Origin of the sequence: Streptomyces xanthochromogenes, from assembly GCF_014650455.1 — a bacterium.
Classification (GTDB): domain Bacteria; phylum Actinomycetota; class Actinomycetes; order Streptomycetales; family Streptomycetaceae; genus Streptomyces; species Streptomyces xanthochromogenes.
On record NZ_BMUZ01000001.1, the window covers coordinates 568004 to 624695 of the forward strand.

The 56692-nt window shown below is 72.1% G+C and carries 51 protein-coding genes (2 of these 51 cut by a window edge); 19 read left to right on the forward strand and 32 right to left on the reverse strand.

Features of this window, described 5'->3' with window-relative positions:
* Both IE267_RS02520 and IE267_RS02525 read right to left on the reverse strand, forming a co-directional pair.
* Positions 1-1332, reverse strand: partial view of a serine/threonine kinase C-terminal domain-containing protein gene (locus IE267_RS02520; RefSeq protein WP_189762023.1) — the beginning only. Its footprint begins 1419 nt before the window's first position; only the first 1332 of its 2751 coding nucleotides appear in the window; it begins with the start codon at positions 1330-1332; its stop codon lies off the left edge, out of view.
* Positions 1333-1603: 271 nt separating this feature from the next.
* A complete protein-coding gene (locus IE267_RS02525) occupies positions 1604-4351 on the reverse strand; it encodes a serine/threonine protein kinase (RefSeq protein WP_189762024.1) in 2748 nt (915 codons plus the stop codon).
* Between the two features lie 215 nt (positions 4352-4566).
* Between IE267_RS02525 and IE267_RS40350 the strand changes: the two genes are divergently transcribed.
* Entirely contained in the window at positions 4567-5031 is a 465-nt protein-coding gene (locus IE267_RS40350) for a serine hydrolase (RefSeq protein ID WP_189762025.1), read from the forward strand.
* 229 nt (positions 5032-5260) lie between these two features.
* Here the strand turns inward: IE267_RS40350 and IE267_RS02535 are convergent, their stop codons facing one another.
* On the reverse strand, positions 5261-6967 hold the full coding sequence (locus IE267_RS02535; protein ID WP_161247521.1) for a glycerol-3-phosphate dehydrogenase/oxidase: 1707 nt from the start codon (positions 6965-6967) through the stop codon (positions 5261-5263).
* Between the two features lie 233 nt (positions 6968-7200).
* Here IE267_RS02535 and IE267_RS02540 point away from each other — a divergent pair, with 233 nt between their 5' ends.
* Positions 7201-8445 carry a nucleotide sugar dehydrogenase gene (locus tag IE267_RS02540; protein ID WP_189762026.1) on the forward strand — a complete coding sequence of 415 codons (1245 nt, stop codon included), beginning with the start codon at positions 7201-7203 and terminating at the stop codon, positions 8443-8445.
* A 77-nt stretch (positions 8446-8522) separates the two neighbouring features.
* Positions 8523-9071, forward strand: a complete 549-nt coding sequence (locus IE267_RS02545; RefSeq protein WP_229860584.1) for a hypothetical protein — start codon at positions 8523-8525, stop codon at positions 9069-9071.
* A gap of 103 nt (positions 9072-9174) precedes the next feature.
* Here IE267_RS02545 and IE267_RS02550 read toward each other — a convergent pair whose 3' ends face one another.
* The 4 genes from IE267_RS02550 to IE267_RS02565 form a co-directional block, all read right to left on the reverse strand.
* Entirely contained in the window at positions 9175-10299 is a 1125-nt protein-coding gene (locus IE267_RS02550; protein WP_161247528.1) for a GuaB3 family IMP dehydrogenase-related protein, read from the reverse strand.
* Between the two features lie 107 nt (positions 10300-10406).
* Positions 10407-11912 (reverse strand): IMP dehydrogenase, encoded by a 1506-nt coding sequence (gene guaB, locus IE267_RS02555; RefSeq protein WP_161247530.1) that lies wholly within the window; start codon positions 11910-11912, stop codon positions 10407-10409.
* Positions 11913-12080: 168 nt separating this feature from the next.
* Positions 12081-12665, reverse strand: coding sequence for a sigma-70 family RNA polymerase sigma factor (locus tag IE267_RS02560; protein WP_161247532.1), 585 nt, complete (start codon positions 12663-12665; stop codon positions 12081-12083).
* 254 nt (positions 12666-12919) lie between these two features.
* Positions 12920-13531, reverse strand: coding sequence for a response regulator transcription factor (locus IE267_RS02565; RefSeq protein ID WP_003948568.1), 612 nt, complete (start codon positions 13529-13531; stop codon positions 12920-12922).
* 427 nt (positions 13532-13958) lie between these two features.
* Between IE267_RS02565 and IE267_RS02570 the strand changes: the two genes are divergently transcribed.
* Positions 13959-14285, forward strand: coding sequence for a WhiB family transcriptional regulator (locus IE267_RS02570; RefSeq protein WP_189762027.1), 327 nt, complete (start codon positions 13959-13961; stop codon positions 14283-14285).
* A 133-nt stretch (positions 14286-14418) separates the two neighbouring features.
* On the opposite strand, the gene IE267_RS02575 is transcribed toward IE267_RS02570, so the two are convergent.
* Positions 14419-15312, reverse strand: a complete 894-nt coding sequence (locus IE267_RS02575) for a LysR family transcriptional regulator (RefSeq protein ID WP_189762028.1) — start codon at positions 15310-15312, stop codon at positions 14419-14421.
* Between the two features lie 80 nt (positions 15313-15392).
* On the opposite strand from IE267_RS02575, the gene IE267_RS02580 reads away from it, so the two are divergent.
* Together IE267_RS02580 and IE267_RS02585 are read left to right on the forward strand one after the other, a co-directional pair.
* Entirely contained in the window at positions 15393-16061 is a 669-nt protein-coding gene (locus IE267_RS02580) for an MOSC domain-containing protein (protein WP_167157587.1), read from the forward strand.
* A gap of 230 nt (positions 16062-16291) precedes the next feature.
* The gene (locus tag IE267_RS02585; RefSeq protein ID WP_167157589.1) at positions 16292-17065 is read left to right on the forward strand and encodes an SDR family NAD(P)-dependent oxidoreductase; all 774 of its coding nucleotides are present in this window, start codon (positions 16292-16294) and stop codon (positions 17063-17065) included.
* Positions 17066-17098: 33 nt separating this feature from the next.
* On the opposite strand, the gene IE267_RS02590 is transcribed toward IE267_RS02585, so the two are convergent.
* Positions 17099-18958 (reverse strand): DUF2264 domain-containing protein, encoded by a 1860-nt coding sequence (locus IE267_RS02590; RefSeq protein WP_189762029.1) that lies wholly within the window; start codon positions 18956-18958, stop codon positions 17099-17101.
* 216 nt (positions 18959-19174) lie between these two features.
* Between IE267_RS02590 and IE267_RS02595 the strand changes: the two genes are divergently transcribed.
* From IE267_RS02595 to IE267_RS02615, 5 genes are all read left to right on the forward strand, one after another.
* Positions 19175-20326 carry a substrate-binding domain-containing protein gene (locus tag IE267_RS02595; protein WP_189762030.1) on the forward strand — a complete coding sequence of 384 codons (1152 nt, stop codon included), beginning with the start codon at positions 19175-19177 and terminating at the stop codon, positions 20324-20326.
* Between the two features lie 125 nt (positions 20327-20451).
* On the forward strand, positions 20452-21780 hold the full coding sequence (locus IE267_RS02600) for an ABC transporter substrate-binding protein (protein WP_189762031.1): 1329 nt from the start codon (positions 20452-20454) through the stop codon (positions 21778-21780).
* Between the two features lie 127 nt (positions 21781-21907).
* A complete protein-coding gene (locus IE267_RS02605; RefSeq protein ID WP_229860586.1) occupies positions 21908-22849 on the forward strand; it encodes a carbohydrate ABC transporter permease in 942 nt (313 codons plus the stop codon).
* Positions 22846-23790 carry a carbohydrate ABC transporter permease gene (locus IE267_RS02610; RefSeq protein ID WP_189762033.1) on the forward strand — a complete coding sequence of 315 codons (945 nt, stop codon included), beginning with the start codon at positions 22846-22848 and terminating at the stop codon, positions 23788-23790. Before IE267_RS02605 ends, IE267_RS02610 begins: the two co-directional genes overlap by 4 nt.
* Positions 23791-23861: 71 nt before the next feature.
* Positions 23862-24890 (forward strand): hydroxyacid dehydrogenase, encoded by a 1029-nt coding sequence (locus tag IE267_RS02615; protein ID WP_189762034.1) that lies wholly within the window; start codon positions 23862-23864, stop codon positions 24888-24890.
* 93 nt (positions 24891-24983) lie between these two features.
* Here the strand turns inward: IE267_RS02615 and groL are convergent, their stop codons facing one another.
* Together groL and groES are read right to left on the reverse strand one after the other, a co-directional pair.
* Positions 24984-26612, reverse strand: a complete 1629-nt coding sequence (gene groL / locus IE267_RS02620; RefSeq protein WP_161244264.1) for a chaperonin GroEL — start codon at positions 26610-26612, stop codon at positions 24984-24986.
* Between the two features lie 135 nt (positions 26613-26747).
* A complete protein-coding gene (groES, locus tag IE267_RS02625) occupies positions 26748-27056 on the reverse strand; it encodes a co-chaperone GroES (protein WP_161244265.1) in 309 nt (102 codons plus the stop codon).
* 232 nt (positions 27057-27288) lie between these two features.
* Here groES and IE267_RS02630 point away from each other — a divergent pair, with 232 nt between their 5' ends.
* From IE267_RS02630 to IE267_RS02645, 4 genes are all read left to right on the forward strand, one after another.
* A complete protein-coding gene (locus IE267_RS02630; RefSeq protein ID WP_161244266.1) occupies positions 27289-27978 on the forward strand; it encodes a response regulator transcription factor in 690 nt (229 codons plus the stop codon).
* Positions 27968-29338, forward strand: coding sequence for a sensor histidine kinase (locus IE267_RS02635; RefSeq protein ID WP_229860589.1), 1371 nt, complete (start codon positions 27968-27970; stop codon positions 29336-29338). The genes IE267_RS02630 and IE267_RS02635 overlap by 11 nt, the downstream gene beginning before the upstream one ends.
* 93 nt (positions 29339-29431) lie before the next feature.
* Positions 29432-30637, forward strand: coding sequence for an LCP family protein (locus tag IE267_RS02640; RefSeq protein ID WP_229860590.1), 1206 nt, complete (start codon positions 29432-29434; stop codon positions 30635-30637).
* The gene (locus IE267_RS02645) at positions 30625-32142 is read left to right on the forward strand and encodes an FtsW/RodA/SpoVE family cell cycle protein (RefSeq protein WP_373304448.1); all 1518 of its coding nucleotides are present in this window, start codon (positions 30625-30627) and stop codon (positions 32140-32142) included. The genes IE267_RS02640 and IE267_RS02645 overlap by 13 nt, the downstream gene beginning before the upstream one ends.
* 356 nt (positions 32143-32498) lie before the next feature.
* Here the strand turns inward: IE267_RS02645 and IE267_RS02650 are convergent, their stop codons facing one another.
* A complete protein-coding gene (locus IE267_RS02650) occupies positions 32499-33404 on the reverse strand; it encodes a polysaccharide deacetylase family protein (RefSeq protein ID WP_161250617.1) in 906 nt (301 codons plus the stop codon).
* Between the two features lie 112 nt (positions 33405-33516).
* On the opposite strand from IE267_RS02650, the gene IE267_RS02655 reads away from it, so the two are divergent.
* Positions 33517-34782 (forward strand): THUMP-like domain-containing protein, encoded by a 1266-nt coding sequence (locus IE267_RS02655; protein WP_229860593.1) that lies wholly within the window; start codon positions 33517-33519, stop codon positions 34780-34782.
* A gap of 409 nt (positions 34783-35191) precedes the next feature.
* Here IE267_RS02655 and IE267_RS02660 read toward each other — a convergent pair whose 3' ends face one another.
* From IE267_RS02660 to tsaB, 11 genes are all read right to left on the reverse strand, one after another.
* Complete coding sequence (locus tag IE267_RS02660; protein WP_167157605.1) at positions 35192-35557, reverse strand: hypothetical protein; 366 nt, start codon at positions 35555-35557, stop codon at positions 35192-35194.
* A gap of 50 nt (positions 35558-35607) precedes the next feature.
* Positions 35608-36222: a hypothetical protein gene (locus IE267_RS02665; protein ID WP_167157607.1), complete on the reverse strand. Its 615-nt coding sequence runs from the start codon at positions 36220-36222 to the stop codon at positions 35608-35610.
* A gap of 266 nt (positions 36223-36488) precedes the next feature.
* Positions 36489-36770 (reverse strand): DUF1905 domain-containing protein, encoded by a 282-nt coding sequence (locus tag IE267_RS02670; RefSeq protein ID WP_167157609.1) that lies wholly within the window; start codon positions 36768-36770, stop codon positions 36489-36491.
* A 4-nt stretch (positions 36771-36774) separates the two neighbouring features.
* Positions 36775-37251 carry a VOC family protein gene (locus tag IE267_RS02675; protein ID WP_167157611.1) on the reverse strand — a complete coding sequence of 159 codons (477 nt, stop codon included), beginning with the start codon at positions 37249-37251 and terminating at the stop codon, positions 36775-36777.
* Between the two features lie 163 nt (positions 37252-37414).
* On the reverse strand, positions 37415-37771 hold the full coding sequence (locus IE267_RS02680; RefSeq protein WP_161250605.1) for a YciI family protein: 357 nt from the start codon (positions 37769-37771) through the stop codon (positions 37415-37417).
* A 165-nt stretch (positions 37772-37936) separates the two neighbouring features.
* Positions 37937-40117, reverse strand: a complete 2181-nt coding sequence (helR, locus tag IE267_RS02685) for an RNA polymerase recycling motor ATPase HelR (RefSeq protein ID WP_373304449.1) — start codon at positions 40115-40117, stop codon at positions 37937-37939.
* Between the two features lie 220 nt (positions 40118-40337).
* Entirely contained in the window at positions 40338-41189 is an 852-nt protein-coding gene (locus IE267_RS02690; protein ID WP_167157615.1) for a polysaccharide deacetylase family protein, read from the reverse strand.
* Between the two features lie 109 nt (positions 41190-41298).
* Positions 41299-41562, reverse strand: a complete 264-nt coding sequence (locus tag IE267_RS02695) for a hypothetical protein (RefSeq protein WP_189762036.1) — start codon at positions 41560-41562, stop codon at positions 41299-41301.
* On the reverse strand, positions 41559-42668 hold the full coding sequence (tsaD, locus tag IE267_RS02700) for a tRNA (adenosine(37)-N6)-threonylcarbamoyltransferase complex transferase subunit TsaD (RefSeq protein ID WP_308428620.1): 1110 nt from the start codon (positions 42666-42668) through the stop codon (positions 41559-41561). Before tsaD ends, IE267_RS02695 begins: the two co-directional genes overlap by 4 nt.
* The gene (gene rimI, locus IE267_RS02705; protein ID WP_189762161.1) at positions 42668-43141 is read right to left on the reverse strand and encodes a ribosomal protein S18-alanine N-acetyltransferase; all 474 of its coding nucleotides are present in this window, start codon (positions 43139-43141) and stop codon (positions 42668-42670) included. Before rimI ends, tsaD begins: the two co-directional genes overlap by 1 nt.
* Before the next feature lie 20 nt (positions 43142-43161).
* Entirely contained in the window at positions 43162-43815 is a 654-nt protein-coding gene (gene tsaB, locus IE267_RS02710) for a tRNA (adenosine(37)-N6)-threonylcarbamoyltransferase complex dimerization subunit type 1 TsaB (protein ID WP_161250595.1), read from the reverse strand.
* A gap of 121 nt (positions 43816-43936) precedes the next feature.
* Between tsaB and IE267_RS02715 the strand changes: the two genes are divergently transcribed.
* Complete coding sequence (locus tag IE267_RS02715; protein ID WP_229860594.1) at positions 43937-44509, forward strand: hypothetical protein; 573 nt, start codon at positions 43937-43939, stop codon at positions 44507-44509.
* 232 nt (positions 44510-44741) lie between these two features.
* Here IE267_RS02715 and IE267_RS02720 read toward each other — a convergent pair whose 3' ends face one another.
* The 8 genes from IE267_RS02720 to glmS all read right to left on the reverse strand — a co-directional run bounded on the left by IE267_RS02720 (position 44742) and on the right by glmS (position 53507).
* Complete coding sequence (locus IE267_RS02720) at positions 44742-44918, reverse strand: hypothetical protein (RefSeq protein ID WP_167157619.1); 177 nt, start codon at positions 44916-44918, stop codon at positions 44742-44744.
* 152 nt (positions 44919-45070) lie between these two features.
* Positions 45071-45580, reverse strand: coding sequence for a tRNA (adenosine(37)-N6)-threonylcarbamoyltransferase complex ATPase subunit type 1 TsaE (gene tsaE, locus IE267_RS02725; RefSeq protein WP_161250593.1), 510 nt, complete (start codon positions 45578-45580; stop codon positions 45071-45073).
* A complete protein-coding gene (locus tag IE267_RS02730; RefSeq protein ID WP_189762037.1) occupies positions 45549-46784 on the reverse strand; it encodes an alpha/beta fold hydrolase in 1236 nt (411 codons plus the stop codon). The genes tsaE and IE267_RS02730 overlap by 32 nt, the downstream gene beginning before the upstream one ends.
* Before the next feature lie 15 nt (positions 46785-46799).
* Entirely contained in the window at positions 46800-47978 is a 1179-nt protein-coding gene (alr, locus tag IE267_RS02735) for an alanine racemase (RefSeq protein WP_167159602.1), read from the reverse strand.
* A 67-nt stretch (positions 47979-48045) separates the two neighbouring features.
* On the reverse strand, positions 48046-48999 hold the full coding sequence (locus tag IE267_RS02740; RefSeq protein WP_229860595.1) for a L,D-transpeptidase family protein: 954 nt from the start codon (positions 48997-48999) through the stop codon (positions 48046-48048).
* A gap of 120 nt (positions 49000-49119) precedes the next feature.
* Positions 49120-50553: an NAD(P)H-hydrate dehydratase gene (locus IE267_RS02745; RefSeq protein WP_189762038.1), complete on the reverse strand. Its 1434-nt coding sequence runs from the start codon at positions 50551-50553 to the stop codon at positions 49120-49122.
* 677 nt (positions 50554-51230) lie between these two features.
* The gene (locus IE267_RS02750; protein ID WP_189762039.1) at positions 51231-51599 is read right to left on the reverse strand and encodes a holo-ACP synthase; all 369 of its coding nucleotides are present in this window, start codon (positions 51597-51599) and stop codon (positions 51231-51233) included.
* Positions 51600-51659: 60 nt separating this feature from the next.
* Positions 51660-53507 (reverse strand): glutamine--fructose-6-phosphate transaminase (isomerizing), encoded by a 1848-nt coding sequence (gene glmS, locus IE267_RS02755; RefSeq protein WP_189762040.1) that lies wholly within the window; start codon positions 53505-53507, stop codon positions 51660-51662.
* Between the two features lie 456 nt (positions 53508-53963).
* Here glmS and coaA point away from each other — a divergent pair, with 456 nt between their 5' ends.
* Positions 53964-54953, forward strand: a complete 990-nt coding sequence (gene coaA / locus IE267_RS02760) for a type I pantothenate kinase (RefSeq protein WP_167157625.1) — start codon at positions 53964-53966, stop codon at positions 54951-54953.
* A 45-nt stretch (positions 54954-54998) separates the two neighbouring features.
* The gene (locus tag IE267_RS02765) at positions 54999-55934 is read left to right on the forward strand and encodes a DUF389 domain-containing protein (protein WP_167157627.1); all 936 of its coding nucleotides are present in this window, start codon (positions 54999-55001) and stop codon (positions 55932-55934) included.
* Here the strand turns inward: IE267_RS02765 and glmM are convergent.
* Positions 55931-56692, reverse strand: partial view of a phosphoglucosamine mutase gene (gene glmM / locus IE267_RS02770; protein WP_189762041.1) — the 3' portion only. 597 nt of this gene lie beyond the right edge of the window; the window shows 762 of its 1359 coding nt (coding positions 598-1359); its start codon lies off the right edge, out of view; it ends in the stop codon at positions 55931-55933. The genes IE267_RS02765 and glmM overlap by 4 nt on opposite strands.

Here is a 56692-nt window from a genome sequence, read left to right on the forward strand (position 1 = left end):
CGCGGGCGAGCCGGCCGCGGGTCCCGAACCCCCTTGCTGGTGACGGGAGTTGTCGCGGGCGGAGCCCCCCGCACGGGGCCGGCCCTGCTCGGGGACGGCCTGACGTGAGGCTTCCGCTCGGTCCTCGGGCCGGCCGGAGGTGATCTGACGCGGGGCCCCCGGGCGGGTTTCGGGCTGCCCGGGTGCGGGACGCGGGACCCAGCGGCCGGTCACCGGGTCGTACTGGCGGCGCGTACGGCCTGAGTCGGGCCCCTCCTCGTCGGCGTACGGGCTCGCGACGGCCCCGCGCGGCACCCGCACGCCCCGTACGGGGTCGTACACGCCCGGGTCGGCCTGGTCGACCCGGTCACCTTGGGCAGCCCGGTCGCCCTGGGCGGACTGGGCGGCCTCCGGGTCGGGACGCCGGGCCGGGAGGGCGGCGTCCGCGCCGGTGCGTGCCGCGGCCCTGGCGCCCGCACGGTACGCGGCGACGACCCCGGCCCGCGCGGCGGCGCCCGGCGGTACGGACATGCCGGGCGGCTGCGGGGCGGGGGCCCCGGGTGATTCGGCCGGCTCGGTCGGCTCGGTCGGTTCGGTCGGTTCGGTCGGCTCGGCCGGTTCCGGTGAAGGGGCGTACGGGGAGCGCTCGTTGAGCCCGTCCGGTGCCGCCGGCGCGGGAGGGGGCGGCGGGGCTTCGCCGAAGCCGTTGCCGTCCTGCGGGAACGGCACCGGGGCGTACCCGCACAGCGCCTCCTCCGCGGCGCCCGCCGCGAGGCCGGTCAGCACGACCCGGCCGTCATCGCATATCAACACCGTGCGCGCCGTGATGTTGCGATGCGTCCAGCCGTGCGCGTGCAGCACCGCGAGCGCGGTCAGCACATCGGAGGCGACCTCCGCCGCGCGAAAGGGGTTCATCGGCCGCTCGGCGAGCAGCGCGGACAGCGGCCGGGCCGCTATCAGTTCGCTGACGATCCACAGCGAGCCGTCCTGCGCGAAGACGTCGAAGACCTGGTCGAGGCGGGGGTGGTCGGGGATCTGGGCGGCCGCCTGGGCCGCCTCGACGGCCCTGCGCACATCCGGATCGGTGGGCCGGCGCGTGGTCCGCCCGTAACCGGGGGCGGCCCCGTAACCGCTGCCGGGAGCACCGCGCATGTACGCGTCGGGCGTCCCGTACGCGTCGTCGCCGTCGAGCACCTCGGCATCGACGATCTCGGGCAACGGGACCTGGCGGACCAGTACTTCCTGCCCGCTGTAGGTGTCGAAGGCGCGCGTCTCGATCAGGTCGTAGCCGTCGTCGGCGGGCAGCGGCAGCCGAAAGCGGTCGGCGAGCACCCGGCCCGCATACTCGTCCACGACGCCTCCCCACAGCGCGCTGTACCCCCGGACCATGGCCCCCGGCCCCGCACAACACGCCAATTCCGGTCGATTACCGGCCCATTGTGGCTGCGTACGGTCCGCGAGCTCTCACGATACGTGGCCCTGCCACATCGTGCCCTCGGGATTCCCGTTTACCCCGGACCGGCCGCCCGTAGCCCGTGCGCGGCCCTGTGCTTGACCCGACTGATGGCCCGCGCGAGGCCCGCGCTTGGCCGATGGATGGCCCGCGCGCGGCCCGTGCGAGGGCTCAGGCGGGCTGGAAGGTGGCGAAGAGCGTGGCCAGTGTCTGCTGGGTCTCCGGCTTCGACCAGTCCGCGTCCTTGGCCGAGAACATGATGCCGTAGCCCTGGCTGAGGCTGACGACGAAGCCCCGGTCCACCGAGTGGTACTTGACCCCGCTGTCGTCGTTGTAGGTGAACTCCCAGTCGGCGGCGGGCCAGTTCCGGTAGTTCACCGCGGCTATCTTCACGCGCTTGTAGCCGGACCTCGTCATGCCGGACTCCTGGCTCGTCCAGTCCGCCACCGGGTCCTTCCGCGGGCTGTCGGTCCAGCCGATGAGGAGCCGCTGCCCGTCGGGCCCGTTGAAGCGGTCGCCCGCGTCGTCGGTCTTGCTGAAGGACCAACCCGCGGGCAACCCTATGGAGAAGCCCTGGGAGGACTTGTAGGGCGTGGTGGCGGCGTTGCCCGTGCCACCGCCCTTGCTGCCGTTGCTGCCGTCGCCGGTGCCGGTGTTGTCCCCGGTACCGGTGTCGTCGCCCTTGCCGTCGCCCTGCCCGGCCGTACCGACCTGGCCCGACGGGGTGCTCCCGCCGGACGGCTTCTGGCTGCCGCTGCCCTGCTTGCTGCTCGCCGAAGAACCGGAGGCCGCGGGGCCGCTGGAGGCCGACTTGTCGCCCTTGGCCTTGCCCGGGGAGTCGTCCCCCGAGCTGAGCGTGATGGCCAGCACCGTGCCGAGTATGGCGAGCGCGGCGACCACCGCGATGATCACCAGGGTGCGGCGCGGCACGACGTCGGTGAGCGGCGCGCGCGGCGGCGGCACCGGGCCCGACGGCGCCCCGGACTTCGTCCGCGTGGGCACCGCCTTGGACCGGACGTCCCGCGCTTCCCTGGCGCCCTGAGCCTTCTCCTTGGCGGACGCCTTGGCCTCGGCGGCCGCGTTCCGCACGGACTTGAGGGCGCCGCGCATCCGCTCGGCGGCCACGTCGCTCTTCGGCTCGCGGGGCAGTGGAATCACCCGCGTCGCCTCGGGGGAGACCGGCTCCGGCGCGGGCTCGGGGCGCTCGGGCGCGTTGAGCACCCCGGTGAGCAGCTTGCGCGCGGCGGCGTTGTCGAGCCGCTGCGCCGGGTCCTTGGCGAGCAGCCCGTAGATGACCTGCTCCAGGAGCGGTCCCGCGTTCTTGGGCGGGTCGACCGGCTCGGTCATCACCGCCGTCAGCGTCGCGATCGCCGAACCCTTGTCGTACGGGGGCACGCCTTCCACGCTCGCGTACAGGAGCCCGCCGAGCGACCAGAGGTCGGCGGCCGGGCCCGGCTTGTGGCCGCGGGCCCGCTCGGGCGAGATGTACGAGGGCGCGCCGACGAGCATGCCGGTGGACGTGATGGAGGGGTCGCCCTCCACCTGGGCGATGCCGAAGTCGGTCAGCACGACCCGGCCGTCCTCGGCGATCAGCACGTTGGACGGCTTGACGTCGCGGTGCAGGATGCCTTCGCGGTGGGCGGAACGCAGCACGTCCAGGATGGCGAGACCCACCTCGGCAGCCCGGCGGGGCGTCAGCGTGCCGTCCTCGCGCACGGCTTCGGCGAGCGACTTGCCCTCGACGAGCTCCATGACGATCCACGGCCGGTCGTCCTCGTCCACGACGTCGTAGACGGTCACCGCTGCCGTGTTGCGAATCCGGGCGATCGCCTTGGCCTCGCGCAGGGTGCGCGTGATGAGGCGGCGCTTCTCGTCGTCGTCGATGCTGGAGGGGAAGCGCAGCTCCTTGATCGCGACGGTCCGCCCGAGCGTCTCGTCGACGGCCCGCCAGACGGTGCCCATGCCGCCCCGCCCGAGCACCCCACCGAGCCGGTACCGGCCGGCGAGCAGCCGGCCTTCCCCACCGGCGGCGGGGGTGACGTGCTGGGCGGCCGCCTTGTCGGCACCGGCCTTGGCGGCCGGGACCGCGGGGGCGGCCTTGACGCTCTCGGCCCCGGCGGCCGACGCGCTCGCCTTCGCACCCGCCGCCTTGGCGGCCGGCTTGGCGTCGCTGGGCTCGGCGGCCGGCTTCGACGCCGACTTGGCGTCAGCGGGCCGCGACGCGGCCGCGGCAGCGGGCGACTTGGCGGCCGGGTTGGCGGCCGGGGTCGCGTCCGAGCTGCCGGTGCCCGCCTTGTCGGTGTTGCCCACCTCGCCTGTCTTGCCTGTCTTGCCTGCCTTGCCTGCTGTGTCGGCCTTGCCTGCCGTGTCGTACGGGGTGGCTTCGCCGGAGCGCGGGCTCGGCTCGGCGTCGGCGGGCTCGGCGCCGGGGTCACCCGCACCCGCGGCCCCACCCGGCGCGGCGAACGCCGAGGCGCCACCGGTCGCGGGCTTGGTTCCACCGGGTCGGGCAGGCGACTTGAGCCTGGGGCCCGACGCGCTCGGCTCGGCATCCGATGCCGCGGCACCGGACTTGGCCACCGCCGTCCGGGGATCGGGCCTGCCCTTCGGGGCGGGCGCGGCCGCGCCGGACTTCGCATCTCCTTCCGGAGAGCCCGAGTTGCCCTCGGGGGAAGCCGCATTCCGCCCGGAATCCCCCGACTTGCCCGCGCTCGGCTTCGCCACCGCGTCATCGCCGGACTCGGGCACGGCGGCCCGGTCCGAACGGTCGGCCGGGGTCGCGGCGCGCGCCGCGTCCGCCGGGCGCCGCCCGGACTTGGTGCCCGTCTCGTCCGAGCCGGACTCCGCGGGCGTCGACGACGCCTCCGGTTCCTGCCGCCCGTCCCGCTGGGGTTCCCGCGACTGCTCCGCCTGCGACATGCGTCCCCTCTGCGATTCCTGATCTTCGCCCGCGCCGGCCTCGGCCCGCGGCCTGCCGCGACCTGCCCTCGTGGTGGCGGACCGGCTCACCGCTCCGACCTGTCTGTCCTGCCGGGTCCCCGGCCGCGCCGGAGCCGTTGTCGAACTCGGCGTCCGCACGAGGCCCGTAACCCGCCCTGGCAGAGCCCCCATTGTCCCTCACGCCAGGACCGGTGATGGTCCCGGGTCCGACCTCCGCCAAGTTGGCTGCGAAGGAATGCGAAGGAAGGGGAAGCCGCCGTGCCGATGCTCGCGGCCCTGCTCGTCGCGGCGACGACCGCTTCCGTGCGGGCTGCATCACCAAGTCGTTCGTGGCCACCGTAGTACCGCCGTTGGCGGTCGCGGACAGCGTCGGGCCGAGGGGCGCCGTGGACCGGCATCCCCCAGGCTGCACCCGGGGTCCGCCCGGGCACGTGCGCGGGCGCGCCAACGACGACCGCCACCTCACCCTGCTTTCCCTGCTCTCCCACACCAGCGGTCTCTTCAACTACACGGCGAAGAGCACCGGCCCGGTTCCCCCGTCCCCGCCCGAACCCTCCCCGCCCCTGCTCCCCCTCCCACCCGAACCGGCCACGCAACGCACTCCTCCACTCCCCTCCACTCCCCCGGCGCCCGCGCTCGGCGGGCGCCCCGCGGCCTGACGGTGTGACACCCTCCCTCGAACTCTCGCCCCGCGAAGCCGAGTTCCGCCCGAGGCCTGGGCCGAGGCTTGGGCCGGGGGCGGGGCCGGGGGCGGCACCGAGGCCCGGGACGGCGTCGGGCAGCGGGCAGCGGGCAGCGGGCAGCGGGCAGCGGGCGGCGGGCTGTGCCAAGGCCAGCACCGGCTCGCCCCCGCACGCGCCCCGGGGCACCCGGTATCCGGGGGTGCGGCTAAACCGGTGCGATGTCCGGCGCCCCGAGCCGGGCCGCATCCGCCGTCAGGTCGTCCGGCTGGCGCTGCGACTCCCGCTCCGCCTCCACCCGCTTCTCGTAGTGCTCCACCTCCTTGTCGATCTGCTTGCTGTCCCAGCCGAGCACCGGCGCCATCAGCTCCGCGCACTCCCGCGCCGAGAGCGTGCCCCGGTCGAAGGTCTCGATGGAGATGCGGGTGCGCCGGGTCAGTACGTCGTCGAGGTGACGGGCCCCCTCGTGCGAAGCGGCGTAGACGATCTCGGCGCGCAGGTAGTCGTCGGCCGCGGCGAGCGGTTCGCCGAGCGTGGGATCGGCGGTGATCAGCTCCAGGAGGTCCTCGGCCATCGAGCCGTACCGGTTCAACAGGTGCTCCACGCGGACCACATGGAGCCCGGTCCTGGCCGCGATCCTGGCCCGGGTGTTCCACAGCGCCTTGTAGCCCTCGGCACCGAGGAGGGGGATGTCCTCGGTCACACAGTCCGCCACCCGCTGGTCGAGCGCGTGCACCGCCTCGTCCACGGCGTCCTTCGCCATCACCCGGTACGTCGTGTACTTGCCGCCCGCCACGACCACGAGCCCCGGCACGGGATGCGCGACGGTGTGCTCGCGCGAGAGCTTGCTGGTGGCGTCGGACTCCCCGGCGAGCAGCGGCCGCAGACCGGCGTAGACGCCCTGGACGTCGTCCCGGGTGAGCGGCACCGCGAGCACCGAATTGACGTGTTCGAGCAGGTAGTCGATGTCGGCGCTGGAGGCGGCCGGGTGCGCCTTGTCGAGGTCCCAGTCGGTGTCGGTGGTGCCGACGATCCAGTGCCGGCCCCAGGGGATGACGAAGAGTACGGACTTCTCGGTCCGCAGGATCAGGCCGGTGTTCGAGTGGATCCGGTCCTTGGGCACCACCAGATGGATGCCCTTCGAGGCCCGTACGTGGAACTGCCCTCGCTCCCCGATCAGGGCCTGGGTGTCGTCGGTCCACACCCCCGTCGCGTTCACGACCTGCTTGGCGCGGACCTCGTACTCGCCGCCCGCCTCGCCGTCCTGCACCCGGGCGCCGACCACCCGCTCGCCCTCGCGCAGGAAGCCCACGACCCGGGCCCGGTTGGCGACGTGGGCCCCGTAGGCGGCCGCGGTGCGCACGAGAGTGGTCACATAACGGGCGTCGTCCATCTGGGCGTCGTAGTACTGCAACGCTCCGACCAGCGCGTCCTTCTTCAACGCGGGTGCCACGCGCAGCGCGTGGCGGCGGCTCAGGTGACGGTGCGTCGGCAGACCCCTGCCGTGGCCCGAGGAGACGGACATCGCGTCGTAGAGCGCGACGCCCGAGCCCGCGTACAGCCGCTCCCAGCCCTTGTGCTGCAACGGGTAGAGGAACGGGACCGGTTTCACCAGGTGCGGGGCGAGCCGTTCGAGCAGCAGCCCGCGTTCCTTGAGGGCCTCACGCACGAGGGCGAAGTCGAGCATCTCCAGATAGCGCAGCCCGCCGTGGATCAGCTTGCTGGAGCGGCTCGACGTGCCCGACGCCCAGTCCCTCGCTTCGACCAGACCGGTGGCCAGGCCCCGGGTCGCCGCGTCGAGGGCCGTGCCCGCTCCTACCACCCCCGCGCCCACGACCAGCACGTCCAGCTCGCGTTCGGCCATGGCGGCGAGCGCCTGTGCGCGCTGCTCGGGTCCCAGTGTCGCTGTCCTCACGGCTTGCCTCCCGTGGATCGGGGTGGTCGCGCGGACCGGGTGGTCCGGCTCACACCCTCGATTCTGGACGGGACCACCGACATCGGCCACCGCCTGTGGACAACACTCGGCTTGCCGGGCCCCCGCAATGCCGTAAATCAGTCATATTTCCTCTTAGTCTGACATTCCGCACGCTCATTCTGTCCACAGGGCTTGCGCTCCATGTCCCCTCCGGCTAAGGGAAGGACGGTCACATGCCCGCAGACCTCGCCGTCATCGGACTCGGCCACCTGGGCCTGCCCCTCGCCCAAGCCGCCGTCGCCGCCGGCATCCAGACCGTCGGCCACGACACGGACCCCCGCGTCCTCGCCGAGCTCGACGCGGGGCGCACCCCCGTCGACGGCTCGCTCACCCCCGCCGATCTGCGCCGGATGCTCGCGGGCGGCTTCCACACCGCCACGGACCCGGCGGAGCTCGGCCGGGTCCGTACCGCCGTCATCTGCGCGCCCACCGCACTCGGTCCCGACCGCACCCTCGACCTCTCGGCGGTGGCCGACGCCGCCCGCGTCCTCGCCGGGCGACTGCGCCCGCACACCACCGTCGTCCTGGAGTCGTCGGGCCACCCCGGCACCACCGAGGACTTCGTGCGCCCGATCCTCGAAGAGGGCTCGGGCCTGCGGGCCGGGCGGGACTTCCACCTCGCCTGCTCGCCGAGCCGTATCGACCCCGGCAACCGTGCCCACGGCTTCGCGGCGACCCCGAAGGTCATCGGCGGGCTCACCCCGGCCTGCACGGAGTCGGCCGCCGCGTTCTACGGCCGGCTCACCGACAAGGTGGTCCGCGCCCGCGGCCTGCGCGAGGCCGAGATGTCCAAGGTCCTGGAGACCAACTTCCGGCACGTCAACATCGCTCTGGTCAACGAGATGGCCGTGCTCTGCCACGACATGGGCGTCGACCTGTGGGACGTCATCCGCTGCTCGGAGACCAAGCCGTTCGGCTTCCAGGCCTTCCGGCCGGGACCGGGCGTCGGCGGCCACGGCCTCCCGCTCGACCCGACCCCGCTGCCGTACGCGGGCCTGCGCATGGTGGGGCTCGCCCGCGAGATCAACGCCCACATGCCGAGCTACGTCGTCCAGCGCTCCACCACGCTCCTGAACGAGCACGGCAAGTCGGCCCGCGGAGCACGTGTCCTGCTGCTCGGCGTGACCTACAAGCCGGACTTCGCCGACCAGGAGGGCTCCCCCGCCCAGGAGATCGCCGGGCGCCTGATGGATCTGGGTGCGCAGATCACGTACCACGACCCCCACGTGCCCGCCTGGCGCGTCCGTGACCAGCCGGTTCCGCGCGCGGACTCGCTCTACGAGGCCGCCGCCCACGCCGATCTGACCGTGCTGCTCCAGCACCACCACACGTACGACCTCCAGGGCCTCGCGGTGAAGGCGCAGCTCCTGCTGGACACACGCGGCGCGACCCCGGCGGGGGCGGCGCACCGGCTGTGACCCCTGCCTTACATAATTCTTATGCGACGCGTGGTGCGGCTGTTACTCTTCGGGGCCGCAATCGCACAGCCGTGCGCTTGCCCGTGTTTGTTTCCAGGGGGAACGCGAAGAGGAGCCAGTCCTTTCCGCCACCGCAGCAGCCGCAGCAGCAGGGCCCCTTCGACCAGGGCCAGCCGCCGCAGGGCGGCTTCGGCTACCCGGCGGCACCGCCGGCCGCCCCGGTGCGGAACAACTTCGCGCTCGGTCTGATCGCCGCGGTCGTGGCCGCCGTCGTCACGGCGGGCGTCTACGGCGCGATCATCGGCGCCACCAAGCACGAGATCGGCTACGCGGCCGTGGGTGTCGGCTTCCTCGTCGGCTTCGCGGCCGGCAAGGTCGGCGGCCGCAACCCCGCGCTGCCCGTCCTCGGCGCGGTGCTCTCCCTGGTCGCGGTCTACTTCGGCCAGCTCCTGGGCGAGGCGATCATCGCCAGCAAGGCGCTTCCGGTGACCGTCTCCGAGCTGTTCTTCGACCACTTCAGCCTCCTGAACGAGGGCTGGAAGGCCGACGCGGACCCGCTCACCTTCCTCTTCTTCGCGGTCGCCGCGGTGGCCGCCTTCTCCGGCGCCAAGAAGGCCGCCGCTTAAGCACCCCGCCGCCCGCCCGAACGGGCGCGCGCACGCCGAAGGGCCCGGATCACCAGGTGATCCGGGCCCTTCGCGGTACTGGGCGTCAGCCCTGTGCCGGGTGTCAGCGCTTGTGCTGCGCGTCCGCCACCGTGACCTCGACCCGCTGGAACTCCTTGAGCTCGCTGTAGCCGGTCGTCGCCATCGAGCGGCGCAGGGCGCCGAACAGGTTCATCGAGCCGTCCGGGGTGTGCGAGGGACCGGTGAGGATCTCCTCGGTGGTGCCCACGATGCCCAGGTCGACGAGCTTGCCGCGCGGCACGTCCTCGTGGACGGCCTCCATGCCCCAGTGGTGGCCGCGGCCCGGGGCGTCGGTGGCGCGAGCCAGCGGGGAGCCCATCATCACCGCGTCGGCGCCGCAGGCGACGGCCTTCGGGATGTCGCCGGACCAGCCCACGCCGCCGTCCGCGATGACGTGGACGTAACGGCCGCCGGACTCGTCCATGTAGTCGCGGCGGGCCGCGGCGACATCGGCGACGGCGGTGGCCATCGGGACCTGGATGCCCAGGACGTTGCGGGTGGTGTGCGCGGCACCGCCGCCGAAGCCCACCAGAACGCCGGCCGCGCCGGTACGCATCAGGTGCAGGGCCGCGGTGTACGTGGCGCAGCCGCCGACGATGACCGGAACGTCCAGCTCGTAGATGAACTGCTTCAGGTTGAGCGGCTCGGCCGCGCCCGAGACGTGCTCGGCGGAGACCGTGGTGCCGCGGATGACGAAGATGTCCACGCCCGCGTCCACGACGGCCTTCGAGAACTGGGCGGTGCGCTGCGGGGAGAGCGCGGCGGCGGTGACCACACCGGAGTCGCGCACCTCCTTGATGCGCTGCCCGATCAGCTCTTCCTTGATGGGCGCCGCGTAGATCTCCTGGAGGCGGCGGCTCGCGGTCGCCTCGTCCAGCTCGGCGATCTCGTCGAGCAGCGGCTGCGGGTCCTCGTACCGGGTCCACAGACCCTCAAGGTTCAGCACGCCGAGGCCGCCGAGCTCACCGATGCGGATCGCCGTCTGCGGCGACACCACGGAGTCCATGGGGGCGGCCAGGAAGGGCAGCTCGAAACGGTAGGCGTCGATCTGCCAGGCGATCGAGACCTCCTTCGGGTCCCGGGTACGCCGGCTCGGGACGATGGCGATGTCGTCGAACGCGTACGCCCTGCGGCCGCGCTTGCCGCGCCCGATCTCGATCTCAGTCACGTTGTGTGGGCCTTTCCCTCTACGTCTGCATGCTCCAGTATCCCCGACACACGGGCGAGGGGCGGCCCCGGGAACTCCGGGACCGCCCCTCGTCGGGTGCTGCGGACTTACTTCCTGCTGTAGTTCGGCGCCTCGACGGTCATCTGGATGTCGTGCGGGTGGCTCTCCTTGAGGCCCGCCGAGGTGATCCGGACGAACTTGCCGTTCTCCTGGAGCTCGGGGACGGTACGGCCGCCGACGTAGAACATCGACTGGCGCAGACCGCCGACGAGCTGGTGCACGACCGCGGACAGCGGGCCGCGGTAGGGCACCTGGCCCTCGATGCCCTCCGGGATCAGCTTGTCGTCGGTGGACACGGTCTCCTGGAAGTACCGGTCCTTGGAGAACGAACGCTGGTCGCCGCGGGACTGCATCGCGCCGAGCGAGCCCATGCCGCGGTACGACTTGAACTGCTTGCCGTTGATGAAGAGCAGCTCGCCCGGCGACTCCTCGCAGCCGGCGAGCAGCGAGCCCAGCATCACCGTGTCGGCACCCGCGACCAGGGCCTTGGCGATGTCGCCCGAGTACTGCAGGCCGCCGTCGCCGATGACCGGGACGCCCGCGGCCTTGGCGGCCAGCGAGGCCTCGTAGATCGCGGTGACCTGCGGGACGCCGATGCCGGCCACGACGCGGGTGGTGCAGATGGAGCCGGGGCCGACGCCGACCTTGATGCCGTCGACGCCCGAGTCGATGAGCGCCTGGGCGCCGTCGCGGGTCGCGATGTTGCCGCCGATGAGGTCGACGCCGGAAGAGTTCGACTTGATCTTGGCGACCATGTCGCCGACCAGGCGGGAGTGGCCGTGCGCGGTGTCCACGACGATGAAGTCGACACCGGCGGCGATCAGCGCCTGGGCGCGCTCGTAGGCGTCGCCCGCGACACCGACGGCCGCGCCGACCAGGAGCCGGCCGTCCTTGTCCTTGGCGGCGTTGGGGTACTTCTCCGCCTTGACGAAGTCCTTGACCGTGATGAGGCCCTTGAGGATGCCGGCGTCGTCGACGAGCGGCAGCTTCTCGATCTTGTGGCGGCGCAGCAGCTCCATGGCGTCCACGCCGGAGATGCCGACCTTGCCGGTGACCAGCGGCATCGGGGTCATGACCTCGCGCACCTGGCGGCTGCGGTCCGACTCGAAGGCCATGTCGCGGTTGGTGACGATGCCGAGCAGCTTGCCCGCGGAGTCGGTCACCGGAACGCCGCTGATGCGGAACTTGGCGCACAGCTCGTCGGCCTCGCGCAGCGTCGCGTCCGGGTGCACCGTGATCGGGTCGGTGACCATGCCGGACTCGGAGCGCTTCACCAGGTCGACCTGGTTGGCCTGGTCCTCGATGGAGAGGTTGCGGTGCAGCACGCCCGCGCCGCCCTGCCGCGCCATCGCGATGGCCATGCGCGCCTCGGTGACCTTGTCCATCGCCGCGGACAGCAGCGGGACGTTCACCTTGACGTTCTTGGAGAGGTACGAGGAGGTGTCGATCTGGTCGGGCGCCATGTCGGACGAGCCCGGCAGGAGCAGGACGTCGTCGTATGTCAGCCCGAGCGTCGCGAACTTCTCGGGCACTCCGTCGACGTTTGCAGTCATGACACCTTCCCCAATGGCCTTGATCGGTGCGGATGTCCATGCTAACGGGCTGTGCGGGTGTCTCATTCCACGAGCAAGATCATCGGGATTCTTTGTACGTTCGCACGTGCCGGGCAGCCGCCCGGCGGACCCGGAACGCGCGGACCCGGCAAGCGTCGACGGGCCCGCCTACTGCTCGGCGAGGGCGCGCAGCCGGCTCAGCGCGCGGTGCTGGGCGACCCGGACGGCGCCGGGCGACATGCCGAGCATCTGGCCGGTCTCCTCGGCGGTGAGGCCGACGGCGACCCGCAGCACGAGGAGCTCGCGCTGGTTCTCGGGGAGGTTGGCGAGGAGCTTCTTGGCCCACTCGGCGTCGCTGCTCAGCAGCGCGCGCTCCTCCGGGCCGAGCGAGTCGTCCGGCCGCTCCGGCATCTCGTCGGACGGCACGGCCGTCGAACCGGGGTGGCGCATCGCGGCCCGCTGGAGGTCGGCGACCTTGTGCGAGGCGATGGCGAAGACGAAGGCTTCGAAGGGGCGCCCGGTGTCGCGGTAGCGCGGCAGCGCCATCAGAACGGCGACGCAGACCTCTTGGGCGAGGTCCTCCACGAAGTGGCGAGCATCACCGGGCAACCGGTTGAGACGGGTGCGGCAGTAGCGCAGCGCGAGGGGGTGAACATGCGCGAGCAGATCGTGCGTCGCCTGCTCGTCTCCGTCGACGGCACGGTGGACGAGTGCACCGATGACCCCTTGGGCCGCAGCCTCGTCGTCGCGCATCGGTCCATGGTGCCCCGGCGTCGTCCCGCCCGTGGCACCCCGTCCGTAGTTGTGCACCGAAGCGTTATGAGCGGGTGCGCCGGAACTCATCCCCTGCACCCCCCTCCCGCTCGACCGACCTGTCCCCGAGGAACTCCACACCTACAAGGATGCGGCATCGCGGCGGAAGCAACACCTACTGCTGCCGTTCGCGGGACGACCGGGCCCGTCCGCCCGACGGCGGACGGGGCTCCGACCAGCTGTCTCACCTGCCGTCAGCGCACCAGGCCCCAGCGGAAACCGAGCGCCACGGCGTGCGCCCGGTCCGAGGCGCCGAGCTTCTTGAACAGTCGTCGGGCATGCGTCTTGACCGTGTCCTCCGAGAGGAACAGCTCCCGGCCGATCTCGGCGTTGGAGCGGCCGTGGCTCATGCCTTCGAGCACCTGGATCTCCCGCGCGGTGAGCGTGGGCGCCGCGCCCATCTCGGCCGACCGCAGTCTGCGCGGCGCGAGCCGCCAGGTCGGGTCGGCGAGCGCCTGGGTGACGGTCGCGCGCAGTTCGGCACGCGAGGCGTCCTTGTGCAGGTAGCCCCGGGCCCCGGCGGCGACCGCGAGCGCGACCCCGTCGAGGTCCTCGGCGACCGTGAGCATGATGATCCGGGCGCCCGGATCGGCGGACAGCAGCCGACGGACGGTCTCCACGCCGCCCAGACCGGGCATGCGTACGTCCATCAGAATCAGGTCCGAGCGGTCGGCACCCCAGCGGCGGAGGACTTCCTCGCCGTTGGCCGCCGTCGTCACACGCTCGACGCCGGGCACGGTCGCAACCGCGCGGCGGAGCGCCTCGCGGGCAAGCGGGGAGTCGTCGCAGACGAGGACTGATGTCATGGCCGCCCTCCGCAGCTGATGCGCGTCACCTTGAGCCTCCAGGCTGGGTACATGTGTCACCTGAGCGATTGACGCTCTCGGACACCTGCCCGAGCGCTTGTCGTTTCAACCGCCTCCGCACTCTCAACGACGGTCACTCGAAAGAGTTACGGGTCGGGCGGGCACGTTCGGCACTCTACGTGAGGAACCGTGCACACAGCAGAGTGTCGCCGGCCGGCCGCCCAACTTTTTGAGCTATGCCCCATTTAGCGGCTTTTCTTCCCTTTTGCTGGTGTCTGTGGCTAGATTCCCAATGAGTCATATTTACATCTACTTACACAGGAGATGTACCTTCGTCGGTACGTACGTTTCGGATGAGCCCCCATGCACACCCGTCCCGTACCGGCCCGCCCATCCGCCTCAGCACGGTTTCAAGGGGACAAGAGCAATGGCAGATTTCTCCCGCCTTCCCGGACCGAACGCCGATCTGTGGGACTGGCAGCTCCTCGCGGCCTGCCGTGGGGTCGACAGCTCGCTCTTCTTCCACCCGGAGGGCGAGCGCGGCGCGGCACGGAGCGCGCGCGAGAGCTCGGCGAAAGAGGTGTGCATGCGCTGCCCGGTGCGTGCGCAGTGCGCGGCCCACGCCCTTGCGGTACGCGAGCCCTACGGGGTGTGGGGCGGGCTCACCGAGGACGAGCGCGAAGAGCTCATGGGCCGGGCGCGCAATCGCCTGGTGTCGGCCGCCGCGCCCGTCGGCGGCATGGGCCCCTCCTGAGGGGTTCCGGTTCGGACCGGACGAGAAGAAACGTTCCTGCGCCGTTTGGCCCAGAGCCGGGCACCGCACGGCGCGGCGCGACCGCACCCGGCGGCCCCGGCCGGCGTGAATCCGGTCGGCCCCGCGGTCGCCGCTAGCCGCGCGCGGCGGCCCTGGTCAGCTGGTCCAGGGTGGCCGCAACGGCCGGGACCTGGGCCAGGTCGGGCAGGGTGAGGGCGACGATCTCCCGCTCGACGGCGGGCTCGACGGTCACCGTGCGCGCACCCTTGGGGCGTACGGACTCGATGGCCAGCTCCGGCAGCACCGCCACACCGAGCCCGGCGCCCACCAGGCCGATCACCGCCGGGTAGTCGTCGGTCGCGAAGTCGATGCGCGGGGTGAACCCGGACTCCTCGCAGACCTCCACCAGTTGGCGCCGGCAGCGCGGACAGCCCGCGATCCAGGGCTCGTCCGCGAGGTCCTTGATGTCGACGGTCCCCGCCTCCGCGAGCGCGTGCCCCTCGGGCACCAGGCCGACCAGGCGGTCGACGAGCAGCGGGCGGACCACCAGGTCGTCCCACTCCGTCGCGTTCGAGCCGTACCGGAAGGCCAGCGCGACGTCGCAGTCGCCCGCGCGGAGCATCTCCACCGAGTGCGGCGGCTCGGCCTCGACGAGCGAGACCCGGGTGCCCGGGTGGGCCGCGCGCAGGGCGGCGAGGGCGGTCGGCACCAGCGTGGACGATCCGCTGGGGAAGGACACGAGACGCACCCGCCCGGCCCGCAGCCCCGCGATCGCTGCGACCTCCTCCTCCGCGGCGGTGAGCCCGGCCAGGATGCCGGAGGCGTGCCGGACCAGCACCTCACCGGCCTGGGTCAGGCGCATCTCGCGGCCGGTGCGGACCAGCAGGGGCGTGCCCGCGGACGATTCGAGCGCCTTCATCTGCTGGCTGACGGCGGGCTGGGTGCAGCCCAGCTCACGCGCCGCGGCCGAGAAGGAGCCGGTGGCGGCGACGGCGCGCAGGATGCGGAGATGACGGGCCTCGATCATTCTTCGAGCATAAGCGAATCTTGGACACCTCGGAAGAAATTCGATCGCGACTTTGAGTTTGGCTCGGTTAGCGTTCCCCCATGGAGCTTCTGTCTGTGAACCTCGGCCGCGCGAAGGCCGTCGACTACTCCGATGCCCAGGGCGGTGTCACCGGCATCGACAAGCGCCCGGTGAACCGCCCGGTCCGCGTCTTCGCCCCCGGCCCCAGGGGCGTGGGCGCCAGCGGGGTCGAGGGGGACGACGTCTGCGATCTGCGCCACCACGGCGGCGACCACCAGGCGGTCTACGCGTACGCCCGCGAGGACCTGGACGCCTGGTCGAAGGAGCTGGGCCGCGAGCTGCCCAACGGCTCGTTCGGCGAAAACCTCACGACGTACGGCGTCGACGTGAACGACGCCCGGATCGGCGAGCGCTGGCGGATAGGGCGGGACGTGGTCCTCGAAGTCGCCTCCGGCCGCATCCCCTGCCGTACGTTCGCGGCCTGGCTGGACCAGAAGGGCTGGGTGCGGCGCTTCACACAGGCGGCCGTGCCGGGCGCGTACTTCCGGGTGATCGAACCGGGCGAGGTCAAGACGGGCGATGCGGTCGAGGTGCTCGAACGCCCGGATCACGAAGTCTCGGTCGCCTTCTGGTTCCGTGCCTTCACGACCGAGCGCGCCCTGCTGCCGCGCACCCTGGCCGCGGGCGACGCCCTGGAGCCGGAGGCGCACGAGACCGTACGGAAGTACCTGGCGCAGCACGGCTCGTAGCGGCTCCGGCAGGAGCGGGGCACACGGCTCGTAGCGGCTCCGGCGGGAGCGGGGCGCACGGCTCGTAGCGGCTCCGGCGGGAGCGGGGCGCACGGTTCGCGGGGCGGCCCGTGCGGTGAAGAACGGCCGTTATTGCGGCAGTTCATGGCGGTCGGCACCGGTTCGCGGACCGCCGGGCGCCCGGGCGGGGGCGGTCATCGGGCGCCCGGCGCGGGCGTTAACGTGCGCCTATGACGACTGCACTGATTACGGGAGCGACGGCGGGCATCGGCGCCGCGTTCGCGCGGCGCCTCGCGGCCGATGGACACGATCTGGTGCTGGTGGCCCGGGACGGCAAGCGGCTGAGCGAGCAGGCCACCGAACTCCACGACCGGCACGGCATCGAGGCCGAGGTCCTGGCCGCGGACCTGTCGACGGACGACGGGATCGCCGCCGTCGAGGCGCGGCTCTCGAAGCCCAGGAGGCCGGTCGATCTCCTGGTCAACAACGCCGGGTTCGGCAACAAGGGCCGCTATCTCGAAGTGTCCATGGCGGACGAGCTGACCATGGTGAAGGTGCACATCGAGGCGGTCCTGCGGCTGACTTCGGCCGCGACGGCCGCGATGCGCGAGCGCGGCCGCGGCGGCGTCGTCAACGTGGCCTCGGTCGCGGCGTTCGTGCCGCGCGGCACCTATGGCGCGTCCAAGGCGTGGGTCGTGCAGTTCACCCAGGGCGCGGCCCGTGACCTCGCCGGGTCGGGGGTGCGCCTGATGGCGCTGTGCCCCGGGTTCGTGCGGACCGAGTTCCACGAGCGGGCCGGCATGGGCACCGACAACATTCCGGGCTGGATGTGGCTGGACGCCGACAAGCTGGTGGCGGCCGCCCTGACCGACCTCGCGCGCGGCAAGTCCCTCTCGATCCCCGACCCGCGCTACAAGGCGCTGATGGGTGCGGTGAAGCTGGCGCCGCGCGGCCTGCTCGGCGGGATCACCTCCAAGACGGGCCGCAAGTACGGCCCCAAGTAGGCGGCCGGGGGCGGGAGACGCGGTCCCGCCGCCTCAGCGGTCTTCCGTGCGGACGGCCGGCACGGTGGAGTCCAGCACGAGCCGATGGACGGTGCCGTCCTGCCAGGCGACGCGGAGGGTGTACCCGGTGACCTCGATGTCGGCGAGGGCGTGGACCGGGTCCGGGTCCGGCTGTGCCGTGAGAGAGGCGAGCGCGACGAAGAGGGACGGTGTGGCGCCGGTCGTGCCGTGGAGTGCCCCCACCTGCGCCCCGGACCCGAACAGGGTTGATCCGGCGGCCAGTTGACGCACCTCCGGCGCATAGCCGTGCACCGGATGCAGCTGGGCGGTGCGGCCCGGGGTGGCGGCCCAGCCGGTCTGGCGCACGGGGGTGCCGGGCGCGGCCCCGACGACCAGGTGGGCCCGGAGCTCGGCGCGGCCGTGCGCGAGGGTGAGCGAGGCGATCCGCACGCCGGGCGGCCCGGGCCTCGGCTCGGACAGGGACGCCGCCCAGCCGTCGCCGCCGCCGAGCGGGACCGCGGGACCCCGGGTGGTGCACGCGCCCTGCGACATGAGCCCGAAGTGGTTGTCCGGCACGCCCTGCGAGGTGGGTCCGGTGACGGTGGAGTAGGCGAACCGGGAGTAGCAGGGGTCCTCGTCGGCCCCGCCGCCCACGTGGTTGTTGCTGCCGTGGTTGTGCAGGCGGACCAGGCCGTCCCCGGCCGTCGACTGGATCAGCAGACCGGGCGCCCGCAGGGTCGTGACGGCGTCCGCGGTCTCGGCGGGCAGCGCCTCCTCGACGTCCGTCCACACGGGATGCTCCGGGGGCAGCAGCAGGCCGAGGTATCCCTTGGCCGCCCAGTAGGGCGACGCGGGGCCCGAGTAGTGCTGGACCACCGGCGGGTACGGGCCGTGCCAGCCCAGGGTGAGCAGCCCGGCGGCGTCGGTGGCGCCCTGGTTCTCGGGCCGGTCCAGGAAGTACTTCAGGCTGCCCGAGGCGAGGCGCCGGGTGGCGCCCGGTGTGAGCGGCGTGTGACCGGTGAGCGCGCCGAGCCAGGGCGCGGCCGCGGCGGCGAACCGGTAGGTGAGCGAGCGGCCGTACGGCATCGGCGCCCCGTCCGCCCCGAACAGGCGCGTGTGGGCGTCGAGTTGGGCATGCAGCCGGGGACCGTAGCGGTCCAGGAGCGCCCGGTCGTCACTCAGATGGGCGTGCAGGACGGGATAGAAGTGGAGCGCCCAGGCGTTGTAGTGGTCGAAGGAGCGGTTGGGGCCGTCGCTGTACCAGCCGTCGCCGAGGTACCACTGGTCGACGCGCTCCAGGGCGCGTTCGATGGTGGCCGCGGCGCGGTCGGTCTCGATGCCGGCGTCCTGGAGGAATCCGGCGACGGTGAGGCCGAACAGCCACCAGTTGTTGTCGACCGGGGACGGGCCGAGCGCGGGCAGCAGCCAGTCGACGGCGCGCTGGCGGGTGCGGTCGTCGAGCTTGTCCCACAGCCAGGTGCGGGTGAGCCGGAGGCCGAGGGCGACGGAGGCGGATTCGACGACCGCCTGGCGGACCTCGGTGGTCAGCGGCCAGGCGTCGGGGAAGGTGCCGTTCAACTCGCCTGTGCCGACCGGCTGTCGGGTGCCGGAGGCGAGGCCCTCCGCGTACCGGTCGAGGTGGCCGTGCGGGTCCTCGCCCTGGGCGCCGGCCACCCGCAGGGCGGCCAGCAGCCAGGTGCGGGCATAGCCTTCGAGGCCGTCGGAGCGGGGCCCCGACCAGCTGGGCCGGTCGCCGGGCAGGCTGATCAGGCCCCGGCCGGGCGAGGCGTACGGCCGGACGGCCAGCAGGAGTTGGTCCGCCGACCGCTCCCAGTGCGCGCGGGTCCAGCCGGTGTGGGGGCTGAGCTCGCGGTTCTCGGGCGCGATGAACATGGTGCGATGCTCCCTCGGTGACGGGTTGGCCGGCGGCACAGGCATCGGCGGGACGTGCGCGCATCGGCGGGGCCCGCACGAAATCCCTGGGAATTTAGAACTCGGATTGATCGAACGTCAATGGATCGGACCGAATGATCGAAACTGCCGTCGTTCGATCACGTTGCATTAGGGTCGGGGCCCACCGGGCCACCACACCGCGAAGGGGATGCCGCCGTGCGCGAGAGTGCTGCTGAACGTCATGACCGACTGCTGGAGCTGGTGCGCGGACGGGGCTCGGCCCGGGTGTCCGAGCTCGCCGGTCAGCTGGGCGTCTCGCCGGTGACCGTGCGGCGCGACGTGGAGTTCCTGGCCGGCGAGGGCCGCCTGGACCGGGCGCACGGCTCGGTGTCCTGGCCGGGCACCGGACACTCGGTGTCGGCCGCCGCTCCCAGCGTCGGCGCGGGCTCCCGCGAGCTCGTCATCGGCATGCTGGCGCCCAATGCCACGTACTACTTCGCCGAGGTCATCCGGGGTGCGCACGAGGCGGCCGCGGCGGCCGGTGCGCGCCTGATCCTGCGGATCTCGGACTACCGGCCGCAGGAGGACGCGGGCCGGGCGGCGGGGCTGCTCGCCGCCGGCGCGGAGGGCCTCCTGATCGCGCCGGGCTGGAAGGAGCCGGACGACCCGGTCGAGCACGGCGCCTGGATCGCCGGGCTCCCGGTGCCGACGGTGCTCCTGGAGCGGCGCGGGGTGCCCGGCCGGGAGCTGGACGACCTGGACCGGGTCTGCTCCGACCACAGCCACGGCGTGCTCATCGCGGTGCGCCATCTGCTCGGCCTCGGCCATGCCACGCCCCTGCTCGTGGCCCGCGCCGACAGCCCCACCGCGATCGCGGTGCGCGCCGGATACCGGCACGCGCTCGACGCGCTCGGCCTCAAGTCGCCCGTCGGGCCGATCGGTTCGGTGTCGGCGGAGGCCGACCCCGCCGGGTTCGAGCGGGCCGTGCAGGCGCTGCGCACCGCGGTCATGTCCGGGCGGGCCACCGCGGCGCTCGTGCACAACGACGTGGATGCCATCCGGATCGTCCAGCGCCTGGCGGAGCTGGGCGTACGGGTGCCGGCCGACCTGGCGCTCGTGGCGTACGACGACGAGGTGGCGGCGCTCGCGGACATCCCGCTCACTGCGGTCGCCCCGCCCAAGCACGAGGTCGGGCGGTATGCGGCCGAGCTCCTGATCGAGCGGCTGCGCGGCGCGGCCGGGAGCCGTCCGGCCGGGGGCGAGGAGCCGCCGCGACGCCATGTCGACCTGCTGCCGCGGCTTCGCGTGCGGTCCTCGTGCGGGGCGCCGTCCGACACCCTGCGGAGCCCGGTGAGCGTTCAATCCTGACGCGCGAGCGTTCAACCCCTCTCTGATCTTTTTTCGATCAATCGAACTTTCGCTCTTGACTTCGGTCAGAACTGGGCCAAGGATCGCGGCCATCGCCTCGTCCCCTTACGTTCAGGAGCCGTTCCGTGAGCCGCAGTTGGACCAGATCGACCTCCGCCCTCGTCGGCGCCGCCACCGCTCTCGCCGTGCTCACGGCCTGCGGTGGCGGGGACAGCAAGACGAGCGACGCGGGCAAGGGCACCGCCGACAAGCCCGTCACCATCACGTTCTGGGCCTGGCAGAAGGGCACCAAGGACGTGGTGGACGCCTTCAACGCCTCCCAGAAGAACATCCGGGTGAAGTTCGAGGAGATCCCCTCGGGCAACGCCGGCGGCTACGCCAAGATCTCCAACGCGGTGAAGGCCGGCAACGCCCCGGACCTCGTCACCGTCGAGTACCCGATGCTGCCCGAGTTCGTCAGCCAGGGCTCGTTCCAGGACATCAGCAAGTACGTCACCGACGACATGAAGAAGCAGTTCCTGCCGCAGTCGATCCAGCAGACCACGCTCGGCGGCAAGAACTGGGCGATCCCCTTCGACGCGGCACCCCAGGCGTACTACTACCGCAAGGACTTCTTCGACAAGAACCACATCCAAGTCCCCAAGACCTGGGCCGAGTTCAAGGCGGCCGCCCAGAAGGCCAAGGCAGCCGACCCCAAGGCACGCATCGGCACCTTCTTCCCGGACGACCCGACCACCTTCGAGGCGATGGCCTGGCAGGCCGGTGCCCAGTGGTTCAAGGCCGACGGCAACACCTGGAAGCTCAACACCGCCGACGCGGCCACCAACAAGGTCGCCGACTACTGGCAGGGCCTGATCGACGACAAGCTGGTGCAGAACTCGGTCTCCTTCAGCCCCGAGTGGACGGCCTCCCTCAAGGACGGCTCCACCGTCGGCTACCTCGGCGCCTCCTGGTCCGCGGGCGTGCTCAAGGGCACCGTGCCCGACCAGAGCGGCAAGTGGGCGGTGGCCCCGGTCCCCACCTGGGACGGCAAGGCGGCCAGCGGCATGCTCGGCGGCTCCACCTGGGCCGTGCCCAAGGGCAGCGACAAGACCGAGGCCGCGCTCGCGTTCGCCCAGTGGATGTCGACCACCGAAGCCGGCATCGACGCCCGCATCAAGTCCGGCACCTCCAGCGCCTTCCCGGCCGACATCGCGCTGCGGCCCGCCGCCAAGAAGGCCTTCGACACGAGCTTCTACAGCGGCCAGGACATCTACCAGCTGTTCGACGCGGCCGGCGGCTCGATCAACGCCAACTGGGGCTGGGGCCCGAGCATGGGCACCACCAACACCACCCTGAAGGACCAGCTCGGCAAGGTCGCCGGCGGCTCCGTGAAGATCACGGACGCGATCGCTGCCGCCCATGACGCCACCGTCACCGAGCTGAAGAAGCGCGGCCTGAAGGTCGAGGGCTGACCGGATGAGGACGAAGGGGCGTCCCACGGGACACACCGGAGCGGGAAGCGGGACCGGGCGCGTGCCACGGCCGGGCGCAGGGGGCGGTCCCGGCCCTGCCGTGCCCGGGAACGACGACCCGGCAGACGTGCGCGCCGGCGCATCCGGGCCCGCCCCGGACCGCCGGGCGCCCCGCGGGGCCCGCAGCCGTACCAACGCGGCCGCGGGGGTGCTGCTCACCCCGTTCTTCGTCCTGTTCACCGCCGTGACGGTGGTGCCGATCGGGTACGCGGTCTGGCTGAGCCTGTTCACCGAGAAGCAGTCGGGGCTCGGCTTCGGCGGCGCCACGACCGTGTTCAGCGGGCTCGACAACTACACGGCGGCGCTCGGCGACCGGGCCTTCCGCGAGGGCTTCTGGGTCCTCGCCGGCTACTGCGTCGTCTACATCCCGCTGATGGTCGGCGGCGCCCTCGCGCTCGCGCTGCTGCTCGACTCGACGCTGGCCCGCGCCCGGCGCTTCTTCCAGCTCGCGCTGTTCCTGCCGCACGCCGTGCCCGGCATCATCGCCGCGCTCGTCTGGGTCTACCTCTACACCCCGGGCCTCAGCCCGGTCGTGAAGGCCATGAACTCCGGCGGCATCGGCTTCGACTTCTTCTCCTCCAGCGGCACGCTCCCCTCCGTCGTCAACATCGCGCTGTGGGAATGGCTCGGCTACAACATGGTCATCTTCTACGCGGCGCTCCAGGCCATCGACCGCTCGGTCCTGGAGGCGGCCACCATGGACGGCGCGGGCGAGTGGCGTACCGCGTTCGGCATCAAACTCCCGCTGATCCGGGCCTCTTTGGTGATGGTGTCGCTGTTCACCGTCATCGGCTCGCTCCAGCTCTTCACCGAACCGCTGATCCTCAACCAGGGCGGCAGTTCCACGGTCACCACCACCTGGACGCCCAACATGTACGCCTACACCGCCGCGTTCAGCCGCAACGACTACGGCCTCGCCGCCGCGTCGGCCGTGCTCCTCGCGCTCGCCGCGGCCCTGCTCTCCTTCGTCGTCACCCGCCTCACCAACCGGAAGGGGGCCACGGCATGACCTCCCCCACGGCAACCGAAGCGAACGCCGCCCCGAGGACCGGCGGGACCGCCGGGCGCGCCGGGACCGCCACCCCGCCACACACCGCCACGCCGCACCGCTCCCCCAGCCGCTGGCTCTCGCGCACCGCGGTCAACGGCGCGCTGCTGCTGTCCGTCCTCTACACGCTCTTTCCCCTGGTGTGGCTGCTCACGGCCGCCACCAAGGACACCGGAAGCCTGCTGTCCGGCGACGCCTTCTCCTTCAAGGGCTTCGACCTGGGCCACAACCTGTCGCAGCTCGCCTCGTACAACGACGGCGTCTACTTCCGCTGGTACCTCAACTCCCTCGTGTACGCGGGCGGCGGCGCGGCCGTCTGCGCGCTCGTCTCCGTCGCCGCCGGGTACGCCTTCGACAAGTACGCCTTCCGCGGCAAGGAGAAGCTGTTCGGCGTGGTGCTGCTCGGCGTGCTCGTGCCGACCACCGCGCTCGCCCTGCCCATGTACCTCCTGGCCAGCAAGGTCGGCCTGGTCAACACGTACTGGTCGGTGCTCATCCCCGTTCTGGTCAATCCGTTCGGGGTGTATCTGGCCCGGGTGTTCAGCGCGAGCTACATCCCCGACGAGGCCCTGGAGGCCGCCCGTATCGACGGGGCCGGCGAGCTGCGCACCTTCTGGTCGATCGGTCTGCGCATGGTGATGCCGGGCTTCGTGACCGTCTTCCTCTTCCAGTTCACCGCCATCTGGAACAACTTCTTCCTCCCCCTGGTCATGCTCAGCGACCAGAAGCTCTTCCCGCTGAGCCTCGGTCTGTACGCCTGGAACAGCAACACCCATGCCGAGCCGAGCTACTACCCTCTCGTCGTCACCGGCTCCCTCCTCGCCGTCATCCCCCTGATCGTCGCCTTCGTCTCCCTCCAGCGGCACTGGAAGGCCGGACTCACCGCGGGCAGCGTCAAATGACCCTCCCGGACGCCCAGTTACCCCTGGCAGGCACCCCCGGCCAGCGCCTCGTGAGGAGCCCGAGTCCCACCATGCACCACACCACTGACAACCGGCCCGCCCTGCTGCTCGCGATGGGCCCCGGCATCGCCGACCGGCTCCTCGCCGAGCGCCACCGCACCCGGCTCGCCGCCCTCACCCGTACCGACCCGTACCTGGTCGCGCACGAGCTCGCCGCGCCCACCGGACCGGTCGCCGCCGCCCTCGCCGAGGCCGAGGTCCTGCTCACCTGCTGGGGTGCTCCCCCGCTGACCGCCGACGTCCTGGACGCGGCCCCGAAGCTGCGCGCGGTGGTCCACGCGGCGGGCTCCGTCAAGCACCACATCACCGACGCCTGCTGGGAACGCGGCATCGCGGTCACCTCGTCCGCCGCGGCCAACGCGCTGCCGGTCGCCGAGTACGCGCTGGCCGCGATCCTGTTCGCCGGCAAGGAGGTGCTGCGCTCGGCCCAGCGCTACGCCGAACTGCGCACCGCGCCCGAGTGGCTGAGCGAGACCGAGCGCACCGGCAACTACCGGCGCACGGTGGGCATCGTCGGCGCGTCCCGCATCGGACGGCGCGTGATCGAACTCCTGCGCCCCTTCGACTTCGAGGTCCTGCTCTACGACCCGTACGTGAGCGGAACCGAAGCGGCGGCCCTGGGCGTTGAACAGGTGACCCTGGACGCGCTGTGCTCCCGCAGCAGCGTCGTCTCCGTCCACGCGCCCCAACTGCCCGAGACCCACGGCATGATCGGCGCACCTCAGCTGGCCCTGATGCCGACGGGCGCCACCCTGGTCAACACCGCGCGCGGCTCCCTGGTGGACGAGCCCGCGCTGCTCGCCGAGCTCCTCCCGGGCCGGCTGCACGCGGTCCTGGACGTGACGGACCCCGAACTGCCGCCCCGCGAATCGCCGTTGTACGACCTCCCCAACGTCCTGCTGACCCCGCACATCGCGGGCTCGCTGGGCAACGAGCTGTACCGGATGGCCGATCAGGCCCTGGCCGAGGTGGAGCGCTTCGCCTCGGGCGCCCCGTTCGCGGACCCGGTGCATCCGCTGTCGCTGGGGCGGTCGGCGTAGGCGGGCGGGCCGCTGCGGAAACGGCTGAGGCCCGGCACCCCCCGAAGGGGATGCCGGGCCTCAACTACGTGCGGCTACCGCTGACTTCGTGCGTCAGTGGGAGTGGCCGTGACCGTGGCCGTGACCGGCCTCGGCCTCTTCCTCGGCCGGCTTCTCGACGACCAGGGTCTCGGTCGTGAGCAGCAGCGACGCGATGGAGGCGGCGTTCTCCAGGGCGGAGCGGGTGACCTTGACCGGGTCGATGACGCCGGCCTTGACCAGGTCGCCGTACTCGCCGGTGGCGGCGTTGAAGCCGAAGCCCTTGTCGAGCTCGCTCACCTTGGAGGTGATGACGTAGCCCTCGAGGCCGGCGTTCTCGGCGATCCAGCGCAGCGGCTCGACGACGGCGCGGCGGACGACCGCGACACCGGTGGCCTCGTCGCCGGTCTTGTCGAGGTTGCCCTCAAGGACCTTGGCGGCGTGCACCAGGGCGGAGCCACCACCGGAGACGATGCCCTCCTCGACCGCGGCGCGGGTCGCGGAGATGGCGTCCTCCAGACGGTGCTTGCGCTCCTTGAGCTCGACCTCGGTGGCGGCACCGACCTTGATCACGCACACGCCGCCGGCCAGCTTCGCGAGGCGCTCCTGGAGCTTCTCGCGGTCCCAGTCGGAGTCCGTGGCCTCGATCTCGGCCTTGATCTGGTTGACGCGGCCCTCGACGTCGGCGCTGTTGCCACCGCCGTCGACGATCGTGGTGTCGTCCTTGGTGATGGTGACGCGGCGCGCGGTGCCGAGCACCTCAAGACCGGCCTGGTCGAGCTTGAGGCCGACCTCTTCGGCGATGACGGTCGCACCGGTGAGGGTGGCGATGTCCTGCAGCATGGCCTTGCGGCGGTCGCCGAAGCCCGGGGCCTTGACGGCCACGGCGTTGAACGTGCCGCGGATCTTGTTGACGACCAGGGTGGAGAGCGCCTCGCCGTCGACGTCCTCGGCGATGATCAGGAGCGGCTTGGAGGCGCCGGCCTGGATGACCTTCTCCAGGAGCGGCAGCAGGTCCTGGATCGAGGAGATCTTGCCCTGGTTGATCAGGATGTACGGGTCGTCGAGGACGGCCTCCATACGCTCCTGGTCGGTGACCATGTAGTGCGAGAGGTAGCCCTTGTCGAAGGCCATGCCCTCGGTGAACTCAAGGTCCACGCCGAAGGTGTTGGACTCCTCGACGGTGATGACACCGTCCTTGCCGACCTTGTCCATGGCCTCGGCGATGAGCTCGCCGATCTGCTTGTCCTGGGCGGACAGCGCGGCGACGGCGGCGATGTCGGTCTTGTCCTCGATCGGACGGGCGGTCGCGAGGAGCTCCTCGGAGACGGCCTTGACCGCGGCGTCGATGCCCTTCTTCAGGGCGGCCGGGGAGGCACCGGCGGCGACGTTGCGCAGACCCTCGCGGACCAGCGCCTGGGCCAGGACGGTCGCGGTGGTGGTGCCGTCACCCGCGATGTCGTTGGTCTTGGTCGCCACCTCCTTGACGAGCTGGGCACCCAGGTTCTCGTACGGGTCGTCGAGCTCGACCTCGCGCGCGATGGTGACACCGTCGTTGGTGATGGTGGGGGCGCCGAACTTCTTGTCGATGACGACGTTGCGGCCCTTGGGACCGATCGTCACCTTGACGGTGTCGGCAAGCTTGTTGACGCCGCGCTCAAGGGCGCGACGGGCGTCCTCGTCGAACTTCAGGATCTTCGCCATGGGAGCGGTTCAGCCCTCTCGAAACTCGGGTTAATGACACTGCGCCCCTCGCCGCCCGGCAATCAGCGGGGTGACCAGGGGCGCAGCTCTCAAAGCATTCGCTTCGAATTCGAAGTACTCACGTACTCCGGTGAATTACTTCTCGATGATCGCGAGCACGTCGCGGGCCGAGAGGACGAGGTACTCCTCGCCGTTGTACTTCACCTCGGTGCCGCCGTACTTGCTGTACAGCACGATGTCGCCGGTGCTGACGTCGAGCGGCAGGCGCTCGCCGTTCTCGAAGCGGCCCGGACCCACGGCCAGGACGACGCCCTCCTGGGGCTTCTCCTTGGCGGTGTCCGGAATGACCAGGCCGGAGGCCGTGGTCTGCTCGGCGTCGAGCGGCTGGACCACAATGCGGTCCTCGAGCGGCTTGATGGCAACCTTGGAGCTGGTGGTCGTCACGATCCGGTCTCCCCCTTCGGAGATCTCACGGGGTTAACTGTCTGGGGTGGCGACCAGGTGGATCCGTCGTCGCGGGTGCCGGACCTGCCCGTCGCTACTTGGCACTCTCCGGTGGGGAGTGCCAGAAGCGAGACTAGGACGGCGATTAGCACTCGGTCAAGCGGAGTGCCAATCTGCCACCGCCGCGGCGGATGCCCCGGGGGCCTCCGGGAGGTGTGTGACCCTGGACGGCATGCGCATTCTGGTCGTCGAGGACGAAACCGGGCTCGCCGACTCGCTGCGTCGGGGCATCTCCGCCGAGGGGCACTGGGTCGACCTCGCGCACGACGGCCACCGGGGCCTCGACCTCGCGCTCACCGGTGGATACGACGTCGTCGTGCTCGACCTGATGCTGCCGGGCCTCAGCGGCTACGAGATCTGCCGCCGGATGCGCCGGCTCGGCGACCTCACCCCGGTCCTGATGCTCACCGCCAAGGACGGCGAGTACGACGAGGCCGACGGGCTCGACTCGGGGGCCGACGACTATCTGACCAAGCCCTTCTCGTTCGTGGTGCTGCTCGCCCGCCTGCGGGCGCTCGGCCGGCGGGCCGGCGCCGAACGCCCCGGCCCGCTCCAGGCGGGCGACCTCACCCTGGACGCCGGCGCCCGGCGGTGCAGGCGCGGCGAGCGGGACATCGAGCTGACCGCCCGCGAACTGGCCGTCCTCGCCTGTCTGATGACCGAGCCGGGCCGGGCCGTGTCCAAGCAGCACATCCTGGACGAGGTCTGGGACAGCGGCGCGGGCACGGCCGACGGGATCGATCCGAACATCGTCGAGGTCTATGTCTCCTCGCTCAGGAAGAAGATCGATTCTCCGTTCGGCCGTCGATCGATCCTGACCGTGCACGGCGTCGGCTACCGGATGGCTCCCGATGGGGGCTGAGCCGCGCCGGACCGCCCGGCTGCTGCCGGGGACCGTCCGCGGGAAGGTCGCCGCGGCCGCCGCCCTCGCCATGGCGCTGCTGCTCGCCGCGGGCGGGGTCTGGCTCTACATCGTGCTGCGCTCCAACCTCCTGGACAACACCACGGGCCGCACCGAACTGGCCGCCCGCAAGGTCGCGGCCCAGGTCGACACCGGAACCGCGCGCGAGCTGCTGCCCCCGCCCGACGGCGGCGTCGACCTGGTCATGGTCCTGGACGAGCGGGGCCGGGTGACCGCGGCGAGCCAGGAGACCGGCGCCGCCCCGGAGCTGGCCGGATTCCGCCCGCCCGAGGGCCAGGACTCGGCGTCCCGGACCCTGAACGAGGGCGGCCGCCACGAGGTCGCCGTCGTCGTACGGGCCCAGTTGCCCGGCGGCCCCGCGAGCTATGTGTACGGGACGACCGTGCTCAGCGACGTCGACGACGCGACCGGCGCCATCGGCTGGGCCCTGCTCGCCAGTGCCCCGCCACTGATCGCGCTGGCCGCCGCCATCGCCTGGGCCGGCACGGGGCTCGCGCTGCGCCCGGTGACCTCGATCCGCACCGAGCTCGCCGAGGTCAGCTCCAGCGAACTGGACCGGCGCGTCCCCGACCCCGGCGGCGCCGACGAGATCGCGCTGCTTGCCCGGACCGTCAACGCCACCCTCGACCGGCTCGAACAGGCCCATGTCCGCCAGCGCGAGTTCGTCGCCGACGCCTCGCACGAGCTGCGCAACCCGATCGCCGCGGTCCGCTCCCGGCTCGAAGTCGCCCTCTCGGCACCGGACTCGGCATCCGTACGGGCCGCGCTCGACGACACCGAGCGACTCCAGCGGATCGCCGCCGACCTGCTGCTCCTGGCCCGCCTCGACGCCCACCCGCAGCCGCCGGCCGAACCCGTCGACCTCGCGCTGCTCGCCGCCGAGGACACCGCCCGCCGACGCGCGGCCCGGGTCCCGGTCGAGCTCGCCGCGGACGCACCCGTGCCGGTGCGCGGCGATCCCGCGCAGCTGGAGCGGATGCTGGCCAACCTCGTCGACAACGCGGTGCGGCACGCGCGTACCGCAGTGCGGGTGACGGCCCGGCGGGACGGGGACGACGCGGTCCTTGAAGTCACCGACGACGGGCCCGGCGTCCCGGCCGCCGACCGGGCCCGGATCTTCGAGCGCTTCGTACGCCTGGACGCGGCCCGGGCCCGGGAGAGCGGCGGCACCGGGCTCGGGCTGGCGATCGCCCGCGAGATCGCCCGGGCCCACGGGGGCGAACTGACGGCGGGGCCGGGGCCCGGGGCCACGTTCACCGTGCGGCTGCCGGGGCGGCCGTCGGCACACCCGCGTCCCTGAAGGCCGCCGTCCGCCCTGAGCGGCGCGCATTCCTGAAGGCGTCTTCAGGACCCTCAGGTTTCCTTCAGCGCGCCGGGCCAAGGATCGGTCGGCGTGAGCCACCGCCGAATGAGCCGTCGAACGAGCCGCAGCCGAAGCAACCGCCGCCGAAAGCGTTCGAGCCCGGTGCGCCTGGTGCGGGCGCTCGCCGCCTGCGCCGCCGTACTGGTGCTCTGCGCGCTGGTCGGCGGCTGGTACCTGTACCGCGACCTGTCCGGCAGCATCGGCACCTCCCGGGCGCTCGGCGACGACGCGCCCAAGTCGGTGGGCGGGGACACCAACATCCTGTTGATGGGCCTGGACAGCCGCAAGGACCAGAACGGCGACGACCTGCCGCCCGAGGTCCTCGACAAGCTGCACGCGGGCAGTTCCGACATCGGCGGCTACAACACCAACACGCTGATCCTGCTGCACGTGCCGGGCGACGGCAGCCGGGCGAAGGCGTTCTCGGTGCCGCGGGACGATCTGGTCGACATCGCGGGGCACGGCCAGGACAAGATCAAGAAGGCGTACGGCCTGGAGAAGGCACGTACCGAGGAGAAGCTGGCGGCCCAGGGCGTCCGCGACAAGCGGGAGTTGGAGACGGCGGGCCGCGAGGCGGGCCGACGGGCCGAGATCGAGACCGTGCGCGACTTCCTCGGCGTGCCCATCGACCACTTCGCCGAGGTCAACCTCGCCGGGTTCTACCACCTGGCCGACGCGCTTGACGGGGTGACGGTCTGCCTCAAGCACCCGGTGAAGGACAAGTACTCGGGTGCCGACTTCCCTGCCGGGAAGCAGACCCTGAACGGCCAGCAGTCGCTGGCGTTCGTGCGTCAGCGACACGGCCTCCCCGGCGGCGACCTGGACCGCACCCGCCGCCAGCAGGCCTTCCTCGCCTCGGCCACGCAGAAGCTCTCCTCGGTCGGCACCTTCACCGACCCGGTCCGGCTGCTGCACCTGCTGAACACCGCCAAGCAGGACCTCGTCACCGACAAGGGCTGGGACCTGCTGTCCTTCCTCAAGCAGGCCAGGAACCTGTCGGGCGGCAACGTGGAGTTCACGACGCTGCCGATCGAGAAGTTCGCCACGCACCGGGGCGAGGACGTCAACATCGTCGACCCGGCGAAGATCAAGCGGATCGTCGCCGACGCCCTGCACCCGGTGCACTCGACCCCGCCCACCGCCCCCCAGGACGCACCGGCGCCGAGCCCGAGCAAGGCGGCCCCCGCCCCGTCCGCCCCGGTCATCGACGGCGGCGGCATCCCGTGCGTGGACTGACCCGGGGCGGGAGCCGGCCGGTCGCGACCCGCCGCCGGCGCGCCGAGGCACTGCTCCTGGTGCTCGTCGTGGCCGTGGCTGCTTTCGGCCATGCGGCGGCCGCGATGGCCATGACGGGCGAACTCCCGCGCGCCACCTACGAGTTCGCCGCCAGCATGGCCCTGATCGCGCTGGCCGGACATCTCACGGTGCGCCGGTACGCGGCCTACGCCGACCCGCTGATCCTGCCGCTGGCCCTGCTCCTGTCGGGCCTGGGTCTGGTGCTGCTCTACCGGCTCGACCCGACGTACGCGCACAAGTTCAAGTCGGAGGCCACCGCTTCGGGGCAGCTCATCTGGACGGTGATCGGGTTCGCGGTCGCGCTCGTCACCCTCGCCGCGCTGCGCGACCACCGGCGGCTCCAGCGGTACATCTACCTCTGCATGGCGACGGCCCTCGTGCTCCTGATGGCCCCGGCGTTCTTCCCCGGCGACACCTACGGCGCCAAGCGCTGGATCTTCATCGGCTCGTTCTCGCTCCAGCCCGGCGAGTTCGTGAAGATCATGATCGCGGTGTTCTTCGCGGGCTATCTGGTCGTGCACAAGGACTCGCTCGCGCTGACCGGCCGCAAGGTGTTCGGGGTCCGGCTGCCGCCGGGCCGCCAGCTCGCGCCGATCCTGGCCATCTGGGTGCTGAGTCTGCTCGTCCTGATCTTCGAGCGCGACCTGGGGACCTCGCTGATCTTCTTCGGCCTGTTCGTGGTGATGCTGTACGTCGCCACCGAGCGGGCGGGGTGGATTCTGACCGGCCTGGTGATGGCGGCGATCGGGGCGTTCGTGGTCGGCTCGACCGAACCGCACGTCAAGGGCCGGATCGTCGCCTGGCAGCACCCCTTCGACAACTATCTGCCGCCCGCCCAGCGTCCGCCCGGCCTGATCTCGGACCAGGCGGCCCAGGCCCTGTTCAGCTTCGGCAGCGGCGGCATGACCGGTACCGGCCTCGGCCGCGGCCACCCCGAGCTCGTGGGGTTCGCGGGCCGCAGCGACTTCATCCTGAGCACGGTCGGCGAGGAGCTGGGCCTGGCCGGGGTGATGGCGGTGCTCGTCCTGTACGCACTGCTCGTGCAGCGGGGGCTGCGGGCGGCGCTCGGCGCGCACGACGGCTTCGGCAAGCTGCTCGCCACGGGGCTGGCGGCGGCGCTCGCGCTCCAGGTGTTCGTGGTGGCGGGCGGGGTGACCGGCCTGATCCCGCTGACCGGCAAGGCCCTGCCGTTCCTCGCGAAGGGAGGGTCCTCGCTGGTCGCGAACTGGGTGATGATCGCGCTGCTGATTCGGATCAGTGACAGCGGGGAGCGTCGGCGGGAGGCGGAACAGGCCGCGCCGGAGGCCGAGTTGACGCAACCGGCCCCCTCACCCCGGGCCGAGGCCCATCCCCAGGAGGGGCGCGGGGCTGTGTTTCCTGGGCGGCTCCATCGCTCGGGCGCGACCAGCCGCCTATGGCCCGAAGCCGAAGACCCTCACCCGTGAGGGCGGTTCCCGCTCCCGCGTGTGGATCGCCGGGTGCGACTCGCTCCCGGCTGGTCGCGCAGTTCCCCGCGCCCCTTGTGGGCCGAGGCGGCTCCCGGGTGGCCCAGCACTGCCCGGTGCCGGGTCACCTACAGGGGCGCGGGGAACTGCGCGACCAGCCAGCTACGGTCCGCAGCCGAAAGCCTTCCCGCCTGCGGGGGTCACGCTCCCGCGTGTGCGCTTTCGGGTGCGGGGCGTGCCCGGCTGATCGCGCAGTTCCGCCCCTGGTAGGTGGCCCGGCGCCCACCGGTCGCGCCCGCACGGCAGCGCCGCGAGTACGTGGCCCCGTACGGGTCGGCTCGGGGATCCGGCACCGGTTACACGTAGTCCTCAAGGCGGGCCACGGCGTACCCCTTGTCGGTGATCACCTTCATCACCTGCCGCACCATGTCGGGCATGGTCCCGTTCCAGTCCTCGCGCCCGCGGAAGTGCGTGAGGATGATGTCCCCGGGGTGCAGGTCGCGGTCCCACTCGCGCCATTCCATGTGGTCGGTGAAGGCCTCCTCCGCCCACAGCGGCGCGGCCTGGACGCCGCAGGACTGGGCCGCCTTGAGGGTGTCCTCGTTGTAGTTCCCGTACGGCGGCCGGAACAGCCGGGGCCGCTTGCCCGCCCACTGGCCGATCTTGTCCTGCTGGTCGCAGATCTCCTTCCGCTGCTCGTCGTAGGAGAGCGCGGGCATGTACCGGTGGTTGAGCGTGTGGTTGTTGAGCGTGACGCCCAGGCCCTGCATCTTCTTGAAGTACTCGTGGTCGTTCTTGACCAGGTAGTCGCTGAGGAACGCGCTGTAGGGGATGCGCAGTTCCTGCATCATCTTCAGGAAGGTGGGGTCCTTCTCGGCACCGTCGTCGATCGTCAGGAAGACGATCTTGTCCTTGGTCGGGACGGTGGTGAAGACGGGCGGCAGCGAGTCGCCGCCGTCCGTCTCGAACCCCGGTCGGTTGGTGATCTTCGGCTTGACGGCGGGCGCCGCGGGCGCGAGCAGCGGCGGCTTGGCGAGCCCCCACTTCTTGACGGCCGCGAGCCGGGCGGTCTCGGCCTGCTGGAGCTGCTCGGAGTAGCCCGCGAGTGCTCCGGCGGGACCCTTCTTGGCTGCCTGGGCGCCGGAGTGCCCGGCACCGCCGTCCTCGGAGGCGCAGCCGGAGGCGAGCAACGCGGCGCCGAGCCCGAGGACGAGGCATGCGACCTTTGTCCTGGACTTACCCTTTTGTCGTACTAGTTGCATGGCGCCGCATCCTGTCAGGCGCGGGGCCCGCCGCCCGTACGACACCGCCGCCACGGGCCCACCATCGCCCACCTGGCCCACAGCGGAGCGGCGACCGGGCGACAATGGCGGGGTGAACGACCTCGACACCTTCTCCCTCCTGCTGGCCGACGAGGGCCGCGCCCTGCTCGCATCGCTGCGGGAGTACGACCCGTCCCAGGAGCTGGCGGTGGCCACCCGGCTGCGCCGCGAGCACGACGCGGGCCTGGTGTCGGCGGCGCTCGGGCAGGCGCGGCTGCGGCAGCGGGCGGTGGCGAAGTTCGGCGCGGCCGACGCACACCGGATGTTCTTCACGCCCAACGGCGTCGAGCAGTCGACCCGCGCCTCGGTCGCCACCCACCGCGCGAAGGCCTTCGCCGCGCGCGGCGTACGCGGCGTGGCGGACCTGTGCTGCGGCATCGGCGGCGACGCGCTGGCGCTCGCGCGGGCCGGCATCCCGGTGCTCGCCGTGGACCGCGACCCGCTGACGGCGGCGGTGGCCCGCGCCAACGCGGAGGCGCTCGGCCTCGCGGACCTGATCGAGGTGCGCTGTGCGGATGTGACCGACATCGACACGGCTCCGTACGACGCGGTCTTCGTGGACCCCGCGCGGCGGGGCGGCAGACAAGGAGGGGCCGCGCACAGCGCGTCGGCAAGGGGCGGTGGTCGGGCGACGGGCGGGCGCATCTTCGACCCGGAGGCGTACTCTCCCCCGCTCTCCTGGGCGGTCACGACGGCCCTGGCCGCCCCCTTCGCGGCGCTGAAGATCGCCCCCGGCATCCCGCACGAGGCGATTCCGCCGCAGGCCGAGGCGGAGTGGATCTCGGACGGGGGCGACGTGAAGGAGGCGGTGCTGTGGTTCGGCACCGGCGTCACCCCGGGCGCGGTCCGCGCCACGCTGCTGCCCGCCGCGGCCGACCTGTGGACGGCCGCGCCGCTCGACGCGCCGCCGGTGGGACCGGTGGGGCGCTACCTGTACGAGCCGGACGGCGCGGTCATCCGGGCGCATCTGGTCGCCGAGATCGTGGACCGGTGCGGGGGGCGGCTGATCGACGAGACGATCGCCTATGTGACGAGCGACGAGGAGTACGTGTCCCCGTACACCTCGGCGTACGAGATCACCGATCAACTCCCTTTCAACCTCAAGAAGTTGAAGGCATTGCTGCGGGAGCGGGAGGTGGGGGTGCTCACGGTGAAGAAGCGGGGCTCGGCGGTGGAGCCGGAGGAGATCCGGCGCCGCGTGAAGCCGGCGGGGCCGAACTCGGCGACGGTGTTCCTGACCAGGGTGGCAGGCGCCCCGACGATGCTCGTCGGCCACCCCCTCCCCCACCCCACCGGGGCTCCGCCCCGGACCCCTTGAGGGACGGAGCCCCTCGAACCCCTGCCAGGGGCTCCGCCCCCTGCACCCCCGATCGCGCCTGAACGGCGCTCGTCCTCAAACTCCCCCAAGGCCTCAAGGGCCAGGGGGGACCCCCATGACAGGCTGAGGTTGCCCGGTGCTGGCCCGCACCGGGCATTTAGGGGCGCGGGGAACTGCGCGACCAGCCACGCACGGCCCGCAGCCGAAAACGGGTTTTTTGGGGGCGCGAGGAACTGCGCGAGAAGCGACCACGCCCCGCAGCCGACAAGGGCCTTCAGGGGCGCGGGGAACTGCGCAACCAGGCACCCACGGTCCGCACCTTCCCGGGCACGAGCAACCCGCACGGCCCGAGGCCGAAACCCGGCACAGGGGCGCGGGCCCCCGCAAAGAAGCCCGCACCTCCACCCGCTCACGCCAAATCGGTCAGCTCGTCCGCGTAGACCTGGGAGAGCGGCTGAGGCCCCACGTACTGCTGGCAGTTGCACTGCCCCGACTCGAACCGCAGCGGCTTCTTGCTCTCGTCCCAGGCCACCGGCACCTCAACCCGCTCATGGCACTTGCCCGCCTTGTCGTGTTTGGCCAGGTGGTGCGTGCACCCGCACACCGGCTCCGGCGCCTTGTGGGCCGCCTCCACCGCGAGGCGTTCCTGCTTCGCCGCCTCCAGCCGCTCCATCTTGCGCTCGTGACGCGTGCGCAGCGCCGTCCGGGCGTTGTCGATCGCCCAGCCGAATCCGCCCATCCAGAACACGATTAGAATCCACCAGTACCAGGCCATGGCGACCGCCCTTCCCCCGAGATGTGTCCCCGCACCGCGCTGCGGAACCCTCAGGATAGGCGCGTGAGGGAGCGCTGGACCCAGCGCCGGTGGGCGGCCGCCTTCACCACGCCGACGAGGCCGGTCAGCCAGCAGATCAGGCCGAGACCCATGCCGTAGACGACGAGCGCGTACGTGTCGCGGCCCGGCGCGGCCGTCGCCGGCAGCACCAGGCAGACGGCGAGGCCGCCCGCACACAGCAGCACCGAGGGGACCAGCCAGGCGAGACTCAGGCCGGGCTTGCGCAGATTGCGGTCGAGTACCGGATCGCGATCCAACTCGCCCCATTGGCGCAGGAGTTCGCGAATGCGCCGGTCCTTGCGGAGGCCGAACCCGACGGCGATGCCGGTCGGGATCATCACTCCGAGACCCAGCAGCAGGAACACACCGCCGACTATGGCGGTGAGGACATCGGTCAGTGAGGTGAGCGCGGTGCCGACCATGGACCAGCCCAGCGCGAAGAGCGCCGCCCACAGCCAGAGCAACCCGAGCCGGCCCGCCCCCAAGTGCCCCTTGACCAGCACGTCGAGGACCTGCGCACGGTCCGCGAGCAGCGCGTTGCGGTCGGGCCAGGCGCGCAGCTCGACCGGGGGCGGCGAGGGAGGGAGCGACGATCGGGGCGTCATGCGCCAGAGATTATCGGGGGCGCCCCCGGTCCCGGCGGCCACCCTGCGTCATATGCCCGGCAGTTGGCCGGTTCCGCGAGCCGGAAGCCGCCCCGCCCTCTGCCTCCGGGAGCCCAACCCCCTTGCCACTCGGCCGAGTTCGAGCGGGTTCGCCGCCGCATGGTCCGGCCGGTCGGCCGCCACCGGAGAACTCCCCGTCGAGCGGGGCGAAAGTGCCCCGGGAGCGCCGGCGGTCTCGGCCGCCCGATTCCACCGCTCCACGTCGCTCAGCCGTCGAGACGCTCCTCAAGGCGCACGGTCACGGTGTCCCCCGCCTCCTTGCCGATCGCCTTGCGCACCTCGGCCTTCACGGGCAGCTTGTGCGTGCCGTCGCCCAGCGCCATGAACGAGCTGCGGAACGGATGGCCGTCGACGGTTCCGGCGACCTTCACCAGGCCCCGGGTGCCGAAGAACTCGGCGGACTCGGGCCAGACGACGTACGTCCAGCCGCCTTCGTTCGGGCTCTTCACCAGCTCGGCGCTGAATTCCCGGTCCACTCGTCGGGGCATCGGGTCACGCGTCCCGCACGGCCTGGAGGTCGATCTTCTTCATGCCCATGACCGCGGCCATGACCCGCTCGGACTTCTCCGCGCCCTGGCCGAGCAGCTCGGGCAGTTCGGCCGGGACGATCTGCCACGAGAGCCCGTACCTGTCCTTCAGCCAGCCGCACGGGCCCTCTTCGCCGCCCTCGCCGAGCCGGGTCCAGAACCGGTCGATCTCCTCCTGGTCCGAGCAGCCCACCGAGAGCGAGATCGCCTCGCTGAAGGTGAACTGGGGGCCGCCGTTGAGGGCGATGAAGCGCTGGCCCGCGATGACGAACTCGACCGTCATGACCGAGCCGGTCTCGCCGGGCGCGGACGCCGGGAAGTGCGTGACCGACGCGACGCGCGAGTCGCCGCCGAAGATGGAGACGTAGTGGTCGGCCGCTTCCTCGGCCTGGCCGTCGAACCAGAGGAACGTGGTGATCTTCTGCGTGATCTGCGCGGACATCGTCGGTCTCCTTGCCGTGGCCGGGCCCCGTGCGGGCGGCATCGAAAGGTGGACCGGAACCCCGCGCGAAACTCATCGCGGTTACAGGACAGCACCGGGCCCGGTGCCCGGCAACATTTCCGGCGGCCGGGGCCGGGGCCCCGGCCGGCGTGCCCCAGAGGCCTCAGCCCTCGACGACCTCGCGCACCTCGGACGTGATGTCCCAGCCGTCCTCGTGGATCTTCACGAAGCGGGTGGCCCACTCGATCGCCTCGGCCTTGTCCTTGGCCTGGATCATCGCGTAGCCGCCCACGACCTCCTTGGACTCGGTGAACGGGCCGTCGGTGACCGTCAGCTCGCCGTTGTTCCAGCGCACCCGGGTGCCCTCGGCGGACGGGGTGAGCCCGGCGGTGTCGAGCAGCACACCGGCCTTGGTCATCTCCTCGATGAGGTGGCCCATCCGCTCCATGAGCTCGGGGGTGACACCGCTCGCGGGGGTGTTGTTCTCGTCGATGCGGACCATCGTCAGGTAGCGCGGCATGGCCGTTCTCCGTTCTGTTCTGCGTTCTGTGCGGTGTGGTGCGGGGCGGGGAGCTCGTCCCCGCCCCGCACCCTTGCGTCGAACCGGAGACGGCCGGATCGACACCACCGGGAAGATTCGCCGGACTTTTTTCGGGAGCCCTGTTCCGGGCCGGCCGCCCGGGCCTCAGCTCGTGAGGACGACGAGCTGCCGGGTCGCCCGGGTCATCGCGACATAGCGGTCCACGGCCCCCTCGACGCCTTCGCCGAACCGCTCCGGGTCGACGAGGACGACGAGATCGAATTCGAGGCCCTTCGACAGCTCGGGCGACAGCGACCGCACCCGTGAGGTGCCTCGGAACCCGGGGGCGCCGATCACGCACGCGATCCCGTCGCCGTGCGCGGCGAGCCAGCCCTCCAGGACCGTGTCGAGGTCGGCCGCGGAACCGTGGACGACGGGGACACCGCCGCTGCGGATGGAGGTGGGCACATTGGCGTCGGGCAGTGCGGCGCGGATGACCGGCTCGGCCTCCGCCATCACCTCTTCCGGGGTGCGGTAGTTGACGCTGAGCGAGGCCACCTCGACCCGGTCGAGCCCAATCCGCTCCAGACGTTCGCGCCACGACTCGGTGAACCCGTGCCGGGCCTGGGCCCGGTCGCCGACGATGGTGAAGCTCCGGGACGGACAGCGCTGCAGCAGCATCTGCCACTCCGCGTCCGTGAGTTCCTGCGCCTCGTCGACGACGATGTGCGCGAAGGGGCCCGCCAGCAGATCGGGTTCGGCGACGGGCAGGGCGCTGTCGTCGATCAGGGTGTCCTGGAGGTCCTTGCCGCGCAGCATCCGCAGCGCGCCCTCGCTCTCGTCGCCCGCCGACTGGAAGTTGGACGCCGAGATGATCTCGTCGATGACCCCGGACATCCGCTCGCGCTCGGCGGCGACCACCGCCTCGTGCCGCCTCCTGCGCCGCTCCACCTCCGGGTCGCCGAGCCGCTGCCGAGCGGCGTCCAGGAGCGGCAGGTCGGACACCGTCCAGGCCCCCGCGTCCGGGCGCCGCAGTCGGCGTACGTCGTCGGGGCCGAGCCAGGGCGCGCACATCCGCAGGTAGGCCGGGACCGACCAGAGGTCCCCCACCACGTCGGCCGCTTCGAGCAGCGGCCAGGCGCTGCCGAGCGCCTCGGCGAGGTCCCGGTCCTGGGCCAGCGCCTTGCGGAACTCCGCGGGCGTGACGTCGTCGCCGTCGTACTGGTCGAGCAGGATCGTGAACAGTGCCTCCCGGACCAGCTCGCGCCCCTCGTTGTGCGGGGTGCCGGGGCCGGGCGCCGCGAAGGCCTCCGCCCAGTCGTCGGCGGTCAGCCGGACGTCGGCCCAGGGGGTGGTCACGGTCAGGGCGGCGGTGGGCGGCTCCTCGTAGAAGGCGACGGCCTTCTCGACGGCCCCCACCATGTCGGCGGACGCCTTGAGGCGGGCCACCTCCGGGTCGCTCTCCTCCTCGGCGTCGGCGCCCTCGGTGACGAGGTCGCGCAGGATGCAGGTCTGCACGCCCTCCTCGCCGAGGCTGGGCAGCACGTCGGCGACGTAGTCCAGGTACGGGCGGTGCGGCCCGACGAACAGGACCCCGCCGCGACGGTGGCTCAGGCGCGGGTCGGAGTAGAGCAGGTACGCCGAGCGGTGCAGGGCGACGACGGTCTTGCCCGTGCCGGGGCCGCCGTCGACGACGAGCGCGCCGCGCGAGCCGGCCCGGATGATGGCGTCCTGGTCGGCCTGGATGGTGGACAGGACGTCCCGCATCCGGGCCGAGCGGTTGGTGCCGAGGCTGGCGATGAACGCGGACTGGTCGTCGAGGGCCGCATGCCCTTCGAGCCCCTCGGCGCTGAACACCTCGTCCCAGTAGTCGCTGATCCGGCCCGCGGTCCAGCGGTACCGGCGGCGGCTCGCCAGGCCCATCGGGCCGGCGTGGGTCGCCGCGAAGAACGGTTCGGCCGCGGGCGAGCGCCAGTCGACGAGGAGCCTGCGGCCCTCGCGGTCGGTGAGCCCGAGCCGGCCGATGTACAGGGGCTCGGCAGTGTCGGCGGCGACGATGCGTCCGAGGCACAGGTCGAGGCCGAAGCGGCGCAGGGTCCGCAGGCGGCCGGTCAGCTGATGGACCTCGATGTCCCGGTCCATGGCGGCCCGGCCGATGCCGCCGGGCGACCGGCGCAGCTCGTCGAGGTGGCCGGAGAGTTCGGTGATGGTTTCGTCGAGGGTGCGGGCGATGGCGGCGAAGTGCCGCTCGTCGCCCCCGATCAGCGCCGGATCGGCCTTGGCGGCAAGACGGTCGGGAAGGTCGAACGCGCTGGAGGATCCAGGAACCGACAACTGCACACGCACTTCGTGAATCTCCCAATTCCGCAGGTACTGGCCCGAGGCCAGTGATTCTGCGGCACGATGGGGGCCTTGCCGCAAGCCCCCCAGTGCGCTATATCTTGATAGTGGCGAGGAGAGCACGTACTCCTTGCCTTCTTTGTTTCCGCTGTGCATTCCGCGCCGTGCGGGTTCCGGCCGAGGCATTTCCCGTTTCGCCGCACTTCCCCGTTCGGCCGCGCCCCTCCTAGACGTAGTCCTCCAGGCGGGCCACCGTGAAGCCCTGCTCCTGTATGTGGCGGAGCATGTTCGCGGTCATCTCCGTCATGGAGGTGCCCTTGAGTTCCTTGGGGCCGCGGAAGTGCGCGAGGATGATGTCACCGGGGTGCAGCTTCTTGTCGCCGCGCTGGTACTGCATGTTGGTTATCTGCATCGACTCGCGCCACAGCACCATCGCCCGGACGTCACAGGACTTGGCGGCCGCTCGGGTGTTCTCGTTCCAGTTGCCGTACGGGGGCCGGAAGAGCCGGGGGGCCTTGCCGTACTCCGTGCCCAGCTTCTTCTCCTGGGTGCATATCTCGTTCTTCTGCGCGGCCTCGCCGAGCGTGCGCAGATTGGGGTGCGAGAGCGTGTGGTTCTCTATCGAGTTCCCGAGCTCCTGCAGCGGCTTGAAGTAGCCGTAGTCGCCGCGAATGATGTCGTCGGTCAGGAACATCGTGAACGGGATCTTCAAGTCCCGCATCATTTCGACGAACTTGGGGTCCTTCTCGGCACCGTCGTCGAACGTCACGAAGACGATCTTTTCCTTGGTGGGAATGTCGCTCACCACCGGCACCTCACCCGGCTTGCCGTGCACCGGCTTCTCGGCGGGCGGCGCGGGCGGTGCGGCGAACGGCTTGAGGCCCCACTTGCGGTACGCGGCCTCGGTGGCGGCCTTGTCGTCGCCCGGCGACGGCTTCGAGGGCGCACCGCTCGCCTTGCCGGACGGGGCGGACGCGGAGGGGGCGCTGCTCGATCCGCCGCCGGAGGAGCAGCCCGCGACCATCAGCAGACCGAAGAGAGCCGCACCGACCGCCTTCTTGCGCACGAGCCAACCCATGTCTCAATACCGCCCGTTTCTGTCATCAGCTACTCATAACTTGATGCCAGAAACGGGCGCGGGGTTGCCTGAAGCGGTCAGATGACGCCCGATACCGATCAGGAGGGGCTCAGGCGTCCGCCGCCCCGAGCGACTCGAAGCGCCAACGGTGCACCGGCCGGGCCACCAACTCCCCGTCCGGGTGCGGGAGTTCGGGCAGTTCGGCGTCGTAGGACGCGTCCCACCAGGTGATGACCAGGACCCGGTCGCCGGGCGCGCGCAGGATCTCGCGGCGCAGCGGCGAACCGGCCACCGGGTGCCCGCGGACCCAGTCGAGCAGTTCGTCGCCGCGGCCCTCGGCCGCCCGGGCCTCCCACATCAGCGCGACGGTCATGAGTACAGGTTCTTCTTGCTGACCTCGTGCACATGGTCGTGATCGTGCGCATGGGCGTGCGCCTCGCCCGGTACGTGCGGCTCGGTCACCGGCAGCGAGGAGTCCGCCGAGAGCTCCAGGTCGGAGGCGGGCCGGTTCCTGGCCACCATCTCCGCGCCGAGCGCCGCGACCATCGCGCCGTTGTCCGTGCACAGGCCGGGCCGCGGCACCCGCAGCCGGATGCCGGCCCGCTCGCAGCGCTCCTGGGCGAGCGCGCGCAGCCGGGAGTTGGCGGCCACGCCGCCGCCGATCATCAGGTGGTCGACGCCCTCGTCCTTGCAGGCCCGTACGGCCTTGCGGGTCAGCACGTCCGCCACGGCCTCCTGGAAGGACGCGGCCACGTCCCGCACCGGCACCTCCTCGCCCGCGTTGCGCTTGGCCTCGATCCAGCGGGCCACGGCGGTCTTCAGGCCGGAGAAGGAGAAGTCGTACGCCGGGTCGCGCGGGCCGGTGAGGCCGCGCGGGAAGGCGATCGCCTTCGGGTCGCCCTCCTTGGCGAGGCGGTCGATGACCGGGCCGCCGGGGAAGCCGAGATTGAGCACCCGGGCGATCTTGTCGAAGGCCTCGCCCGCCGCATCGTCGATGGTGGCGCCCATGGGGCGCACGTCGGAGGTGATGTCGGGGGCGAGCAGCAGCGAGGAGTGGCCGCCGGACACCAGCAATGCCATCGTCGGCTCGGGCAGCGGCCCGTGCTCCAGCTGGTCGACGCAGATGTGCGAGGCCAGGTGGTTGACCCCGTACAGCGGCTTGTTCAGAGCGTAGGCGTACGCCTTCGCGGCCGAGACGCCGACGAGCAGCGCGCCCGCGAGCCCGGGCCCGGCGGTGACCGCGATGCCGTCGAGGTCGCGCGCCGAGATCCCGGCGGTCTTCAGCGCGCGCTCGATGGTCGGCACCATCGCTTCGAGGTGGGCGCGCGACGCGATCTCGGGGACCACGCCGCCGAACCGGGCGTGGGTGTCCACGCTGGAGGCCACGGCGTCGGCGAGCAGCGTCGTACCGCGCACGATGCCGACGCCGGTCTCGTCGCAGGAGGTCTCGATGCCCAGTACGAGCGGTTCGTCAGCCATCAGTCAGTCTCTTCTGTTCCTTGGACGTATTCCTGGACGGTCAGTCGCATCACGAGCGCGTCCACGTTGCCCGGCTGGTAGTAGCCGCGGCGGAAGCCGATGGGCTCGAAGCCGAAGCGCTCGTAGAGCTTCTGGGCCCGGGTGTTGTCCACGCGCACTTCGAGCAGGACCTCGTCGCACTCGAAGGCGGTGGCGTGCTTGAGCAGATCGGTCAGGAGGCGGGCGCCGAGCCCGGTGCCCCACTGGTCGCGGGCGGCGGCGATGGTCTGGACGTCCGCGAGGTCGCCCGCCGCGGCGAGCCCGGCGTAGCCGACGAGCCGCCCCCGCGCGTCCTCGGCGACCACATAGCGGCGGGTGGCACCCGGCCCGCGCGCGTGCGCGAGCTCGGACCAGAACATTCCCGCCGACCAGGCGTCCTCGGGGAACAGCTCGTGTTCGAGGTCGAGCACGGGCCCGATGTCCCACCAGCGCATCTCGCGCAGCACGGCTTCGGTCACTTGGGGGTGACCACCTTGTAGTTCTTGGGCACCTGCGCGTCCGGCCGGCGCAGGTACAACGGTGTCGTCGGCAGGAACTCCGAGCCCGCGGCGAGCTTCTCGGCAGCCAGCGCGGCGAGCGCGCCCGCCGACTGGTGCTCGGGGCCGCGCGCCTCGGGGAACGCCTCCGGGTAGAGCACCGCGCCCTGGCCGACGACCGGCAGACCGCTCAGCTGCTCGGCGATGTCGCCGGGCCGGTCGACGGCGGGCTCGCCCGCACGGGTGCGGAAGTCGTCGTAGCGGGCCCAGTAGACCTCCTTGCGGCGGGCATCCGTGGCGACCACGAAGGGCCCCTCGATGCCGGAGGCGTAGGCGAGTCCGTCCAGGGTGCACAGGCCGTGCACGGGCACGCCGAGCACGGAGCCGAACGTCGCGGCGGTGACCAGACCGACACGGAGGCCCGTGTACGGGCCGGGGCCGACGCCGACGACCAGGTCCGTCACGGCGTCCAGGGCGAGGCCGGCCTCGGCGAGCACCCGGTCGACAGCGGGCAGCAGCAGTTCCCCGTGTCGGCGGGCGTCGACCTGCCGGGACTCGGCGACGACGGAGGTGCCGTCGTGCAGGGCGACGGTGACGGCGGGGGTGGCGGTATCAACGGCGAGCAGGAGCACGCGAACAGCCTACGACCAAGCCGACGGGGGCACGGCGTCCCGCCCGAGCCGTCACCTGCTGCTACCGTCAGCCGCAGGTATGACCGTAGGCATGCATGTACGTACGAAAGGGGAAGCCCAGGTGGCACGGAGCAGCACGGGATTCGTGGCCGGGATCACCGCGGCCGCTCTCGCGGTGGTCGGCTTCCTCGCCTACCAGGCCTCGGCGAGCGCGCCTCCGGCCGCGGATCTCGCGGCCCCGGGCACCAGCGCGTCCCCGTCGGCGAAGCCGTCCAACCTGCCCCCCGCGGGCTCCCCCGCGAGCAAGCCGGACCTCACGGTGCCGGTCAACTCGGGCACCGGCGTCCGGGTCGTGTACGCGCTCAGCGCGAAGCGGGTGTGGCTGGTGGGGGTGGCCAAGACGCCGAAGACCTTCGCGGTCGTACCGTCCGCGATCAACCCGAAGCCGGGCACGTACGTGGTGCTCTCGCGCACCGGCAACAAGATCACCGGCTCGGACGGGGTGGCCATCGACCACGTCGTACGGTTCGCCAGCAACGAGAACGTGGCGATCGGCTTCAGCTCGGCGGTCGACGGCTCGATGACGATCCCGAAGACGGGCAAGAAGGCCGGCGGCATCCGCATGACGCGGGCCGACGGCGACGCGATGTGGACGTTCGCGACCCGCAACTCCAAGGTCGTCGTCGTCCCGTAGCGACGAAGCCAGTCGGCATCCCGGATCGACGAAGGCCGACGTCGTCCCGTAGCCACGACGTCGGTTGTCGCCCCCCGGCCACAAAGGGATGCCGTCCCGCAACCGCTGGTGAGCTGCGCGTGGGGCGTCGCGTCACCTGTCACCCGCGAGCCGCGCAGAACGTCGTGCCGCAGCCGCGGCCGCCGCGCGCGGGCGCCCGCCGGTGGCGACAATCACCCGATAGGACTACGGGCTATGCCGCGTCCCGATGGGCTTCGCCCTCATCGGCCGTCGGCGCGCTCTCCCGCGGCGGCGTCGACACGGCGCTGGCCGCGGCGCAGGAGGCCAGCAGATCGCGTATCGACACCCCGAGCGGCACCGGGACGCCCCGCGGGGCCGACGGCTTCGCTTCGCGTTCCGGCACGGTCATGGCGGCCTCCTGGGGCTGCGGAAGAAGGCGCGGTTAGGTAGACCTAACCAGGTCTCTTCCTCCATGTGACCATGCCTGGTGCGACCAACGCAACATTTTGCCGACGTCTTGTCGGAACGTACGGCTCGCTCCAGCCGCACCCGGGCCCGGCCTCAGAGCGCCTCGACCCCCGCGCCGCTCCAGCGCGACCCGATTCCGGTGATCGTCACCGTTCGGCGGTCGTCGTCGGTCTCGCCCACGACACGGTCGATGAGCACCTGCAACCGGTCCTCGGACAGGTCCTCGACCTTGCCCTCGCCCCACTCGACGACCACCACGGACTCGGGCAGCGACACGTCGAGGTCGAGGTCCTCCATCTCGTCGAGGCCGCCGCCCAGCCGGTAGGCGTCCACGTGCACCAGGGCCGGGCCGCCGGTGAGCGAGGGGTGCACCCGGGCGATGACGAAGGTGGGGGACGTGACGGCGCCGCGCACACCGAGGCCCTCGCCGAGGCCACGGGTGAGGGTCGTCTTTCCGGCGCCGAGCTCCCCGGTGAGCATCACGAGGTCGCCGGGGCGGAGCAGTTTGGCGATGCGGCGCCCCAACTCCTGCATTTCGGAAGGGGAGTTGAGGGTGAGGCTGGTGCCGGCGTCAGCGGCCGGGCTGGTGTGCGGTGCTTCCATACGTCCCAACGTTAGCGGCCTGCGGCACCGCGCCGACCCGGGCCAGGAGGTCGGCGAGGCGGTCGGTGACCGTCTCGGGGTGCTCCAGCATCACCAGGTGCCCGCCGTCCGGCACGATGACCAGCTCCGCGTCGGGCAGCAGATCGGCGATGGCCTCGCTGTGCGAGCTGGGCGTGACCAGGTCGCGATCGCCGGCCAGCACCAGGACGGGCACCTCCGCGAAGATCGCGAGGGCCGCCGTCTTGTCGTGCTCGGAGAAGGCCGGATAGAACTCGGCGACCACGTCGATCGGGGTGCCCTCGATCATCCGCTCGGCGAACCGGGCGACCGCCGGGTCGACGTCCTTCGAGGAGAACGAGTAGCGCTTGATCATGCCCGCGAACAGGTCGGCCGTCGCCCGCCGCCCCCGCTCCACCAGCTCCGCCTGCGAGCCGAGCGCCTTGAGCACGCCAGGAAGCACCCGGCGCACCGCGTTGACCCCGGCCACCGGAAGCCCGTAGTTGACCTCGCCCAGCTTGCCCGAGGACGTGCCGACGAAGGCGACGCCGACCACCCGGTCCCGGATCAGCTCGGGGTACTGCTCGGCCAGGGCCATGATCGTCATGCCGCCCATGGAGTGGCCGACCAGGACGAGCGGGCCCTCGGGCGCGGCCGCGTCGATGACGGCCTTCAGGTCCCGGCCCAGCTGGTCGATGTCGACCGGGAGTCCCTCGCGCTGGGCCTTGCCACGGTCCGAGCGGCCGTGGCTGCGCTGGTCCCAGTGGACCGTGCGCAGCACCCCGCGCAGGGCCGCGCGCTGGAAGTGCCAGGAGTCCTGGCTGAGGCAGTAGCCGTGCGAGAACACCACGGTGACCGGGGCGGGCACCTTGCGCCCGAAGAGCCGGCGCTTGCGCGAGCCGTTGGCGCCGGCCTCCGGCTCGACCTCGTCGGTCTCGTAGTACAGAACGGTCCCGTCGTCGGCGGCCACCTTGCCCGGCATGCCCCGCAGCGCGCCGTACGGCCCGGACGCGTCCAGGGCCAGGCGTGCTTTCCTGCGCATGCCGCGCCCGACGGTGAGCCGCTCTATGGCCACGCCCGCCGCCGCGCCCGCCGCGACCACGCCTATCGCGGCGCCCGCGACGGAGGCCAGGCGCCAGCTGCCGACCGCCGACCGGGCGTCCTGCACCGCGGATACGACGGCGTCCCCCGTGCTGGTCTCGCTCACCGTGCCGCTCCGCTCTTACTCGTCGTCGCCGGAACACTCATTCACGTCGAGGGGCCCCTCGGGCCGCTCGTTCACATAGACGCGCGGTACCCGCGAACCGATGCGCGTCACGATCTCGTACGCGATCGTGTCGGCCGCCCGCGCCCAGTCCTCGGCCGTCGGCTCCCCGTCGTCGCCGGGACCGAAGAGAACGGCCCGCGCGCCCGGCTCGACCGTGTCCCCCTCAAGGTCGACCACGAACTGATCCATGGCAATGCGGCCCGCCGCGGTACGCACTTTCCCGCCCACCAGAACCGGACCGCGCCCCGAGGCGTGCCGCGGGATGCCGTCGCCGTAGCCGAGCGGGACCAGACCGAGGGTGGTCTCGTTCCCCGTGACGTAGTGATGCCCGTAACTGACGCCGTGACCCGCCGGAACCTGCTTAACGAGCGCGACCGAGGCCGACAGGGTCATGACCGGCCGCAGCCCGAGCTCCCGCGCGGTGCCGAGCTCGGGCGCCGGGGAGACCCCGTACATGGCGATGCCGGTGCGTACGAGGTCGTAGTGCGACTCGGGGAGGGTGAGCGTGGCCGGGGAGTTGGCGATGTGCCGCACCTCGGGGGTGATGCCCGCCTTCTCCGCGTACGCGGTCATCTCCTGGAACACCGAGAGCTGGGCCGCGATCGAGGGGTGGCCGGGCTCATCGGCACAGGCCAGGTGCGACCACAGGCCGGTGACGTTCACCTCGGGGGCGGCGAGCGCCGCGTGCACCAGCTCCGGCCAGTCGGCGGGCTGGCAGCCGTTGCGGCCGAGGCCGGTGTCGGCCTTGAGCTGGATCCTGGCCGTGCGGCCGGCGGCGCGGGCCGCGTCGGCCGCCTCCCGCAGGGCCCACATGCCGCTCACCGAGACATCGATGTCCGCTTCGATCGCCTCGCGCCAGGGGCCGCCCGGCGTCCACAGCCAGCACAGCATCGGGCCCTGGATGCCGGCCGCGCGCAGGGCGAGCGCCTCGTGCGGGGTGGCGGTGCCGATCCAGCCGGCGCCCGCCTCCAGAGCCGCCTCGGCGCAGGGCAGCGCGCCGTGCCCGTACGCGTCCGACTTCACCACGGCCATGAGCTGGGCGCCGGACGAATGAGCGCGCAGCGTCCGCACATTGGCACGCAGCGCACCGAGGTCGATCTCGGCGCGGGCGCGTCCGGCGGGGCTCTGAGTCATCGCGGTCATCGCGCCAGTCTCTCAGAGCGCACGGGCAGCCGGATTGTGCCGCGGGCCACACCCGGTGTCAGGTGCCGTCGCGGTGCCCCCACACGTAGACGAGGTCCTTGTTGCGCAGCACGTCCCACAGCCTGCGCGCGTCGGTCAGGCTCAGGTTGACGCAGCCCTGGCTGCCGACCGAGGTGTACACGCTGTGGTAGATCGCGTGGAAGGCCTGACCGCCGTCGAAGAACTGGGCGTAGGGCATGGCCTGGTGGTAGATCGACGACACGTGGTTCTTGTGCCGCCAGTAGACCTTGTGCCAGCCGCCCCGGGTGGGCAGCGAGGCCCGCCCGCTGCGGATCGGCACCGGACCGAACGTCACCTTGCTGCCGGTCTGGACCCACATCAGCTGCCGCGTCAGATCGACGCACGCCACCCGCTGCTTCCTCACCGGGCACTTGTGGGCCGCGTTGGGGTTCTTGCGGGCGGACAGGAACTGCATCCGCGACCAGGTGACCGGTCCCGCGAAGCCGATGGTGGGCGAAATCCCCTGCTGCTGTTGGAACTTGCGGATCGCCGCGCAGTCGGCGGCGGACTGCCGGCCGTCCACCTTGAGGCGCAGCCAGCGCTCGACCTGACGCTGGTAGGGCCCGGTCTTGGCGGTGCAACTGCCGGGTTTGGCGGTGAGCTCGCTCTGCGGCACGTACTCGATGAGCCGGTACGCGTCCTCCGGGGCGGCGGCCGGCTCCGCCCGGTCCTCGGCGGCCCCGGGCTCGTACACGAGCGGCGGGAGCACCTGGTCGGGGGTGTCGAGCGGCAGCGCGGGCGACGCCGACGCCACCCCGGGCACCAGCGTCTCGGCGGGGGCGCCGCTGTCCGGTGCGGGCGGTGCGGGTGGCGCGGGGGCGGCGGGCCGGGGCGGCGGGGGCGGCGCCTCTCCGCTGCCGGGGGCGGCCGCGCCGAGGGTGAGCGCGGCCGCGAGCATCAGCCCGCACGCTCCCCACTTCTGGCGTTTCTTACGCTTTTGTCCTTGGCTCATGCGCCCAGCGAACCCCGCGCCCCGGGCAAGTCGCGGAAGCCGCGCGGCGCATGTCACCCGGGAGCGGGCGGGCCGGGCCCCCACGCCATCGCTCGGCGGGGGTTCCGGTCGGACCGGGGACTACCGCTCGGCGGGGGTTGCCGCGATGTCCCTCCAGGCCTCGGGGAGCGCCTCGGCCACCGCGTACGCCGAGGTCGGGGCGCCCTGGGCGGCGTGCCGGCCGGCCAGGCCGTGCAGGTAGGCGGCCGCCGACGCCGCGTCGCGCGCGGGCAGGCCGGTCGCGAGCAGCGAGCCCGCCAGGCCCGAAAGCACGTCACCGCTGCCGGCGGTGGCCAGCCACGGGGTGCCGGTCGAGTTGACCCGGACCGGGCCTTCGGCGTCCGCGATCAGAGTGGTCGAGCCCTTCAGGAGCACCGTCGCCCCGAACCGCGCGGCCAGTTCGCGCACCGAGGCGAGCCGTTCGGCCTCGACCTGCTCGCGCGGGACCCCGAGCAGGGCCGCCGCCTCGCCTGCGTGCGGGGTGAGCAGGGTGGCGGCGGAGCGGGCCCGTACGGCGTCGGGGTCCAGGCCGCGCAGGCCGTCCGCGTCCACCAGGACCGGCACGTCGGACGCGAGCACCTCGGTCACGCCCGGCCCCTCGCCGAGGCCGGGGCCGACCACCCAGGCCTGCACCCGGCCGGCCTGGTCGGGCGAGCCGTCCGACACCAGGGTCTCGGGGAAGCGGGCGATCACGGCGTCCCCGCCGGGGCCCACGTACCGCACGGCCCCGGCCCCGCCGCGCAGCGCGCCCGCGACGGCGAGGACGGCCGCGCCCGGGTACCGGCCGGAGCCCGCGACGACCCCGACGACGCCCCTGCGGTACTTGTCGCTCTCGGCGGCCGGCGCGGGCAACAGGTCCGCCACTTCGCCGTGTTGGAGCGCCTCGACGGCCGGTACGGAGGGCAGGTCGAGGCCGATCGGGACGAGGTGCACCACGCCCGCGTACTCCTGTGCGGGGTCGATGAGCAGGCCCGGCTTGTACGCGCCGAACGTGACGGTGACGTCCGCGCGCAGCGCCTCGCCCGCGACCTCGCCGGTGTCCGCGTCCACGCCGCTCGGCAGGTCGACGGCGACGACCAGCGCGTTCGAGCCCCGGGCGGCGCGGGCCAGGGGCACGGCGTCGGGGCGGAGCCCGCCGTGGCCGCCGATGCCGGTGATGCCGTCCAGTACGAGATCGGCGACGGCCAGCACCTCGAAGGGGTCCTCGGCGACGCGGCCGCCGGCGCGGGTGAACGCGGCGAGGCCCTCCGGGTGGGCGCGGTCGGGCGCGAGCAGCACCGCGCTGACACCGGCACCCCTGCGGGCCAGCCGGGCGCCCGCGTACAGCGCGTCGCCGCCGTTGTCGCCGCTGCCGACGAGCAGGACTACGCGGGCGCCGTACGTACGGCCCAGCAGCCCCGCGCAGGTGGCCGCGAGGCCGGCGGCGGCGCGCTGCATCAGGGTGCCCGGGGGGAGCTTGGCCATGAGCTCGCGCTCGGCGGTGCGGACGGTGGTGACGTCAAACCCAGTACGCATGCGCCCACTCTCCCCCGAGCCCCCCGCCCCCGGCCACCGGGGGCCCACCCCGGGTCTCCGCCCCGGACCCCGCGGGGTTTGCCCACCCTCCCGCCCATATGGCGGGTTGCATCGGCTGAGCCCTGGGGCTGCGCCCCAGACCCCGGGGGACTTGCCCACCCGCCCGCCCATATGGCGGGTTGGATCGGCTGAGCCCTGGGGCTGCGCCCCAGACCCCTGCGGGGGCTCCGCCCCCTGCACCCCCGTTCGCGCCTGAACGGCGCTCGTCCTCAATCGCCGGACAGGCTGTAGGTGCCCCAGCACCGAGCCTTTCAGGGGCGCGAGGAACTGCGCGAGACGCGGGCACGGACCGCAGCCGACAACGGGGTTGGGGGCGCGAGGAACTGCGCGAGAAGCCACCCACGGTCCGAGGACGTAAACGGGGTTGGGGGCGCGAGGAACTGCGCGAGACGCGGGCACGGACCGCAGCCGACAACGGGGTTGGGGGCGCGAGGAACTGCGCGAGCAACCACCCACGGTCCGCACCCGAACCAGGGGCCCGGGGCCGCGGCCCCGGAAGCCCACCCGCCCCCCACCCCCAGAGGGTTGCGGGAAGGGGCGGGGAGGGGCGAAACCCAGGGCCCCGCACGCCACGCGGCGCAGATGGCGCCGCAGGGCAGGGCGGGGTGGTGGGAAAGTCACCCCTCCGCGATCACCACCGCGGACGCCACCCCCGCATCATGGCTGAGCGAAACGTGCCAATGCCGAACCCCCAGCTCGGCCGCCCGCGCCGCGACGGAGCCCCGGACGCGCAGCCGGGGCTGCCCGCTCCCCTCCACGTACACCTCCGCATCCGTCCACAACAGCCCCGCCGGCGCCCCCAGCGCCTTCGCGAGGGCCTCCTTCGCGGCGAAGCGGGCGGCGAGCGAGGCGTCGCCGCGCCGCGCGCCGCTGGGCAGCGTCAACTCGCTTTCCACGAACAGCCGTTGAAGCATCCCGGGCGTCCGCGCGATGGACGCCCCGAACCGCTCGATCTCGGCCACGTCGATGCCGACCCCGATGATCACTCGACCCCTCCCTCACTCACGTACCGCACTCCCGCACCCTCCCACTCCGCACGCCCGCGCTCACTCCACCGTCACGGACTTGGCCAGGTTGCGCGGCTGGTCGACCTCGTTGCCCCGGGCCGTCGCCAGTTCGCACGCGAAGACCTGGAGCGGCACGGTGGCCACCAGCGGCTGGAGCAGCGTGGGCGTGGCCGGGATGCGGACGAGGTGGTCGGCGTACGGCACCACCGCCTCGTCGCCCTCCTCCGCGATCACGATCGTGCGCGCCCCCCGGGCCCGGATCTCCTGGATGTTGGACACGATCTTGTCGTGCAGCACGGACCGTCCGCGCGGCGACGGAACGACGACCACCACCGGCAGGTCCTGCTCGATCAGGGCGATCGGCCCGTGCTTCAGCTCCCCCGCCGCGAACCCCTCGGCGTGCATGTACGCCAGCTCCTTGAGCTTGAGCGCGCCTTCGAGGGCCACGGGGTAGCCGACGTGCCGGCCGAGGAAGAGCACCGTGTTCTTGTCGGCGAGCGAGCGCGCCAACTCCCGTACCGGCTCCATGGTTTCGAGGACGCGGTCGACCTCGCGGGAGATCTCGGCGAGGTCGTGCACAACGGCCCGGATCTCGTCGCCCCACTTGGTGCCGCGCACCTGGCCGAGGTACAGCGCGACGAGGTAGCAGGCCACCAGCTGGGTGAGGAACGCCTTCGTCGAGGCGACGGCGACCTCGGGGCCCGCGTGCGTGTAGAGGACCGCGTCCGACTCGCGCGGGATCGTCGAGCCGTTCGTGTTGCAGATGGCGAGCACCTTCGCGCCCTGCTCGCGGGCGTGCCGCAGCGCCATCAGCGTGTCCATGGTCTCGCCGGACTGCGAGATGGCGATGACGAGGGTGCGCTGGTCGAGGATCGGGTCCCGGTAGCGGAACTCGCTGGCCAGCTCCGTCTCGCAGGGAATCCGCGTCCAGTGCTCGATCGCCAGCTTCGCGATCATGCCCGCGTGGTAGGCCGTCCCGCACGCCACGACGACGACCTTGTCGATCTCGCGCAGCACCTTGTGCGGGATGCGCAGCTCGTCGAGGGTCAGCGAGCCGGCGCCGTCGATCCGCCCGAGCAGCGTGTCCGCGACGGCCTTGGGCTGCTCGGCGATCTCCTTGAGCATGAAGTAGTCGTAGCCGCCCTTCTCGGCGGCCGAGGCGTCCCAGTCGACGTGGTACGCCCGGGTCTCGGCCGGCTCCCCGTCGAAGTCGGTGACGGTGACCCCGTCCCGGCGCAGCTCGACGACCTGGTCCTGGCCGAGCTCGATCGCGGAGCGGGTGTGCGCGATGAACGCGGCGACGTCGGAGGCGAGGAAGGACTCCCCCTCGCCGACGCCCACCACGAGCGGCGAGTTGCGCCGCGCGCCCACCACGACGTCCGGCTCGTCGGCGTGCACGGCCACCAGCGTGAACGCGCCCTCCAGACGCCGGCACACCTGGCGCATGGCCTCCGCCAGGTCCTCGGCGGAGGAGTAGCACTCGGCCAGGAGGTGCGCGACGACCTCGGTGTCCGTCTCCGAGGCCAGCTCGTGGCCGCGCTCGGCCAGCTCGGCGCGCAGCGCGGCGAAGTTCTCGATGATCCCGTTGTGCACGACCGCGACCCGCCCCGCGTTGTCCAGGTGCGGGTGAGCGTTCTCATCGGTCGGCCCGCCGTGCGTGGCCCACCGGGTGTGCCCGATGCCGGTGGCCCCGGCGGGCAGCGGCGCCTCCACGAGCGCCTTCTCCAGATTGACCAGCTTGCCGGCCTTCTTCGCCGCGGCGATCCCGCCGTCCGCCAGGACTGCGACGCCCGCCGAGTCGTACCCGCGGTATTCGAGCCGCTTCAGCCCGGCGACCACGACGTCGAGCGCCGACTGTCCGCCCACATAACCCACGATTCCGCACATAAAAACCCCTTCGCGGCCGCCTGACCAGCGACTCAAGGTGTCACTTACCGCCCCTGACACCCGCTGGGGAGTCCGCGGGGAGCTCCAGCTCCCACCGACCCTCGCATCGAGCGCTTCGAGACCACGGGTGCCCGAGTCCGGCATCACCCGCGGGTGCGCTCCCGTGCGAAGCGCTGGAGCCGCCGGTACTCGTGACCGAGCCACCTTGCCACGAGAACCGGCGACTCCAGCGCTTCGCGCGATGTCGAGCCGTGGGTGTGGCGCACCGTCGCCCACCCGCCGCACCGCACGGGCGGAGGGGTCGGTCCGACCCGACGCGGGCGATCGCGTCCCGGCCCGCGTCGGCCCGGCCGAGCGGTCGGTCCCGGAGAAGGCCGGGGAAGGTGGGTCAGGTCACTCCCGCCAAGTGACCCACCCCACCCCCCACGCACGTCATACAGCCGCAACAATGGAGTCGTGATCACTTCGCTGCCACGGAGCGCCCACCGCAAGCCGGAGGCGACTCCCTATGTGGACCTGACGCGCGCCGAATGGAGCGCTCTGCGCGACAAGACGCCGCTGCCGCTGACCGCCGAGGAGGTCGAGCGCCTGCGCGGACTCGGCGACGTCATCGACCTCGACGAAGTGCGCGACATCTACCTGCCGCTGTCCCGGCTGCTCAACCTGTACGTGGAGGCCACCGCCCATCTGCGCGGCACCCTCAACACGTTCCTGGGCGACGCGGGCAACGGGCACGGCACCCAGCGCGGCACCCCCTTCGTCATAGGGGTCGCGGGGTCCGTGGCGGTCGGCAAGTCGACGGTGGCCCGTCTGCTCCAGGCGCTGCTCGCCCGCTGGCCCGAGCACCCCCGGGTGGAGCTGGTCACCACCGACGGCTTCCTGTACCCGATGGCCGAGCTCCAGCGCCGCGGCCTGATGTCGCGCAAGGGGTTCCCCGAGTCGTACGACCGCCGGGCCCTGACCCGGTTCGTCGCGGACATCAAGGCGGGCAAGGACGAGGTCACCGCGCCCGTCTACTCGCACCTCATCTACGACATCGTGCCGGACGAGCAGCTCGTGGTGCGCCGCCCGGACATCCTCATCGTGGAGGGCCTCAACGTCCTGCAGCCTGCCCTGCCGGGACAGGACGGCCGCACCCGGGTCGGTCTCGCCGACTACTTCGACTTCAGCGTGTACGTGGACGCGCGCACCGAGGACATCGAGACCTGGTACCTGAACCGGTTCCGCAAGCTGCGCGAGACCGCCTTCCAGAACCCGTTCTCGTACTTCCGCAAGTACACCCAGGTCTCCGAGGAGGAGGCCCTGGACTACGCCCGCACGACCTGGCGGACCATCAACCGGCCCAACCTGGTGGAGAATGTGGCCCCCACCCGCGGCCGGGCCACCCTCGTCGTGCGCAAGGGACCCGACCACAAGATCCAGAAGATCTCGCTGCGCAAACTGTGACCGCAGGCCGCAGCCGCGGCCACGAGCCCGACCCGGCGAGGAAACGTGCTGCACCTGCGACTGATCGTGCCCGCCGACCGCACCGACGAGGTCGTACGCATCGTCGAGTCGACGGTCGGCACCGCCCATCTGGCGGTGCTGCCCGGCGCGGCCCGTGATCCGGCGGGCGACCTGGTGCTGTGCGACGTGGCGCGCGAGGCCGGTGACGGACTGATCGCCGAGCTGCGCGCGACCGGGCTCGACCGGGACGGTTCGATCGCCGTCGACCAGATCGGCCTCTCGATCTCACGGCGCGCTGACGAGGCGGAGGCGGAGGCACCCGGCGAGGGCGCGGACGCGGTGCTGTGGGAGTCGCTGACCGACGCGACGCACGAGGAGTCGACGCTGTCGGTCACCTACGTCGCGTTCCTGGCCGTCGCCACCATGCTGGCCGCGTGCGGCGTGATGCTGGACAACGCGATCCTGATCGTGGGCGCGATGGCGGTCGGCCCCGAGTTCGGGCCACTGGCCGGGATCTCCACGGCGCTGGTGCGACGGGCGCCCCGGCTGGTGTGGCGCTCGCTGGTGGCCCTGCTCGTCGGCTTCGCCGCGGCCATGGTGGTGACCGCGGGGTTCGGCTGGCTGATGGACCAACTCGGGCTGTTCTCAAAGGAGTTGCTGGAGGGCCCGCGCCCCAACACGGCCTTCGTCTGGAAGCCGGACTGGATGTCGTTCGTGGTCGCCTTCCTGGCCGGCATCGCGGGGACGCTCTCGCTGACCTCGGCCAAGTCGGGCGCACTGATCGGCGTCGCGATCTCGGTGACGACGGTTCCCGCGGCGGCCAACGCCGCGATGGCCTTCAGCTACGCGGAGTACGCCCAGACCTGGGGTTCGACCTGGCAACTGCTCGCGAACCTGGGCGGCATCGTACTGGCCGGCACGCTTACGCTGCTCGCCCAGAAGCTCTTCTGGGCGAGGCAGCGCAAGCGCCAACCCGCTTAACCCAGCGCCGACTTGACGACGTCGGCAAGGCGGCCGGCCACCGAGCGGGCCTGCTCGATGTCCGCGGCCTCGACCATCACGCGGACCAGCGGCTCGGTGCCCGAGGGGCGCAGCAGCACCCGGCCGGTGGCGCCCAGCTCGCGCTCGGCCTCGGCGACGGCCGTGCCGAGCTCGGCAGAGGTGGCGACGCGGGACTTGTCGACGTCGGGGACGTTGACCAGGACCTGCGGCAGGCGCGTCATGACCCCGGCGAGATCGGCGAGCGTGCGGCCGGTCGCGGCGACCCGGGCGGCCAGCATCAGACCGGTCAGCGTGCCGTCACCCGTGGTCGCGTGATCCAGGATGATCACGTGGCCGGACTGCTCGCCGCCCAGCGCGTAGCCGTGCTCCTTCATCGACTCCAGGACGTAGCGGTCGCCGACCCCGGTCTGGACGAGCTCGATGCCCTCGCCCTCCATGGCGATCTTGAAGCCCAGGTTCGACATCACGGTACCGACGACGGTGTTGCGACGCAGCGTGCCCGCCTCGCGCATGGCGAGCGCGAGCACCGCGAGGATCTGGTCGCCGTCGACCTCGTTGCCCGAGCCGTCCACGGCCAGGCAGCGGTCGGCGTCGCCGTCGTGCGCGATGCCGAGGTCGGCGCCGTGCTCGACGACGGCCGCCTTCAGGAGGTCGAGGTGGGTGGAGCCGCAACCGTCGTTGATGTTGAGCCCGTCCGGCTCGGCACCGATCGTGACGACCTCGGCCCCGGCCCGCGC

Excerpts from the sequence above, each read along its gene's own strand:
- IE267_RS02525 (WP_189762024.1), bottom strand. The coding sequence starts at position 4,351 with ATGTCGCAGGCGGAGCAGTCGCGGGAACCCCAGCGGGACGGGCGGCAG.
- IE267_RS40350 (WP_189762025.1), top strand. The coding sequence starts at position 4,567 with ATGGTCCCGGGTCCGACCTCCGCCAAGTTGGCTGCGAAGGAATGCGAA.
- IE267_RS02540 (WP_189762026.1), top strand. The coding sequence starts at position 7,201 with ATGCCCGCAGACCTCGCCGTCATCGGACTCGGCCACCTGGGCCTGCCC.
- guaB (WP_161247530.1), bottom strand. The coding sequence starts at position 11,912 with ATGACTGCAAACGTCGACGGAGTGCCCGAGAAGTTCGCGACGCTCGGG.
- IE267_RS02560 (WP_161247532.1), bottom strand. The coding sequence starts at position 12,665 with ATGCGCGACGACGAGGCTGCGGCCCAAGGGGTCATCGGTGCACTCGTC.
- IE267_RS02565 (WP_003948568.1), bottom strand. The coding sequence starts at position 13,531 with ATGACATCAGTCCTCGTCTGCGACGACTCCCCGCTTGCCCGCGAGGCG.
- IE267_RS02570 (WP_189762027.1), top strand. The coding sequence starts at position 13,959 with ATGGCAGATTTCTCCCGCCTTCCCGGACCGAACGCCGATCTGTGGGAC.
- IE267_RS02575 (WP_189762028.1), bottom strand. The coding sequence starts at position 15,312 with ATGATCGAGGCCCGTCATCTCCGCATCCTGCGCGCCGTCGCCGCCACC.
- IE267_RS02580 (WP_167157587.1), top strand. The coding sequence starts at position 15,393 with ATGGAGCTTCTGTCTGTGAACCTCGGCCGCGCGAAGGCCGTCGACTAC.
- IE267_RS02585 (WP_167157589.1), top strand. The coding sequence starts at position 16,292 with ATGACGACTGCACTGATTACGGGAGCGACGGCGGGCATCGGCGCCGCG.
- IE267_RS02590 (WP_189762029.1), bottom strand. The coding sequence starts at position 18,958 with ATGTTCATCGCGCCCGAGAACCGCGAGCTCAGCCCCCACACCGGCTGG.
- IE267_RS02610 (WP_189762033.1), top strand. The coding sequence starts at position 22,846 with ATGACCTCCCCCACGGCAACCGAAGCGAACGCCGCCCCGAGGACCGGC.
- IE267_RS02615 (WP_189762034.1), top strand. The coding sequence starts at position 23,862 with ATGCACCACACCACTGACAACCGGCCCGCCCTGCTGCTCGCGATGGGC.
- groL (WP_161244264.1), bottom strand. The coding sequence starts at position 26,612 with ATGGCGAAGATCCTGAAGTTCGACGAGGACGCCCGTCGCGCCCTTGAG.
- IE267_RS02630 (WP_161244266.1), top strand. The coding sequence starts at position 27,289 with ATGCGCATTCTGGTCGTCGAGGACGAAACCGGGCTCGCCGACTCGCTG.
- IE267_RS02635 (WP_229860589.1), top strand. The coding sequence starts at position 27,968 with ATGGGGGCTGAGCCGCGCCGGACCGCCCGGCTGCTGCCGGGGACCGTC.
- IE267_RS02650 (WP_161250617.1), bottom strand. The coding sequence starts at position 33,404 with ATGCAACTAGTACGACAAAAGGGTAAGTCCAGGACAAAGGTCGCATGC.
- IE267_RS02660 (WP_167157605.1), bottom strand. The coding sequence starts at position 35,557 with ATGGCCTGGTACTGGTGGATTCTAATCGTGTTCTGGATGGGCGGATTC.
- IE267_RS02665 (WP_167157607.1), bottom strand. The coding sequence starts at position 36,222 with ATGACGCCCCGATCGTCGCTCCCTCCCTCGCCGCCCCCGGTCGAGCTG.
- IE267_RS02670 (WP_167157609.1), bottom strand. The coding sequence starts at position 36,770 with ATGCCCCGACGAGTGGACCGGGAATTCAGCGCCGAGCTGGTGAAGAGC.
- IE267_RS02675 (WP_167157611.1), bottom strand. The coding sequence starts at position 37,251 with ATGTCCGCGCAGATCACGCAGAAGATCACCACGTTCCTCTGGTTCGAC.
- IE267_RS02680 (WP_161250605.1), bottom strand. The coding sequence starts at position 37,771 with ATGCCGCGCTACCTGACGATGGTCCGCATCGACGAGAACAACACCCCC.
- IE267_RS02690 (WP_167157615.1), bottom strand. The coding sequence starts at position 41,189 with ATGGGTTGGCTCGTGCGCAAGAAGGCGGTCGGTGCGGCTCTCTTCGGT.
- IE267_RS02695 (WP_189762036.1), bottom strand. The coding sequence starts at position 41,562 with ATGACCGTCGCGCTGATGTGGGAGGCCCGGGCGGCCGAGGGCCGCGGC.
- tsaD (WP_308428620.1), bottom strand. The coding sequence starts at position 42,668 with ATGGCTGACGAACCGCTCGTACTGGGCATCGAGACCTCCTGCGACGAG.
- rimI (WP_189762161.1), bottom strand. The coding sequence starts at position 43,141 with ATGCGCTGGTGGGACATCGGGCCCGTGCTCGACCTCGAACACGAGCTG.
- IE267_RS02720 (WP_167157619.1), bottom strand. The coding sequence starts at position 44,918 with ATGACCGTGCCGGAACGCGAAGCGAAGCCGTCGGCCCCGCGGGGCGTC.
- tsaE (WP_161250593.1), bottom strand. The coding sequence starts at position 45,580 with ATGGAAGCACCGCACACCAGCCCGGCCGCTGACGCCGGCACCAGCCTC.
- alr (WP_167159602.1), bottom strand. The coding sequence starts at position 47,978 with ATGACTCAGAGCCCCGCCGGACGCGCCCGCGCCGAGATCGACCTCGGT.
- IE267_RS02740 (WP_229860595.1), bottom strand. The coding sequence starts at position 48,999 with ATGAGCCAAGGACAAAAGCGTAAGAAACGCCAGAAGTGGGGAGCGTGC.
- IE267_RS02745 (WP_189762038.1), bottom strand. The coding sequence starts at position 50,553 with ATGCGTACTGGGTTTGACGTCACCACCGTCCGCACCGCCGAGCGCGAG.
- glmS (WP_189762040.1), bottom strand. The coding sequence starts at position 53,507 with ATGTGCGGAATCGTGGGTTATGTGGGCGGACAGTCGGCGCTCGACGTC.